Below are 52,166 nucleotides of genomic sequence, written 5' to 3'. Positions count from 1 at the left end.
CCGGTCGGCAGCCTGCTGCCGGCCCAGCGCCAGCTCTCCGAGGAGCTGGAGATCAGCCGTGCGTCGCTGCGCGAGGCGCTGTCGACGCTCGAGGCGCTCGGGATGCTGCGCATCCGCGCGGGCAAGGGCGTGTATGTCGAAAGCGCGCAGGCCACGGCCGCCCATGCGTGGCGATTCGCCGAGCAGTCGTCGCCGCCCGATACCTACCAGATGCGCTACGCGCTCGAAGGATTCGCCGCGCGAATGGCCGCGCACGTCGTCACCGACGACGACATCGCGTGGTTCGAGGACAATCTCGCCGACCTGCACGTCGCGCTCACCGAAAGCGAGCTCGACGCGGCATCGCAGCTCGACTTCGACTTCCACATGCGGATCATCCATCTCGCGGGCAACGCGGCGATCGAATCGATCCTGCGCAGCAGCGCCGACATCATGAAAGAAAGCCAGCGCATGCCGTTCTACCGGCGCGAGCTGCTGCTGTCGACGTGGACCGAGCACCGCGCGATCGTCGACGCGCTGATCGCACGCGATGCCGCCGCCGCGGGCACCGCGATCGAAACGCACATCGCGAACGCCGCGCAGCGCGCGGGCATCTTCTTCCCGACACCGCGCACCTGACGGCCCGGGCGGCCGCGCGCCGCCCCGTCGTACCGGTCAGCCTCCCGACGGATCGCGATACGCGAGCGCACGCTCGATGAACGCGCGCGCCGCGACGCTGCGGTACGCGCCCTTGCGCGTCAGCAGCGCAGCCGTGCGCGCGGGCAGCGGCGGATCGATCTCCAGCGCGCACAGGTCGGCACTCTCGCGCGCGACCGCGTCGGGCAGCACCGTCGCGAGCCGGCCGCACCGCACGAGCTCCAGCACCGCGCTGACCGTATTCGTCTCGATCGCGATCTTCGGCCTCGCGCCGTGCTCGATGAAATAGCGGTCGATGCTCTCGCGCGTCGCGAACGCGCGGCTCAGCAGCACCAGCGGCTCGCCGCCGAGCTCGGCCGGCGTCAGCGCGCGGCGGCGCCGCGCAAGACGGTGCGTGCGGCCCGTCACGAGCGCGAGCGGCTCGTCCCACAGCGGCAGTGCGTCGACGTCCGGCGCGCGCGGCGGCATGAACGCGAAGCCCGCGTCGAGCCGGTCGTCGGCGAGCAGCGCCTCGATGCGTTCCTGCGGCATCGCGTCGATCGTCAGCGCGACGTTCGGATAGTCGGCATGGAACGCGTCGATCAGCGAGCCGCTCAGGTAGGCCGCGAAGGTCGGCATCATCGCGAGCCGCAACGACCCGCTGCCGAGGCCGGCGACGTCGTGCAGCGCGCGCTGCCCCGTATCGAGCTCATGCAGCGCGGCACGCGCGTGGCGCGCATAGACCTCGCCGAACTCGGTGAGCTGCACCATGCGGCCCGAGCGGTCGAACAGCTGCACGCCGAGCGTGTCCTCGAGCTGGCGGACCTGCTGCGACAGCGTCGGCTGCGACACGTGCAGCGCGTCGGCCGCGCGCGTGAAACTGCGCTGCTCGGCGACGGCCAGGAAATAGCGGATGTGGCGCAGTAGCATGGCGGCCGTTGTATTGGTTCTGCCAATGAAGACCATAACGATCCAGTCTTGGACGCTATGGTTCGATTCCCGCATCATACGCACATCCGTTCCGGCACATCGCACCTGCTTTCCGCACCGGAACGGCCCGCCCGGGCCCGCCTGCCTGCGCCCGCCGCACGACGATCCGCCGCCCGCCCGATCCGGGCCCGGCCGCGATCCGCCCGGCGCGCATCGGTTCACCGCCGATCCGTTGACGCCGGCCCCGATTTCCGTCACCCCGCGCAGCCGACGGCCCCGTGCCGCCGGCCGGCGCCGCTGTTTTTCGCGACCATGGAACCGCATCAAGACAACCATCCTCCCCTGACCCGCGGCATGACGCTGCTGTTCGCGTGCGCGTGCGGCATCGTCATCGGCAACATCTACTACGCGCAGCCGCTGCTCGCCGCGATCGCGCACAGCTTCGGCCGCGCGCCGACCGAACTCGGCTATCTCGTCACGCTGACGCAGCTCGGGTATGCGGCGAGCCTGCTGCTGATCGTCCCGCTCGGCGACGCGGTCAACCGCCACACGCTGATCGTGCGGCTGCTGATGCTCAACGTCGTCGCGCTGGCCGCGGTCACGTTCAGCACGAACTTCACGATGTTCGTCGTCGCGAACGTCGCGGTCGGCTTCGTCACCTGTTCGACGCAGCTGCTGGTGCCGTTCGCGGCGTCGCTCGCCGACGCGCGCTCGCGCGGCCGCGCGGTCGGCACCGTGATGAGCGGGCTGCTGCTCGGCATCCTGCTCGCGCGCGTCGCGGCCGGTGCGATCGCCGACGGGTTCGGCTGGCGGGCCGTGTACGGCATCGCCGCGGTGATGGTGCTCGCGCTGACGGCCGTGCTCGCCGTGAAGCTGCCGAAGGATCGCCGCGACGCGCGCGTCGACTATGCGGCGCTGATGAAGTCGCTCGTCGCGCTGGTGCGCGCGCAACCGCTGATCGCGCTGCGCTCCGCCTACGGCGCGCTCGTGTTCGCGTGCTTCAGCCTGCTGTGGACGGGCCTCACGTTCCTGCTGAGCCAGCCGCCGTACAGCTATACCGAAGGGCAGATCGGCCTGTTCGGCGTCGTCGGCGCGGTGGGCGCGCTCGCGGCGACGTCGGCCGGCCGGCTGGTCGATCGCGGACACGGCAATGCGGCGACGGGGTTGTTCGCGGCGGCCGTGCTCGCGTCGTTCGCGCTGATCGCGGCCGGCGCGCACTCGCTCGCGGCGCTGATCGCGGGCATCCTGCTGCTCGACGTCGGCGTGCAGGGCGTCCACATCTCGAACCAGAGCGTGATCTATGCGCTGGCCGGCAACGCGCGCAGCCGCGTGACGACGATCTACCTGACGAGCTACTTCATCGGCGGCGCGCTCGGGTCGTTCGCGGCGAGCGTCGCGTACGGCATCGACGGCTGGCGCGGCGTGTGCATCGCGGGCGCGGCGCTCGCGGGCGTGCTGGTCGTATTGTGGCTCGCGTCGCAGCGCGTCGGCGTGCGGCAGGTCACGCAGTAATTCAGCGGGGCGTTTTCTCGTCACCCTGAAAAAGGGCACGCCCCGCGAAGCGCGGGCGTGCCCTTTTCACGATCGCGTCGAGACAGTCGCGCGCCGGTGCGCGACCGTCACGCAGCCTCGCCGACGAAATCGATCAGCACCTTCATCGCACGCTGCCGGTCGCCGGCCAGTTCGAACGCGAGGTTCGCGTCGCGCATCGGGAACACGCGCGTGACGGCCGGCCGCAGGTCGACGCGTCCCGCATTGATGAGCTGCACCGCGAGCGCGAATTCCGCGTGAAAGCGGAACGAACCGCAGATCGACAGCTCCTTCGCGACCACGACGTTCTGCGGCAGGCTGACGTCGCCGCCGAGCCCGAGCTGCACGACGACCCCGCGCGGACGCATCACGTCCAGCCCGTCGCGCAGCGCGCGCGCATTGCCCGAACACTCGATCATCACGTCGAACGTGCCCTTGTCGGCGCTGTAGCGCTCGACCCATCCGGCGTCGGCCGCCGCGTTGATCGTGCGGTCGGCGCCGAGCGCGCTCGCCACTTCCAGCGGCGCCTCGACGACGTCGGTCGCGACGATCTCCGCCGCGCCGTGCACGCGCGCCGCCGCGACCGCGAGCACGCCGATCGGCCCGCAGCCCGACACGAGCACGCGCTTGCCGATCAGCGGGCCCGCGCGCGACACCGCGTGCAGCCCGACCGCGAACGGTTCGGCGAGCGCCGCGAGCGACATCGGCACGTGATCGGCAACCTTCACGCACTGCACCGCGTCGCACACGAGCGCGTTGCGGAATGCGCCCTGCACGTGCGGCATCCGCATCGCGCTGCCGTAGAAGCGCATGTCGAGGCACTGGTTCGGCAGCCCTTCGAGGCAGTAGCGGCACGCACCGCACGGCCGGCTCGGATTGACCGCGACGCGATCGCCGACCTTCACCGACGTCACGTCCGGCGCGACTTCCGCGACCGTGCCGGCAACCTCGTGGCCGAGCACCATCGGCTGCTGCAGCCGGATCGCACCGAAGCCGCCGTGCCGGAAGTAATGGAGATCGGAGCCGCAGATGCCGCCCATCGCGACCTCGACGCGCACCTGCCCCGGGCCGATCTCGCCCGCGTCCTGCTCTTCCACCCGCAGGTCGTTCGGCCCGTGGATCACGACACACATGCAACGCATACGCATGACAGCCTCCTCAGACGACCGGCGTGACCAGCGGCACGCCAGCGAAGTGCGCGGCAAGGTTGTCGCGCACCAGCCAGCCCATCGCCTGGCGCGTCTCGATCGTGCCGCTCGCATGGTGCGGCTGCAGCAGCACGTTCGGCAACGCGAGGAAACGCGGGTCGATGCGCGGCTCGTTCCAGAACACGTCGAGCGCCGCACCGGCGATCGCACCGCGCTCGAGCGCGTCGAGCAGCGCGGGTTCGTCGACGGTCGTGCCGCGCGACACGTTCACCAGATAGCCTTGCGGCCCGAGCGCATCGAGCACGGCGGCGCCGACGAGGTGACGCGTCGCCGGCCCGCCCGCGAGCGTGACGATCAGCAGGTCGCACCAGCCGGCCAGCTCGGCGAGGTCGCCGAAAAAGCGGTGCGGGCCGTCCGCGCGCGGCGCGACGTCGAAGTAGCCGAGCTCGACGTCGAAGCCCGACAGCCGGCGCGCAACCGTCGAGCCGATCCGGCCGAAGCCGACCACGCCGACGCGCTTGCCATACAGCCGCGTGACGAGCGGCATGTCGCCGTCGCGCCAGGCACCGGAACGCACGTACGCGTCGCCGGCGCCGATGCGGCGGATCATCGCGAGCGCGAGCCCGACACCGAGGTCGGCCACGTCGCCGGTCAGCACGTCGGGCGTGTTCGTCACGCGGATGCCGCGCTCACGTGCGGCGGCCAGGTCGATCGCATCGGTGCCGACGCCGTAGCACGCGATGATCTCGAGCTTCGGCAGCGCGGCGATCAGCGCGGCATTCGCGCCGAGATCGCCGCGTGTCGCGATCGCGCGCACGCCGGCGCCGTGTTCGGCGAGGAACGCCGCGCGGTCGGCGGCTTCCCACAGCCGGTGGACGTCATAACCTGCCGACAGCCATGCGTCGTCCCACGGCTGGTAAGGGCCCGTCATCAGCAGTTCGGGCCGCTGGGTCGATTCGTGCGCCATCTGCGCTTGCTCCTGTCGAGGTAAGTGGAATACGAAGGCAGGCCGGGCCGCGTCAGCCGCCCGGCCCGTTCATGCGTGCCGCGCGAGCGCATCGGCGCCCGGGGCCTGCGCCACCTGCGCCGCGTCGAGCGGATCGTCGAGATCGCGGTTCAGCGTTTCGGGCATCCGCGACGTCGTGAACAGCGTGATCAGCGTCAGCAGCACCAGGTACGCGGCAATCGGCACCCAGGCGCGCACGCCGGCCGCGTGATCGCCGCCGTGCAGCGCGATCACGGTCGCGATGATCGTCGCGCCGACGAGCGGTGCGATCCCGCCCGCGAGCACGGCCGACACTTCGCGCGAGAACGACACGCCCATGTAACGATGGCGCGCGCCGAACAGTTCGGGCAGCAGCGCGGCCTGCGCGCCGAGCATCCCCCAGTTCGCGAAGCCCTGCGCGACCGAGATCGCGATCACGCTCGCGACCACGTTCCCCTGGCTGAAGATCCACCACACCGGGAACGCGAGCGCGAGCTGCAGCCACGCGAACGTGCGATACACGCGCACGCGGCCGAAGCGGTCGCTGAGCCGGCCCGCCAGCGGCACCGTACATGCGCCGACGGTCGCCGCGCACACCAGCGCGAGCGCGCCGATCGGCCCCTTCATGCCGATCACGCCCGCGAGATAGCTGACGGCGAGCGCCTGGTAGATCGACGAGCCGCCGTTCTCAGCCATCCGCAGGCCGATGCCGATCAGCAGCGAGCGCTTCGAATGCTGCACGGCGCTTTTCAGCGGATTCGCCGATACCTGCGCACGCTTCTCGAGCCGCACGAAGGTCGGCGACTCGTGCAGCCGCACGCGCATGTAGATCCCGACCGCGACGATCACCGCGCTGAACAGGAACGGCACGCGCCAGCCCCAGCCGTCGGTGACGCGCTCGAGGTTGGCGAGCAGCAGGAAATAGACCGCGGCCGCCAGCACCGTGCCGAGCTGGATGCCCAGGAACGGCAGCGACGCATAGAAGCCGCGCTTGCCGGGCGGCGCGTATTCGGTCATCAGCACCGCGGCGCCGGCCTGCTCGGCACCGGCACCGAGGCCCTGCAGGATGCGCAGCAGCACGAGCAGCCCGGGGGCCCAGTAGCCCGCCGTTTCGAAGGTCGGCAGTACGCCGATCAGCGTGCTCGCGACGCCCATCAGCAGCACCGTCGCCGTCAGCACGAACTTGCGGCCGATCCGGTCGCCGAGCACGCCGAACACGACCCCGCCGAGCGGGCGCACCGCAAAGCCGACGAAGTAGGTGCCGAAGCTCGCGATCAGCCGCATCTCGGCGGTCTGCGCGGGAAAGAACAGCGGCCCGAAAACCAGCGCCGATGCGAGCGTGTACAACGCGAAATCGTAGTATTCGAGCGCGCTGCCGAGCGAGCAGGTCCACGCCGCGCGGTTGAGCTGCTTCGTGTCGACGCCGCGGCGCTCGACGGTCTCGCCCGGCGCACCGGACCCTGCATCGTGCCGCGCGGGCGGCGGGGAAATGCGATCCATCGTTGTCTCCTGTCTCCTGCCTTCCGTTCCGGAACCCGGCCGCGTATCGCGACCGGGACATCGGCCCGCTCGTGCGGCGGGCTCTACTGGGAATTCGGATGCCGGCCGCGGCCGGCGCAACGGCGCTGCGCGCATGGCGCGCTCGCGCCGCCGCTCAGACGGCGCTGGTCAGGCCGCCGTCGACGAACAGCGTCTGGCCGTTCACGAAATCGGACGCGGCCGATGCGAGGAAGATCGCCGCCCCGCACAGCTCGTCGACGCGCCCCCAGCGGCCGGCCGGCGAGCGCTTGCACAGCCAGTCGGAGAACGCGGCGTCGTCGACCAGCGCGCGGTTGAGTTCGGTTTCGAAATAGCCGGGCGCGAGGCCGTTCGCCTGGATGCCGTGGCGCGCCCAGTCGGCGCACATCCCTTTGGTCAGCATCCGCACCGCGCCCTTGGTCGCGGCATACGGCGCGATCGTCGGCCGCGCGAGCTCGCTCTGCACCGAGCAGATGTTGATGATCTTCCCGCGGCCGCGCGCGATCATGTGCCGCGCCACCGCCTGCGCGACGTTGAACACGCCGTCGAGGTTCACTCGCATCAGTGCCTGCCAGTCGTCGGGTTCGAATGCGTCGAGCGGCGCGCGGCGCTGGATGCCCGCGTTGTTCACGAGGATGTCGATCGCGCCGACGCGCGCCTCGAAATCGTCGATCGCCGCACGCACCTGCGCGTGCTCGGCGACGTCGAATACCGCGTAGTCGGCCGTGAAGCCTTCCTCGCGCAGATGCCGCACGAGCGTCGCGGCCTTCTCCTCATTGCGATCGTTGATGACGATCGCCGCGCCGGCTTCGGCCAGCCCGCGGGCGAGCGTCAGCCCGATCCCGCGTCCGGAACCGGTAATCAGTGCGCGGCGGCCGTCGAGGCGGAATCGTTCGAGCGCGTGGGTCATGCGTGTCTCCTCGTACCAGTCGAGCCGGCGGCCCATCGCAGCCGGTCTCGCGTTGACGGTATCTTCGGCCGTCGGCCGGGCACCGCGCCAATGGTCTTTTTTGATCCGGTTATCATGAAATCTGATTACCGCTCACGCCTGCCCGCCGCCCATGGAACTCAAGCAATTGCGCGCCTTCGTCACGCTCGCGGAAGAACTGCATTTCGGGCGCGCCGCGCAGCGCCTGTTCATCGTGCAACCCGCGCTGAGCATGCAGATCAAGGCGCTCGAGGAAGAACTCGGCGCACGCCTGTTCGAGCGCGACCGGCACAAGGTCGAACTGAGCGAGACGGGGCGCGTGTTCCTGCCCGAGGCACGCGCCACGCTGCAGCAGGCCGCGCGCGCGGAACAGATGGCGCGGCTGTCGAGCCGCGGCGAGATCGGCACGCTGCGGATCGCGTTCGTGTCGTCGGTGCTGCCCGCGCTGCTGCCGGCCGTGCTGCGCACGATGCGCGAGCGCTATCCGCTGATCACGCTCGAACTGAAGGACATGCCGACGCCCGACCAGGTCGCCGCGCTGCGCGACCGGCGGATCGATTTCGGGATGATCCGGCTGCCGGCCGCGTATGCGGGCATCGACACGCGCGTGGTGCTCGAGGAAGGCTTCGTCGTCGCGCTGCCGCTCGACCATCCGCTCGCCGCGCACGACGCCATCCCGCCGGCCGCGCTGCGCGGCCAGCCCGCGTTCGTGCTCGCGCGCCGCTACGCGCCGGGCTTTCACGACGACATGCTGCTCGCGCTGAGCCGCGCGGGCACGACGCTCGAGATCGCGCAGGAGTTCGGGGAGTTCACGACGATGCTCGCGCTCGTCGCGGCGGGGATGGGAATCGGGCTGATGCCGGCGGAGGCTGCCAGCGCGCTGCCGCCGAACGTGCTCGCGCGGCCGCTCGACCTGGCCGGGCACCGTACCGGTATCGGCCTCGCGTGGACCGATCTCGACAGCCCGCTGAAGCGCGCGTTCGTCGACGCGCTCGAACACGTGACGGCGAACGCCGGGCAATAAAAAACCCGGCCGGAAAACCGGGCCGGGCTCGTTCGCCACGCCGGCCGCCTTGCGGCGGCCGCGCAACGTGCGGGATTACTTCGCGTTCGCGAATGCGACAGCCGTATCCAGCATGCGGTTCGAGAAACCCCACTCGTTGTCGTACCAGCTCGACACCTTCACGAGGCGGCCCGACACCTTGGTCAGCGTTGCGTCGAACGTCGACGAAGCCGGGTTGTGGTTGAAGTCGATCGACACCAGCGGTGCGTCGTTGTAGCCGAGGATGCCCTTCAGCGCGCCTTCCGATGCTTCCTTCATGATCGCGTTGACTTCCTCGACCGTCGTGTCGCGCTTCGCGATGAACGACAGGTCGACGATCGACACGTTGATCGTCGGGACGCGGATCGCGTAACCGTCGAGCTTGCCGTTCAGTTCCGGCAGCACGAGGCCGACGGCCGAAGCCGCGCCCGTCTTCGTCGGGATCTGGCTGTGGGTAGCCGAACGCGCGCGGCGCAGGTCTTCGTGATAGACGTCCGTCAGCACCTGGTCGTTGGTGTAAGCGTGGATCGTCGTCATCAGGCCGGTTTCGAGGCCGATCTTGTCGTTCAGCGGCTTGACGAGCGGCGCGAGGCAGTTCGTCGTGCACGATGCGTTCGAGATGACGGTGTGCTCGGCCTTCAGCACGTCGTGGTTCACGCCGTAGACGATCGTCGCGTCGACGTCCTTGCCGCCCGGTGCCGAGATGATGACCTTCTTCGCGCCGCCCTTCAGGTGCGCGCTCGCCTTTTCCTTCGTCGTGAAGAAGCCCGTGCATTCCATCACGACATCGACGCCCAGCTCGCCCCACGGCAGTTCTGCCGGGTTGCGGTTCGCCAGCACGCGGATCTTGTCGCCGTTCACGACGAGGTAATCGCCGTCGACCGACACTTCGCCCGGGAACTTGCCGTGCGCGGTGTCGTACTGGGTCAGGTGCGCGTTGGTCTTCGCATCGCCCAGGTCGTTGATCGCGACGATCTCGAGATCGTGCTTCTTGCCGTTTTCATAGAACGCGCGCAGCGTGTTGCGGCCGATACGGCCGTAGCCGTTGATTGCGACGCGAATCGTCATGGTCTATCTCCTGATGGCTGAAAAAATTCGTTTCGTGCAGCTTCACGTGCGACGCGCGCGAGGGGTGGCGCGCGTCGCGTATGTCTTTAGGCCAGCACGGCCTTGGCGGTCTCGACGACGTGCTCGACGGTGAAGCCGAAGTACTTGAACAGTACGCCGGCCGGTGCCGATTCGCCGAACGTGTCGATCCCGACGACGCCGCCTTCGAGGCCGACGTACTTGTGCCAGAACGACGTCACGCCCGCTTCGATCGCGACACGGCGCACGCCGTGCGGCAGCACGCGTTCACGGTATTCGGCGTCCTGGCGGTCGAACACGTTGGTCGACGGCATCGACACGACGCGTGCCGCGATGCCTTGCTGCGCGAGCGGCTCGACGGCCTTCATCGCGAGTTCGACTTCCGAGCCCGTCGCGATCAGGATGATCTTGCGCGCGACGATCTCTTCGTCCCAGTCCTTCAGCACGTAGCCGCCCTTGTCGATGTTCGCGATCTGCGCATCGGTACGCGGGTTGAATGCCAGGTTCTGGCGGCTGAAGATCAGGCTCGACGGACGGTCGGCGGCGACCGCGTGGGTCCACGCGACGGCCGTCTCGACCGTGTCGGCCGGACGCCACACGTCGTGGTTCGGGATCAGGCGCAGGCTCGACACGTGCTCGATCGACTGGTGCGTCGGGCCGTCTTCGCCGAGGCCGATCGAATCGTGCGTGAACACGAAGATCGACGGCACCTTCATCAGCGCGGCCACGCGCAGCGCGTTGCGGCTGTAGTCGGAGAACGTCAGGAACGTGCCGCCGAACGGCTTGTGGCCGCCGTGCAGCGCGAGGCCGTTGATCGCGGCGCTCATGCCGAATTCGCGCACGCCGTAGTTGATGTGGTTGCCCAGCACGACGCCCGGGCCTTCCGGATTCGCGCGGACGGCCTTCGACGCCTTCCAGTTGGTCAGGTTCGAGCCGGTCAGGTCGGCCGAGCCGCCGAGCAGCTCCGGCAGCGCGGCAGCCAGCCCTTCGATCGCCTGCTGCGACGCCTTGCGGGTCGCGACCGTCTCGGCGCGCTCGTTCGCGCCGGCGATGATCGCCGCGGCCTTTTCAGCCCAGTCGGCCGGCAGCTTGTTGGCCATCCGGCGCTCGAATTCGGCGGCTTCTGCCGGGAACTTCGCGCGATAGGCGGCGAACGTCGCGTCCCATTCGGTTTCGGCGCGCTTGCCGGCTTCCTTCGCATCCCATGCCGCGTAGACTTCCTGCGGGATCACGAACGGCTCCCACTTCCAGCCGAGCGCTTCGCGCGTCTTCGCGATTTCTTCCGCGCCGAGCGCCGCGCCGTGCACGTCGTGGCCGCCGGCCTTGGTCGCCGCGCCCTGGCCGATCACCGTCTTGCAGCAGATCAGCGTCGGCTTGTCCGACAGCTTCGCCTTCGCGATGGCCGCGTCGACCGCGTCGACGTCATGGCCGTTCACGTTCGGGATCACGTTCCAGCCGTACGCTTCGAAGCGCTTCGGGGTGTCGTCGTGAAACCAGTTCACGACGTCGCCGTCGATCGAGATGCCGTTGTCGTCGTACAGCGCGATCAGCTTGTTCAGCTTCAGCGTGCCGGCGAGCGAGCAGGCTTCGTGCGAGATGCCTTCCATCAGGCAGCCGTCGCCGAGGAACACGTACGTGTGGTGATCGACGATCTTCGCGCCGTCACGGTTGAACTCGTCGGCCATCAGCGCTTCGCCGAGCGCCATGCCGACCGCGTTCGCGAGACCCTGGCCGAGCGGGCCGGTGGTCGTCTCGACGCCCGGCGTGATGCCGTATTCCGGGTGGCCCGGCGTCTTCGAGTGCAGCTGGCGGAAGTTCTTCAGCTCTTCGATCGGCAGGTCGTAGCCGGTCAGGTGCAGCAGCGAGTACAGCAGCATCGAGCCATGGCCGTTCGACAGCACGAAGCGGTCGCGGTCGGCCCAGTGCGGGTTCGTCGGGTTGTGCTTCAGGTGGCGCGACCAGAGCGCGACGCCGATTTCGGCCATGCCCATCGGCATGCCGGGGTGGCCGGAGTTCGCTTGCTGGACGGCGTCCATCGCGAGCGCGCGGATCGCGTTGGCCATCAGGGTGGTGGAGGCGGGAGACGAAGTCGTCATGTCGAGTCCGGAGAACGAGTCGAGGAAACGGGGGCACGGCGGCATCCGGAAGCTCGGGCGTCGATCGTTCCCGGCGCGCGGTGCGGCGCCTGACGGACGCGAAGCGGACGGAGCCTACGGACGAGGCTGCAAAGCTCGTCATTTTAACAGATGGCCTGACATTTCCCTTGTCGGCGCGTAGTGTTCCGGCACGGTTTTCCGTCAAACCGCCCGCCTCCTATAATTCAGACGTCGGAACTCCCTGCCCTGGCGGCCCGCCCGTGAGCACGACCCTTCTTTTTCATCCCACGCCCGACGCTACATACGGCTTCCCGAACGCCCGTCGGCTCGCGCACGTCGCGTCGCCGCACCAGCAGATCGAAGTCTGGGAAACGCCGCAGCTCGGCCGCCTGTTTACGCTCGACGGCCGGCCAATGACGTCGGTCGGCGACGAATACGTGTACCACGAGTGCATGACGCACCCGGCCGCGCTCGCGCATCCGTGCCCGAGGAAGGCGCTCGTGCTCGGCGGCGGCGACGGCGGCGCCGCGCGCCAGTTGCTCAAGCACGCATGCATCGAGCGGATCGTCGTCGCGGAGCTCGACGACGAAGTGGTCGGCATGGCGCGCCGTTATCTCGACGACGTGCACCAGGGCGCGCTCGACGACCCGCGCGTCGAGGTCGTGATCGGCGACGCCGCGCATTTCGTCACGTCGACCGTCGAGCACTTCGATCTCGTCGTGTTCGACCTCACGCCGCCCGATTCGCCGGCGGCCGGCCTCTACACGCGCGAGTTCTACGCGCGGCTCAAGCGGATCCTGACGCCGCGCGGCGCGATCTCGATGCACCTCGGCTCGCCGGTGTTCCACGCGGCGCGCATCGCCGCGCTGCTCGACGACCTGCGCGCGAGCTTCTCGGTCGTCGATCCGTTGTCCGCGCACGTGCCGCTATACGGCTCGCAGTGGCTGATGGCGATCGCAAGCGACACGCTCGATGCGGCGGCGCTGTTCGCGCATGACGTCGACGAACGGCTCGCGGCCCGCCGCGTCCAGGGTTTGCGCTACTACGACGCCCGGCTGCATGCGTCCCTCTTTGCCCTGCCGCGCGCGCTGCGCGATACACTGGGCGTTCGCCGCTGAGCGTCGGCGCGGCCGCCTCGCTTCGCTTTCCCGTCGGGTCTTCGCAAAATGCGTGACGTGCAGCACCGGGGCGAGTCGCCCCGGACGCCGCGCCGCCCCCTGAACGAACGCCGAAGCATGGAATCAGCGCACGCGCCGAAGCGCCCACACAGGAGATTTTCATGACCGATCCACGTCCGGCCAACGTGCCTTGGTTGACACCCTACCTGGCCGTACGCAACGCGCGCGCAGCCATCGATTTCTTCAAGGCCGCATTCGGCTTCGAGCTGCGCGACGTGCACGACGAGGACGGCGCGATCATGCACGTCGAGATGGCCTACCGCGGCCAGCTGATCGTGATGTTCGCGCCCGAGGGTGCGTTCGGCTCGACCGCACTCACGCCGAAGAGCGCGAACGCCACCGCGCCGCAGTCGTTCTACCTGTATGTCGACGACGTCGACGCCACCTGGCAGCGCGCGCTCGACGCGGGCGCGAAATCGCTGAGCCCGCCGCAGGATCAGTTCTGGGGCGACCGGTTCGCGCAGATCGAGGATCTCGACGGCTACCGATGGGCGCTCGGGCGCCGTCTCGACGCATGACCCCAACCGCTACACGCATGAACGAAGCCACCACCACCGCGGCCGTGCCGCGCTTTTTCGTCGACGCGGCACTGCGCGCCGACGCCACGCTCGCGTTGCCGGCCGATGTCGCGCGCCACGCGCAGGTGCTGCGCCTGCAGCCTGGCGACGTGCTCGCGCTGTTCGACGGCACGGGCGGCCAGTACCGCGCGCGGCTCGTCGAGATCGACAAGCGCAGCGCGCTCGCACAGATCGACACGTTCGAGCCGGCCGAAGCCGAGCCGCCTTATCGCGTGACACTCGCGCAAGGCATCGCCGGCGGCGACAAGATGGACTGGGTGATCGAGAAAGCCGTCGAGCTCGGCGTTGCCGCGGTCGTGCCGCTGTCGACCGCGCGCGGCGTCGTGAAGCTCGCCGGCGAGCGCGCGGACAAGCGTGTCGCGCACTGGCGCGGCGTCGTGCGCGCGTCGTGCGAACAATGCGGGCGCAACCGCGTGCCCGACGTCGCGCAGGTCACCGGCTTCAACGCGTGGCTCGATACGCTGCCGGCCGCACCGGCCGACGGCGAACTGCGGCTGCTGCTGTCGCCGCGCGCGAGCATCCCGTTTGCGTCGCTGCCCGACGCGCCGCCTGCGGCAACCGTCACGCTGCTGATCGGGCCGGAAGGCGGGCTGTCGCCCGACGAGGAAAACGCGGCCCGCGCACGCGGGTTCACCGCGCTGTCGCTCGGGCCCCGCGTGCTGCGCACCGAGACGGCTGGTGCGGCGGTGCTCGCGGCGCTCGCGGCGCGCTGGGGCGGGTGGTGATGGCGATGCGCGGCCGGGCACGCGCCGCGGCATGACGACGGCGCACGGCGACGCGGGTCAGCGTGCCACGCTCAACGGCTCGATATCGATGACGGGCGAAGTCTTGAGCGCCGACGCCAGCGCGTCGAGGTTGTCCGCGTCGAGCGCGAGCGCCGGCCCGGTGATCCGCAGCGTCCGGGCCGGCGGTGTCGCCCGGATCGCCTTGAGCAGCGGGCCGCGATAGCGCAGGTTCATCATCATCTGTACCGCCGGCACGATGCCGATCGGCCGACCGTCATGCTGGAACGTGGCCGCGTCCACCGTGTCGTTCCAGCCCTGGATGAAGCCGCCGGCGTCGATCCGCGTGTTCAGGTCGATCCATTGCTGCTTCTTCGCGTCCGCACTGTCGTCCGACGCCCGCAGCGCGTCGGCCGCGCGGCTCACGTCGGCATCGTGCTTCGCGCGCCATGCCATGTAGCCGAGCGCGAACACCATGTTGTCCGGCAGGATGTCGTCGGCCTCCACGACGTCGAACAGGCGCCGCGGCGCCTGGTTCGCGACGAACGCCGGCGTCAGGATCCACACGCCCCCGTTGCGCAACGCGCCGGTCGTCCTGCCGAGCGCGGGCTCGCCGCTGTCGACCGCGATGCGCGTCAGCAGGCCGGCCTCGACCAGCTCGTCCAGTTGCGCCGCCAGCGCCGGCGACGCGTGAATCGCGCGGGCCACCGCAGCATACTGGCCTGGCGTCGAGCGCGTGCGCAGATCGGCGAGCAGCCGCTCGACGGCCGCGTGCGCCGCCGGCGAACCCTGCAACGAGGCCGGTTCGGCGGCGCTCGCCCCCGCCACGGCCGCGCCGCACACCGCAACAACCACCGCGGCAACCCGCATCCCTCGTGTGAGGATCCCCATCGTTCACTCCCCGTTCGAATGCGCGGCACGCCGGCCATGTGCAGCGGCCGCGATCAAGCCGCTTACTTGCCGGCTTCGCCGCCCGCCGAGCCGATCGGATCCAGCAGTGCGTCGACCAGCGGCGACAGCACGTCACCCGGAGAGCCCGTGAGCCAGCCCTTCTCGTTCGTGCCGTAGAGATCGACCTGCCCCGTCACGGTGCGGCCCATCGGCGCCTCGTCGTAGACGTGCGCCATGCCGGAGAAAAACTCGGCGAGGAAGGCCGTCCGGGCCTTGTCGGTCTTCAGGCGCGGGTTGCCCAGCTTCTCCTTCAGCGCCTTCACGCCGGGCCCCACGTCCACGACACGGCACGAAAAATCGACCGTCGCGATGGATTCGCCCTCCACATACTCGTTCGGCTTCTGCGTCGAACCGGTCGCCTTGCATTCGGAACGGGCCAGCACATGCTGATACGACGTGATCGACGCGCTGACCGGTGCGCGCAACGCCGCACGAGACCTGGCCGGCATCTTCGACAGCAGCGCGGCGATCATGTTGTCGCGCATCGTGTCGCCGAGCTTCGGGATGGCCGCGACGTCGAGCGCGTCCTTGCCTTTGAAGCGCGTGCGCATTGCATCGTTGAACTGCATCGCCTTGGCGACGTCGCCGTTGACGAAGGTACCGAGATACAGATCGGTGGTCTGCTCGGGCGTCAGCACCGCCGCGTGCGCGGCACCGGCCACGACGAGCGCGGACAGCACGGCCGCCCGCGCGGCCTGGAACAACGGAAAACGCGCGCCGCGGCGCGCATGAAGGGCAACGTTCATCGGTCCGGTCATGTCGGTGTCGAATCGATCGGGCCGGCGCGGCGGCCTCATTGCTGGCTGGCGGCGATCGCCGCGACGACCGGGCCTGACAGCGCGTCGACGACGGGCTTCAGCAGGCTTTCGGGGCTGTCGGTCGTCCAGCCCTTGCTGTCCGAACCGACCATCTCCACCTGCCCCGTGATGCGCCGGCTGACCGGTGCGTCGTTAAATGCCCGCGCCAGGCCCGTGTATATCGTTTTGGCCGCCGCGAAGCGCTGCGGGTCGGTTTTCGCGCTCGCGCGCGCTTTCATGGCCTCGTCTCCCGGCGGCGTGACGTCGGCCACCTTGCACTCGAAACTGACCGTGACACGGTCCTGCCCATTCCCGCCTGCGCCCGGCGTGCGCTTTACACCGGTGGCGTTGCATTGCGAGCGCCGCAACGCGCCCGTGTACGCGACCACCATCGAGTCGAGCGACGGCGCCAGCGCCTCGCGCCCGGATTCCGACAGCATCGCCATTACCTGCCCGAGCATCTGTTCACGCATGTCGCCGTACATGTCGGCCGGCAACAACATGTTCCGGGCATCCTTCGGATCGGCGCTCGCACGCACCGAGTCGTTGAATTGCTCGACCTTGGCCGCGTCGTTGTTAACGATGGCGCCCAGATAAATGTCGACAGTCTGTTCGGGTGTGAGTGGCGCGGCCTGCGCGGCCAGCGGGATGCCGAGCGACAGGGCGCACGCGGCCAGCGCGTGCACGAGCGGACGGCGCGCACGGGCGGGCGCCGCGAATCGGGTAGCGGTCATGGGAAACGGCCCTCTCTCGAATGATTGGTGTTGTGCGCCCGGCCGCAGCGGCCGCCGCGGCCGGGCCGATCGATTGTCGCGGAAAAAAGTGCGCGATGAAAGGTCTTTGTCGGGCCGGACGCCGCCCACGCATCACGCGCGGACGCAAAAAAGCCCGCTCGAAGCGGGCTTTTGACGGAAGTTCGCCGGATCGGCCGTTGGCCGCCCCGTGCTTACGCGAACGAGTAGAACACGCGGAACGCGACCTTGCGCTCGGCCCAGAACTCGGCCGCCTCGCGGAACACGTCGAGCAGCGTCTCGCGCCCTTCCTTGTCGAATTTCTGCGCGATCGGCAGCCCTTCGAGGACGATCACGAAACCGGGCTGCGCGCCGGCCTTCGCGACGAGGTCGGTCAGGCAGTCGTACAGCGCGTCGTAGTTCTTCCCGAAATGCTTCGGGAACAGGAACGACGTCGCGATCGTTTCCATCACTTCCTGCTTCGACTGCGCGGCGCCGCAATACGCATACAGGAAATGCTGGCCGAGCCGGCCGGCTTCGTCGGCAAGATCCTGCACGCGGAACGCGCGGATCGACTGCACGAGATTGGGTCGCACGGTCGTGAAAAGGCTCATAGGCTCCTCGTTCGATGAAAGCCCGGGCTCGGCTTCCTGTTGCTCCGGCGTGCCGCCGGCCTGCGCCGCCGCGTGCAGTTGAATCACGCGCTGAAACAGATTGCCGTCGCCGGCCGCGAACAGTTCCGCCGCCGCCGTTTCGTGCGCGTAGATGGAGTCGCTCATGCCATTCGTCCCGAAGTCATTCAACAATACGTTTAAAACTGTTGTAGTGGTCGCCCGTGTAATAACAGTTGTCGATCCGGCGCAACGGCCCGCCACAGACGATCCGGCGCGCGCCGCGATTGCGGGCACGCGGCGTCGGTACCGTGTACTCATGGTAGTAGCCGCGCTTCGCTTTTGGCAGGATCCGCTCGCGGTTGCCAAACACGACGCCGTCTTTCTCGTACGGATAGGGGCCGCCAGCGCCGATCAGGCCCAGCGTGGTCACGGCCTCGCGCGGAAGACTGGCGGTCGGGATCGTATCGAGCCCGCTCGCCGCGACGTCGGCCGCAACGGCCTCCCGTGCGTAAGCGGCGGAAACCAGACTGCCCGTCGGCGTGCCGACGATACCCATCGCGAACATCGCGAAGACGGACGCGAGCGCGCCGTTGCGGAGCCACTTGCGTGCCATGAACCAGGGTTCCCGCTGTTAAATCAAGTAGTTGACGACCAACAAAGGCGTTAGCGTAGCGTTATTGTCCGCGCGAATCAATGTCCGTTTGGGAATCGAAAGCATCGCGATGCCCGGAACGGCGCATTTTTTACCGAAATTACACTACATTTATCTTACACAGGATAAAATAAAGGCGGCATCGCTCGTATGGCAAGACCTGCCTCCTTGCCGCGCTCGCTACCAGGAGTGGAGGGATGCTGCTGTTGCCTTGAGGGAAGCGCGTTTGCGCCCTGCCCGCGGCGTGCCCTTTGCGGGCACGCCTCTTTTTGCTTTTGTTTACAATTTCGCCCGACGCGCCACGCCGGTTCGACCGGCCTGGCGCGTTCGTTTTGGCTCAGCGCGTGGCGTTCACGTCGGCGACCAGCAGCGCCGCCATGTTGACGATGCGACGAACGGTCGCCGATTCGGTCAGCACGTGCACCGGCTGCGCGGCACCCAGCAGGATCGGCCCGATCGCGATGTTGTTGCCCGCAGCCGTCTTCAGCAGGTTGTACGCGATGTTCGCGGCGTCGATGTTCGGCAGGATCAGCAGGTTCGCTTCGCCTTCCAGCGTCGATTCCGGCAGGATTTCCTTGCGCAGCGCCGCGTCGAGCGCGACGTCGCCGTGCATCTCGCCGTCGACCTTCAGCTCCGGTGCATGTTCCTGCAGGATCGCGAGCGTATCGCGCATCTTCTTCGCCGAAGGTGCGTTGCTCGTACCGAAATTCGAGTGCGACACCAGCGCGACCTTCGGCTCGATGCCGAAGCGGCGCACTTCTTCCGCAGCCATGATCGTGATCTCGGCCAGTTCCTCCGGGGTCGGATCGACGTTCACGTGCGTGTCGACGAGGAAGATCTGGCGGCCCGGCAGCACGAGGCCGTTCATCGCCGCGTACACGCTGCAGCCCGGGCGCTTGCCGATCACCTGGTCGATGAAGTGCAGGTGGCGGTGCGTGGTGCTGATCGTGCCGCAGATCATCCCGTCCGCTTCGCCCTTCTTCACCAGCATCGAGCCGATCAGCGTCGTGCGGCGGCGCATCTCGACGCGCGCGAGCTGCTCGCTGATGCCCTTGCGCGCCATCATCTTGTAGTACGTCTGCCAGAAGTCGCGGTAGCGCTCGTCGTGCTCGGTGTTGACGACCGTGAAATCGGTGCCCGGCGTCAGGCGCAGGCCATAGCGCTGGATACGGTGCTCGATCACCGACGGGCGGCCGATCAGGATCGGCTTCGCGAGTTTTTCGTCGACGATGATCTGAACGGCACGCAACACGCGCTCTTCTTCGCCTTCCGCGAATACAACGCGCTTCTTCTCTTCCGGCGCGGCGCGCGCGATCTGGAAGATCGGCTTCATCGTCGTGCCGCTGTGGTACACGAACTGCTGCAGGTGCTGCTTGTACGCGTCCATGTCCTCGATCGGGCGCGTCGCGACGCCGCCGTCCATCGCGGCCTGCGCGACGGCCGGCGCGATCTTCACGATCAGGCGCGGATCGAACGGCTTCGGAATCAGGTATTCGGGCCCGAACGACAGATCCTGGATGCCGTATGCGGTCGCGACGATGTCGCTCTGCTCGTGCTGCGCGAGTTCGGCGATCGCGTTGACGGCCGCGATCTCCATTTCACGCGTGATCGTCGTCGCGCCGACGTCGAGTGCGCCACGGAAGATGAACGGGAAGCACAGGACGTTGTTGACCTGGTTCGGGTAGTCGGTGCGGCCGGTCGCGAGGATCGCGTCGGGGCGCACTTCGAGCGCCGCTTCCGGCAGGATTTCCGGCGTCGGGTTCGCGAGCGCGAGGATCAGCGGGCGCTCGGCCATGCCCTTCACCATCTCCGGCTTCAGCACGCCGGCAGCCGACAGGCCGAGGAAGATGTCCGCGCCGTCGATCACTTCGGCCAGCGTCCGGGCTTCCGTTTCGCGGGCGAAACGCTCCTTGTCCGGGTCCATCAGCTCGGTGCGGCCCTTGTAGACGACACCGGCCAGGTCGGTCACCGTGATGTTCTCGAGCGGCAGGCCGATGTCGACCAGCAGGTCGAGACACGCGAGCGCGGCCGCGCCCGCGCCGGACGCGACGAGCTTGACCTTCTTGATGTCCTTGCCGACGACCTTCAGCCCGTTCGTGACGGCCGCGGCCACGACGATCGCGGTGCCGTGCTGGTCGTCGTGGAACACCGGGATCTTCATCCGCTTGCGCGCCTCGCGCTCGACGATGAAGCAGTCAGGCGCCTTGATGTCTTCCAGGTTGATCCCGCCGAAGGTCGGCTCCAGCGCGGCGATCACGTCGACGAGCTTGTGCGGATCCGACTCGTTCAGCTCGATGTCGAACACGTCGATGCCCGCGAACTTCTTGAACAGCACCGCCTTGCCTTCCATCACCGGCTTCGACGCGAGCGGCCCGATGTTGCCGAGACCGAGCACCGCCGTGCCGTTCGTGACGACGCCGACCAGGTTGCTGCGCGCGGTGAAGCGTGCCGCGTTGAGCGGATTCTCGACGATCTCCTCGCACGCGTACGCCACACCCGGCGAATACGCGAGCGCGAGGTCGCGCTGGTTGATCATCTGCTTGGTCGGGGCGATCGCGATCTTCCCGGGGGTCGGGAATTCGTGATAGTCGAGGGCGGCTTCGCGGAGCTTGGCTTTGGAGGAGGATTGGGTGGACATGTGTCTCGTGACGGGCGGATTAGAATAACTGTTCGACGGCATTGTAGCGCCAATCATCGGCCGCCAGACCGGCGATTCGGGTGCAACAGCCGCGACAAAAATGGTCCGGATGGTGCAGAAGCGCCGCCGTTCGCCTCGTACAATGCCGTTCCTTCAACCGTTCCGGATCGCCCGCCGTGCCAGCCGCCCTCTCCGAGTTTTCACTGATCGAACGCTTCTTCACGCGCCGCGCCGCGCAGGGCGCGCGCGCGTCGACGCTCGGCATCGGCGACGATTGCGCGCTGATCACACCGCGATCCGGGAAATTGCTGGCCATTTCGACGGACATGCTGGTGGAAGGCCGCCACTTCTTTCCGGATGTCGCGCCCGACGCCCTCGGCCACAAGACGCTCGCGGTCAACCTGTCCGACCTCGCGGCGATGGGCGCCGAACCGCGTGCCTTCACGCTCGCGTGCGCGCTGCCGCGTGCCGACGCGGCGTGGCTGGAAGCATTCAGCAATGGGCTGTTCGCGCTCGCCGAGCGCTACGGCTGCGAGCTGATCGGCGGCGACACCACGAGCGGCCCGCTGAACCTGTGCGTCACCGTATTCGGCGAAGTCGCGCCCGACGCCGCACTGCGGCGCGATGCCGCGCGCGACGGCGACGACGTCTGGGTGTCCGGCACGCTCGGCGATGCGCGCGCCGGCCTCGGCGTCGCGCGCGGCGAATGGGCAGCCGGCGCGGCCGAAGCCGCTGCGTTCCGGCGTGCGCTCGAGCGCCCCGAGCCGCGCATCGCGCTCGGCCTGGCGCTCGCGGGCGTCGCGCACGCGGCGCTCGACATCTCGGACGGCCTCGCCGGCGACCTGCAGCACATCCTTTCCCGCTCGCACGTGTGCGCCGAGATCGATGCCGACGCGGTGCCACACTCGGCGGCGCTCGCGACGCTGCCGCCCGACGTGCAGCGACGCTGCACGCTGGCCGGCGGCGACGACTACGAACTGTGCTTCACCGCGCCGGCGGCGGCCCGCGCGGCGGTCGAAACGGCCGGCCTGACGGCCGGTGTGCCGGTCACGCGAATCGGTACAATACGCGCGTTGTCCGCGCCGTCGGAACAGCCCGCGATCGCGTGGCGCGACGCCGCCGGCGCGCCCCTCGCCCTCACGTTGCACGGCTTCGACCACTTCCATGCAGACTGACCCGACGCCCGCGCACGCCGCGGCCGAGCCCGGCGCCGCACCGGGCGGACACGCGCCGCAGCGCGCGACCGCGCGCTTCATGCTGTCGCACCCCGCGCACCTCGTGTCGCTCGGCTTCGGCAGCGGGCTCGCGCCGCTCATGCCCGGCACGTTCGGCTCGCTGTTCGGCTGGCTCACGTTCGTCGTGCTCAACCGCTACCTGACGGTGCCCGAATGGTGGGCGCTGATCGCGGTCGGCTTCGTGGCGGGCACGTGGCTCACCGGTTTCACCGCGAGAAAGATGGGCAGGTCCGATCCGGGCGCCGTCGTCTGGGACGAAATCGTCGCGATCTGGCTCGTGATGCTGTTCGTCACGCCCGCGACCTTCATCGGCCAGTTATGGGCGTTCGTCGCGTTCCGCATCTTCGACATGCTCAAGCCGCCGCCGGTCCGCTATTTCGAGCGCCGCCTGAAAGGCGGCCTCGGCATCATGGTCGACGACCTGGTCGCAGCGTTCATGACGCTGCTCGTGATCGCCCTATGGCGCTCCGTCGTCGGCTGACCGATTTCCCGACTCCCGTTTCCCGACGCGCATGCCAACCGATTCCGTCGTCCACCAGCTTGCGATCCGCGCAGGCAACAAGCTGCGTGACGAGCACCTGACGCTCGCCACCGCCGAATCCTGCACCGGCGGCATGATCGCAACCGCGATCACCGACATCTCCGGCAGCAGCCAGTGGTTCGAGCGCGGCTTCGTCACGTACTCGAACCAGGCCAAGATCGACATGATCGGCGTGCCGCCCGACCTGATCGACAAGCACGGCGCCGTCAGCGAGCCCGTCGCACGCGCGATGGCCGAAGGCGCGCTGCGCAACAGCCGCGCGCAGGTCGCGCTGTCCGTCACCGGCATCGCGGGCCCGGCCGGCGGCAGCGAGAAGAAACCGGTCGGCACCGTGTCGTTCGGCTGGAGCAACCGGCTGCATACCGACGTCGAGACGCTCGTGTTCAAGGGCGACCGCGATCAGATCCGCACGCAGGCGGCCGCGCATGCCCTGCGCGGGCTGCTGAAGCTGCTCGACGAGCGCGAGGGCTGACCGGCCGGGGTGCCCGCCGCGCCCCGGCCGGCCCGCTCACTGGATCGCGTCGGGCTTCACGACGATCCAGTTCTTGTCCGCCGTGACCGGCAGGCCGAGCGACTTCTGCCGCGCGGCCGATTCATCCGACCATGCGCGGATCTGCGCCATCTGCTTGTCCTTCTTGTTGACCCACACGCGCACGCCGCCGCGCGCGACGTCGGTCGCGTTCAGCAGCATGTAGCCGTCGGACGTCGGCGTGTCGCCCGCGACGAGCACCGGCTTCTTCCACTGGTCGATCCAGCCGACGATCGAGCCGAGCTTGCCTTCGTACCACGTCATCGGGTTCATCAGGAACGGCGTGATCACGAGGCTGCGGTTCGCGGCCTCGTCGTACTTGCCGGCCTTGATCTGCAACCGGGACGTCGTGAGCGCGCCGGTCGCCGGGTTGCGCAGCAACGTCGTCACGCCGATCACGTTCTGCGGCTTCACGTTGTAGCCGTACTTCGGGTCGGACAGCACGAGCCGCGCGAGCTCCTCGTGCGCGGCCGTCATCACGTAGACCTCGATCCCGTTCTCGCGCAGCGCGTTGTACAGCTCCTGCATCCCGCGGAAGAAACGCGGCGGGTTCACCGTGCCGTCGGCCACCTTGTCGCCCTGCCAGTAGCGGATCGGGATCGGCTTGCCGTCGGCGAGCATCGCGTCGACGTGGCGCTTCAGGTCGGCCAGCGACTGCCCGGCGAACGCCTGCGCGATCCACGGGTAGCAGACCAGGTCGTCGATCTCGCAGAGCCGGTAGTAATAGCTCGTCAGCGACTCCTTGTAGTCGGTGGAATCCTTGAACGGGATCAGCTTCAGCGACGGGTCGAGCGTGTCGCGCGTCAGCACGCCGCGGTTCTCGAGGTACGGCAGCAGCGACTCCTCGAGGTCGTAGCGGTAGGTCGTGTTGTCGGCGTCGAACACCGCGTAGTCGCCGCGATGCGCGTGCGCGGCGATCATCGCGTTCAACGCCTTCGCGCTGTCGGCCGGCCAGTGCGACAGGTCCGCCGCGTGGGCGAAGCTCATGCACAACGACGCGGCAAGCGCGCTCAGAAGACGTCGGGACAGCTTGGGCATGGCATCACTCCCTTTCTTGACAGTTTCGTTACAGATCGATGACAAGCGGAGCATCGCGCGATTGGCGCGCGGGCATGCGGTGCGGAAACGACGGGAAGTTGCCCGTGCGCGTCAGTGCGGCGGCCGGGAAGACGGGAAACGGAGGCGGGAAACGGAGGCGTTAAAGCGGAAAACGCGGTGGAAGCGGCACGGGCCCGCGAACGCGGGCCTGCCGGAACCGGCTGCCCGCGCGGGCAGCCGGCGCGAGCCTCGATCAGCGATGCGCGTTGATCGTGTCGCGGGTCTTCTGCGCGGCGAGCGCCGCGGCTTCGGCGAAATCCTCGCCCTTGCTCGCGTACAGGATCGCGCGCGACGAGTTGATCATCATGCCGGTGCCGTCGGCCGTGCGGCCTGCGTTGACGGTCGCCTGCACGTCGCCGCCCTGCGCGCCGATGCCGGGGATCAGCAGCGGCATGTCGCCGACGATCCCGCGCACGATCTCGATTTCCTTCGGGAACGTCGCGCCGACCACGAGGCCGAGCTGGCCGTTCTTCGCGTTCCACTTGTTCGCCGCGAGATCGGCCACGACCTGGTACAGCGGCCGGCCGTTCGTGTCGAGGAACTGCAGGTCGGAGCCGCCCGGGTTCGACGTGCGGCACAGCACGATCACACCCTTGCCTTCGTGCTCGAAGTACGGCTCGACCGAGTCGTAACCCATGTACGGGTTCACCGTGACGGCGTCCGCGCGATAGCGCTCGAACGCTTCGCGCGCGTACTGCTCGGCCGTGCTGCCGATGTCGCCGCGCTTCGCGTCGAGGATCACGGGCAGGCCCGGGTGCTGGAGGTGGATGTGCGCGATCAGGCGCTCGAGCTGGTCTTCCGCGCGATGCGCGGCGAAGTAGGCGATCTGCGGCTTGAACGCGCTCGCGTATTGCGCGGTCGCGTCGACGATCTGCCGGCAGAATTCGAAGATCGCGTCGGGCTGGCCGTCGAACTGCACGGGAAAGCGCGACGGCTCGGGATCGAGGCCGACGCACAGCAGCGAATTCGTGCGCTGCCACGCGGCGCGCAGCGATTCGATGAAACTAAGCGGGGAAGACATGGCGGGTACTCGCGGCAAACCGTTGGTAGACCGCGTATTTTACCCGCGTCGCCGGCGCGCCTCGCGTGTCGCGCCGTTGCCGCGCGCATCGGCGCGTTCCACGGTGAACGCGAACCGCCGCGTGAGCCGCTCGCCGGGCGCGAGCAGCGTCATCCCGTGCGCGGCCGCGCCGCCCGGCAGGTTCACCGCGTTGATCGGATGATCGACCGGCTCGAAGCAGAAGAAATCCTCGCCGGGCGGGGTATAGAGCACGTACGCATCGGCGTCGGCCGCCACCGTCAGCGACAGTCCGCGGCGCGGCCAGCTCACCGTCGCGTGGCCGCCCCAGCCGGTGAATGCGTGATTGACGAGCGTGGCCGGCAGCGGATACGCGACGCCGAACTGCCAGGCCGGCGGCACGCTCACGTGCCGCACCGGCAGGAAATCGGCGCCCGACAGCCACAGCCCGCCGGCGGCCGCGGCCAGCTCGGTCACGTCGTCGCGTACCAGGAACGGATGCACGCCGAGCCCGAACGGCAATCGCGCGCGCCCCGCATTCTCGATCGTCAGCGCGATCGACAGCGTCGTATCGTCGAGCTCGAACGACTGGATCGCGCGGAACGCATACGGCGCACCGGCGGTGCGATCGAGCGACAGCTGCAGCGACGTGGCGGTCGCATCGTCCACCTGCCATGGCGCGAGCCAGCCGTCGCCGTGGATCGGCAACGGCTCGTCGCGGCGGTTGCGCGGCACCGCGACGCTGCGCCCGTCGCATTCGAAACGCGCGCCGCCGATGCGGTTCGAGTAAGGCAGCAGCGGGTAGCACGCGAGCTGGTTCGGGTCCGTCGCCGTCTCCGGGTGCTCGCAGCGGCGGAACACCGGCACCAACGCGCCGTTGTCGCCGCGCCAGTCGAAGCGCGCGATGCCGCCGCCGAGATGCGGCAGCACGTCGAGCCGCAGCGCCGCGTTCGACAGCGTGACGGCCGCCGCATGCGCGGCGCCGACGCCCTGCGCGAAGGCGGCCGTCTGCGGGCCGGGGCTGACCGGCTGCGCGGCGGCGGCCAGGCGCGCGCGGCGCGACTGGCTGGTGGACGACGATGCGCGCGAGGACGTGGCGGTCATGATGAACTCCTTTCCTTCGTCGAAGAAACGATGCGGGTCGTGCGAACGGTCAGGCCCAGCCGCCGTCGACGATCACGTCCTGCGCGGTGATCATCCGGCTGTCGTCGGCCGCGAGGAACAGTGCCATCCGCGCGAGATCGGCGGGCAGCAGTTCGGCGTCGATGCACTGGCCGGCCTTGATCGCCGCGCGGCCCGCGTCGTCGAGCCACAGCCGGCGCTGCTTGTCGGTCATCACCCAGCCCGGCACCAGCGAATTCACGCGGATGCCGAACGGGCCGAGGTCGCGCGCGAGACCGCGCGTCAGCCCCTGCACGGCCGCCTTCGCCATCACGTAGACGGGATAACCGCCGTTCTTCAGCATCCAGCTGATCGAGCCGAGATTGATGATCGCGCCGCCGCCCTGCTGCTTCATGTCGTCGATCACCGCCTGCGCGGCGAAGAACTGGTGACGCAGGTTCACCGCGATGCCCGCGTCGAACGATTCGGGCGTCACGTCGCCGATCGCGTGGCGCGCGTCGTTCGCCGCGTTGTTCACGAGCACCGCGATCGCGCCGATGCGCGCGCGGATCGCGTCGATCGCATGGCGCAGCGCGCCGACGTCGGTCAGGTCGCACTGGATGAACAGCGGCGCATGGCGTACGTGCGCGAGGCTGTCCGCCAGCGCGGCGCCGGCCGCCGCGTCGAGGTCGACGAACGCGACGCGTGCGCCCTGCAACGCGAAGTGTTCGACGAACGCCGCGCCGATGCCGGTCGCGCCGCCCGTGATCAGCACCGCGCGATCCTCCAGGCTCGGGTACCGTGCATAGCGCGCGTGGCTCGTGGTGTGCGCGTCGTGCGCGGAAGTGTCGATGGTCATGCGGTTCGTCTCCGTCAGGGCAGGCCGGGTCAGTCGCGAACGCCGCGGTTCTTCAGCTGGTCGAGCAGCACGGCCGCGAGCAGGATCGCGCCGCGCACGAGGTACTGGTAGAACGCGTCGATGTTCAGCAGGTTCATCACGTTCTCGACCGTGCCCATGATCAGCACGCCGATCACGACGCCGGAGATCGTCGCGCGGCCGCCCATCAGCGACACGCCGCCGAGCACGCACGCGGAGATCACGTTCAGCTCGAAACCCTGCGCGGCGTTCGGCTGGCCCGACGTGATGCGCGACGCGAGGATCACGCCCGCGAGCGCCGTTACCGCGCCCTGGATCAGGAAGATGTACACGCGCGTGCGTTCGACGTTGATCCCCGCGAGACGCGACGCCTCGGGGTTGCCGCCGATCGCGAGCGTGTTGCGGCCGTACACGGTCTGGTTCAGCAGCACGCCGAACGCGATGAAGCACAGCAGCGTGACCCAGATCGGCAGCGACACGCCGAACAGCGTGAGCCCGCCGAGCGCGATGAACGTATCCGACGACACGCCAACCGCCTGCCCCTTCGACACGATGAAGCCGAGCCCGCGCACGATCTCCATCGTCGCGAGCGTCGTGATCAGCGCGTTGATGCGCAGGTACGCGATCACCGCGCCGTTCACGAAGCCGATCGCGGCGCCGGCCGCGACCGCGGCGACGATCGCGACGAACGTGTTGTCGGTCGCGTTCAGCACCATCGCGCACAGCACGCCGGAGAACGCGACGGTCGAACCGATCGACAGGTCGAAGTCGCGCGACGCGAGACAGAACATCATCGTGCACGCGACCATGCCGATCTGCGAGATCGACAGCGCGAGGCCGAGCATGTTGTCGATCGAGAAGAAGTGATCGACCGTCAGCGACATCGTGATGAACATCACCGCGAAGATCGCGATCAGGCTGTATTCGGTCAGGTGCTGCCACCACTTCTGGCGGTCGCTCTGCTGCGGCACCAGCGCGTCGGCCGTGGGCTTCACGGCGGCGCTGCCGAGGTTTTCGTTGACTTGCATGATTGTGTCTCCTGCTCCTGCATCGCGCGGCCCGTGCCGCGCGTGTTCGATTCGAATGTCGGGGCCTACGTCAGGCCGCCTCGACCGCGCTCGTCTGCGGCAGCGCGAGACTCAGCACCGCGTGTTCGTTCGCCCGTTCGCGCGGCAGCTCGCCCGCGATCCGGCCTTCGCGCATCACGACGATGCGATCGGACACGCCGAGCACTTCCGGCAGCTCCGACGACACCATCACGATCGCGCAGCCGCGCTCCGCGAGCCGGTAGATCACGTCGTAGATCTCGTGCTTCGCGCCGACGTCGATGCCGCGCGTCGGTTCGTCGAGAATCACGACCTTCAGGTCGGGCTCCGCGAGCCAGCGCGACAGGATCGCCTTCTGCTGGTTGCCGCCCGACAGGAAGCGGATCTTCTGGCGCCGGTTCGGCGTCTTGATCTTGAGCCGCTGGATGAAGCGGTCGGCGGTTTCGCTTTCGGCCTTGCGGTTGATGAACAGCCCCGCGCGCAGCGAATGGCGGCGGCAGCTGATGTTGATGTTCTCCGCCACCGACGCGATCGCGATGATCCCTTCTTCCTTGCGGTCCTCGGGGCACAGCACGATGCCGTGGCGGATCGCGTCGCCGGTGCGCTTCACGTCGATGCGCGCGCCGTCGAGCGTCAGCACGCCCGCGCGCCGGTGATCCGCGCCGTACACGAGCCGCATCAGCTCGCTGCGGCCCGCGCCGACCAGCCCGAAGAAGCCGACGATCTCGCCCGCGCGCACCGAGAAGCTCGCGGGTTCGCGCAGCGCATGGCCGTCGACGCCTTCGGCGGAGAACCGCACGTCGCCGAGCGCGCGCGGCGCGTAATGGTAGATGTCCGAAATCTCGCGCCCGACCATCTCGGCAACGAGCCGTTCGCGCGGCACGTCGGCGAGCGATTCGTGCGACGCGATCTTGCGCCCGTCGCGGAAGATCGTGCACGCGTTGCAGAGCCGGTAGATCTCGTCCATCCGGTGCGAGATGTAGATCAGCGCGCGGCCCTGCGCGCGCAGGTCGTCGACGAGCTTGAACAGCACCTCGGTCTCGCGATGCGACAGCGAACTGGTCGGTTCGTCGAGCGCGATCACGCGCGCATTGCGCATCAGCGCCTTGCAGATCTCGACCATCTGCCGCTGCGCGATCGACAGCCGCCCGAGCTTCGCATCGGGATCGAGATCGACACCCATCGCCGCGAGCCGCTCGCGCACGTAGCGCTTCGCCTCGCGCTTCCTCACCCAGCCGAACGCATTCGGCAGGCGGCCGAGCAGCAGGTTTTCCGAGACCGTCAGGTCGGGCACGTACTGCAGCTCCTGGTGAATCACCGCGATGCCGGCCGCGATCGACGCGGCCGCATTCGCGAACTGCACAGGCTGGCCGTCGACCAGCACGCTGCCCGCATCGGGCTGGTATTCGCCGCCGAGAATCTTCAGCAGCGTCGACTTGCCCGCGCCGTTCTCGCCCATCAGGCCATGCACCTCGCCCGCATGCACGTCGAACGAGATGCCGTCGAGTGCGCGCACGCCGGGAAATACCTTGCCGATATTGTCAAAACGCAGTGCCGCTGACACGTCGCCTCTCCACTTCCGGAATCGATCGACCGCCGGCCGCCGCATCGCCGCGGCGGCCGGCGGGCCGCTTACTTCGACGCGAGCCCCATCTCGTCGCGCACCTTCGACACGTTGTCGCGCGTCGCGAGCATGCCCGTCGTCAGCGTCAGCGCCGGCGGTGCCTTGCCCTGCGTGATCCACGCGTACATCAGGTCCGAGGTTTCCTCGCCGTGGCGCTTCGGGCTGATGATCACGGTGCCGTAGAAGCCCGTCGGCTGCGGCTTCTTGAACTCGTTCAGCGCCGAATCGGAGCCGCCGATGCCGATGCCGATCATGTTGTCGGCCTTGAAGCCGCGCCCTTCGGCCGCGCGCACCGCGCCGAGCACGGCCTCGTCGTTCAGGCCGTACGCCACCCAGTGCTTGAACTGCGGGTTCTTCGTGAGCGCGATGTTCGCCGCGTTGAACGCGTTCTCCGTGTCGGTCTTCGCCTGCGGCGCGGCGATCACGTTCGCCTTCGGGAAGCCGGCGGCCACCAGCGCGTCGGTCGCGCCGCTCGTGCGGTCGTGCGCGGTCGGCAGCTGCTCGTAGGTGATGTCGATCGCACCGACATCCTTCATGTCCCAGCCGCGCTTCTTGATCTCGGCCGCGATGCCGTCGCCGACCTGCTTGCCGATGTTGTACGCGGAGATCCCCATGTGCGGCACTGACTCGATCGGCTTGCCCGCGCCATCGACGAGGCGGTCGTCGACCGTCATCATCTTCAGGTTGTGCGACTTCGCCTTCGCGACGATGCCCGGCCCGAGCTTCACGTCGGGCGTGCAGATGATGAAGCCCTGCGCCTTCTGCGCCGACAGGTTGTCGATCGCGCTCATCACCTTTTCGCCGGACGGCGCACCGATCTTCACGAGCGTGAAGCCTTTCGCCTTCGCCGCCATCTCGGCGAACTTCCACTCGTCCTGGAACCACGGCTCTTCCGGCTGCTTCACCAGGAAGCCGATCTTGACCGGATCGGCCGCGTGCGCAACCGGGCTCCCGATCACCACCGCAGCTGCAGCGGCCAGCGTTACGAACGTTCTGCGTTTCATCTCCAGTGTCTCCTTTCTTCATCGAACGGGATGCAGCCGCTTGTTGGTTTCGACGCAGCGTGCGCGCGGCCGTCGCACGTGCGGTCTTTCGAATCGCTACGTCAATCGTGTCAGTCGTGGTACAGCGCCGCGCGCCCGCCGTCGACGGTGATGCATGCGGCATTGATGAACGGCGCCTCGTCGGACGCCAGGAACACGGCCGTCATCGCGACCTCCTCGGGCCGGCCGATCCGCTTCATCGGCTGCAGCGCGAGCGTGTCGGCGCGCGCGGCGGCCGGATCCGGCTGCGCGTCCCACCAGTCGCGCGTGAGCTGCGTCTCGATGTAGCCCGGCGCGATCGCGTTCACGCGCACGTTGCGCGCCGCGTATTCGATGCCGAGCGCACGCGTGAGACCGAGCACGCCATGCTTCGCGACCGGGTACGGAAAGCAGCCCGGGATGATCCTGAATGCATGCGTCGACGCGATGTTCACGATGCTGCCGCGACCGCGTTCGACCATCCCTTCCAGCGCCGCCCGGCAGCCGTGCCACACGCCGTCGAGGTCGACCGCGAAGCAGCGGCGCCAGTCGTCGTCGGTCATCGTCAGCGGATCGGCGAACACGTTGATGCCCGCGTTGTTCACCAGCACGTCGAGCGGGCCGAACGCCGCCTCGGTGCGCGCCACGGCATCGCGCACCGCATCTTGGCGCGCGACATCCGCCTGCAGCGCCAGGACGCGCGCGCCGGCGATGTCGTGTGCAATTCCGGCGGCCGTGCGCTGCGCCTGCGGGAGGTCGAGATCGACGAGCGCGACGGCCGCGCCCTCGCGAACGAACGCGCGGGCGATCGCGGCGCCGATGCCTCGGCCCGCGCCCGTCACCATCGCGACCTTGTCCGCGAGGCGGCCCATCATGCGGCTCCGCCGCGCGCCGCGCGCAGGCCGGCCTGGAACGCACGCGCGTTCGCGGCTGTCTCGTCGGCCGGCTGGCCGGGCCGGTACAGCGCCGAACCGAGCCCGAAGCCGTTCGCGCCGGCCGCGAGGAACGGCTGCATGTTGTCGGGTGCGATCCCGCCGACCGGGATCAGCGGCACCGCGCGGTCGATCACCGCGCGCCACGCCTTCACGACGATCACGCCCAACTGCTCGGCCGGGAACATCTTCAGCACGTCCGCACCGTTCGAAAGCGCCGCGAACGCTTCGGTCGGCGTCGCGACACCCGGCGCGCTCGCGAGGCCGCGCTCGCGTGCGCGGCGGATCACGGCCGCATCGCTGTGCGGCATCACGATCAGTGAACCGCCCGCATCCTGCACGCGATCGACGTACTCCGCGCGCAGCACCGTGCCCGCGCCGACGATCACGTCGTCGGGCAGCGCGCGCCGCAGCGCCGCGATGCTGCCGAACGGGTCCGGCGAATTGAGCGGCACCTCGACGATCCGGAAGCCGGCTTCGTACAGTGCACGGCCGTGGTCGGCCGCTTCGGCAGGCGTGATCCCGCGCAGGATCGCAATCAGCGGACACGCGTCGAACGCGCGCATCAGTGCGGCGTGAGGCGTGTACGGCGCGGGTAACGTAAGGTCGGACGGCATCAGGGGTTCCTCTGCAATCGGTTCATTGGTCGGCGCAGACGGGCTCGCCGTCCGCGCGCACGAGCCCGGCGCGTGACGCGATCCGCCACAGGCCGCGCTCGGTCGCATGCGCGACGACTCGCGCGTGCGGGTGGCCGAATTCCTGGAGCGCATCGGCGTAGCGCGCGCACAGGCCGTCGTCGCCGATCAGCAGCAGCGGCTGGTCCGCGAGCGCGATGCCGCGCTCCGCGAGCATCGCGTCGAGCGCGTTGAGCTCATGGCCGATCAGCAGGCCGGACAGGTAGTCGCCCTGCGCATCGGGCGCGAGCCGGTCGGTCAGGCCGAGCGTGCGCGTGCTGAAAATCGTCGCGAGCAGCCCCGTGTGCCGCGCGCGGCGCGCGACCGATACGCCGCGCACGAACGCCGCGCGATCGGGCGACGCACCGGCGCGCATCGTGCGGCCGAGGATCGTGTGGTCGCGCAGCACCGCGAACAGCTCGCCGGTCATGAAGGTCTGGAACCGCTCGATCAGCCCGTCCGTCACCCACGCCCATTTCGCATGCGTGCCCGGCAAGCCGATCAGTACCCCTGAACGATCTGCGCCAAGCGTGGGATCGCTCGCGAGTGCGCCGACTATCTGCGTTTCTTCGCCGCGCATCACGTCGGGCAGTTCGCCCGTGGCGATCACGCCCGGCACGATCGAGACCGTCGCACCGCGCGAGGTCGTCACCGTGATGAGACCCGCGACGAGCGCGTCGGCGCCGGCCGGCACCGCGACATACGGCGCCTCGTGCCAGCCCTGCGCGCTGCCGACCATCCCGGCGGCGAGCACCGGCAGGCCGGGCGAGCGGTCGAGCCAGTCGCCGCAGGCTTCCTCGAACACCGCGTCGAACGCGCGCGCGCCGCCGCCCGGCACATGCATGACGCCCGCCGGGCGGCTGCGCGTGTCGATGAGCGCGCCGTGCGCGTCGTACAGATACGCGCGCAGCGAGGTCGTGCCCCAGTCGAGCGCGATCAGCGACGGGGTGGCGGAGGTAGCATCCGGAACGGGCCGGGTCGAAGTCGTCATCGTTTGATCCTGCGGGTACCCTGCGGCGGGCTCCAGCCCAGTTCCGCGGAAATGGCTCGCGCTTCGCGCTGCACGAGCGGAATCAGTTCGTCCATCCGGTCGTGCGGCATGTACGGAATCGTGCTCGCCACCGACACCGCCGCGACGACCGCGCCCGATGCGTCACGGATCGGCGCCGCCACGCAGCGGATCGACGCCTCGTTCTCCTCGAGGTCGAACGTATAGCCGCCGGCCGCGTAATGGGCCATGCGCTGCAGGAACGCGCTCGTCTCGGGCCGGTTGTCGGGTTTGAAGTTGACGCCGGCCAGCGCGCGCCGTGCGGCCTCGAACAGCGAGCGCCACAGGTCGGGATCGAGGTCGAGCATCATCGCCTTGCCGATGCCGGTCGACGCAAGCGGCATCCGGTGGCCCACGCGCGAGCGCATCTCGAGGCCGCGCGTACCGGGAATCTTGTCGATGTACAGCACGTCGTCGCCGTCGCGCACGCCGAGATGGATCGTGTCGAGCGTCGCTTCCGCGAGCGCTTCGAGATGCGGGCGCGCGACCGCGGTGAGCGGCATCTGCTCGAGCGCGATCGTGCCGAGCTCGATCAGCTTCGGGCCGAGCAGGTAGCCGCCCTGCACCTGGCGCAGGTAGCGCGCCTGCACGAGGCTGCTGACGAGGCGATGCGTCGTGCTGCGCGTCGTACCGAGTGCGGCGCCGATCGCGCGCATGTCGCGCGCGCCGTTCGCGATCGCCTCGAGGATCGCCAGACCGCGCAGCAGCGTCTGCGTACCGGCCTGCTGGGCAGCGAGATCGAGCGGCGTGCTGGTCGCGCCGATGCTGTCGGTCAGCGACGCATCGTCCGGCGTCGCGCGCCGGGCGTCGAGGGCAAGGGAGTCGGGCATCTTGGTCATGGGGCGGGCTTCTTCAACGGAACCGGTGAAGCCGTTCGCGCGACGCCGGAACTGCGTCCGGCATCGCGGCGAGGCGGCGGTCGATGCACCGAATAAAGCGCCCTGCGAACTTCATGGAAGGTGTCTCCGTGTGCGTCGGGCGCCGCGCGATGCGTGGGTCCGAAGCTGTCGATGTGCTTCGGATTGTAGGAGCGCACGCACTCGTCTCCAATATTTGAATGCGTTGCCCAGATAATGAGAACTCGACGGGAATCCGCGGCAGGCACGCCGTAACGGCCGCGCCATGTGCACGGGGGCGGAACCCGCCGTGTCGCAGGTTCCGCCCCCGTTGGTTCACCGCGCGCCGCGCTTACTGCTGGCTCGTGCTGCGTGCCTGCATGTAGCGCTGTACGTCCGCGAACGACACGCGGCCGTTGCCGCTCGAGTCGATCTGCCGGAAGTGGTTCGCGACATAACCGAGGCCGGCCGCGCGCGCCTGCGATTCGGTGATCGAACCCGTGTTCTGCGAGTCGGCCGCGCTGAACTGCCGCGCGAGCTTGCGCACCACCTGCGCATGCAGCGCGGCGCCCGTCGTCTGCGTGCCGGCGGTCGGCTTGCGCGCGGCCGGCGGCACGTACGGATCGCCGAGCTGCGCCTGGCGCGCGCGCGTCGGCGCGGCGGCGTCGCTCGCCTGCGCGAACGCGGATACGGATGCTGCGGCGCTGACACATGCGAGCGCCGCGGCAACGACGATGAAACGATTCTTCATATCAGGCTCCAGTCTGGAATGAGGTCGTCGACGGCCGGCGCGGCGCCACCGCGGGCGCCGGTCGCCGGCCGACGCAGCATCAGTGCGCGGCCGCGTTGTAGAAGGTCACGAGGTCGGCTTTCTCCTGCGGACGCGACGTATCGTCGAGATAGACCATGTGTCCGCCCTGATAGTCCCTGATCGTCAGGTTCGGTTGCGTCCCGAGCCGCGCGAGGTCGAGCTCGGTCTGGTAGAACGGCGTCGCGATGTCGTGATACCCGTTCAGCGACAGCACCTTCAGTTGCGGGTTCAGCGCCAGCGCCGCCGCGAGATCGGGGATCGTGTCGGGCATCGCGAGCCCGTCGTGCGTCCAGTCCCACGTGTTGATCGCGTTGCTGCTCAACGAATACGCCGACTGCGCGGTGTACTTCAGCTCGTTCGGCAGGTACTGGCCGATCGTGTCGGTGAACGGCTTCGTGATGAACGAGCTCGACGGATCGCCGTCCGCGGCAAGCGGGCTCGACACCGGCACGTTCACGCGCGCGTCGTAGCGGCCGATCAGCGTGCCCGGGATCAGCGACAGCTGGAAGCTGTTGTCGAAGAAGGTCGGGATCACGTTGAAGTCCGCATTCCACAGCGACTGCTTCACGCCGGTCGAATTCACCATCGTCGTGACGAGGGCCGGCGGCGGCGGCGTATGGCTCGCGAGGTACGCGTTCACGGCGGGCGCGTAGCTGCCGGCCGTCAGCAGGCGCATCTGGTCCGCATACTGCGGCAGGTTCGACGGGTTCGGGTTGTCGAGCTGGTAGTACGCACCGACGGTGCCATACGACGGCACGAAACCCGCGCAACTCACCGGGCTCGACCCGTTGTTCGAGTTGCCGATGTAGTCGCTCGCCATGTCGCAGTTCGTGTTGTAGTTCAGGATCGACGACTGCAGCACGATGCCGTCGAGCTTCACGCCGGCCGTCTCGAGCAGGTTCGCGAGCACGTCGGTGCGCGGCGTGCCGTACGATTCGCCGAACAGGTATTTCGGCGATGCGCTGCGCTGGTTCACGGCGAGGTAGCGCGTGACGAAATCGCGGAACGCGCCGCCGTCCTGGTCGACGCCCCAGAACGTCTGGTTCGTGTTCGGCGCGATCGCTTCGGAGAAGCCGGTGCCGATCGCATCGACGAACACGAGGTCGGTCGTGTCGAGCAGGCTTTCCTGGTTGTCGACGAACGGGAACGTCGACGTGTTCGCGTTCGGGTCGCCCGTCTGGATCCGGCGCGGGCCGAACGAGCCGAGGTGCAGCCACACCGATGCCGAGCCGGGGCCGCCGTTGTACAGGAAGGTGACGGGCCGCTTCGCCGCGGGCTGGTTGTCGGCCGTATAGGCGACATAGAAGAACGACGCTTCGGGCGCGCCCGTCTGCGGATTGCGCGCGACGAGGTGGCCGGCCGTGGCCGTGTAGCGGATCGTCTTGCCGTTCAGCGTGATCTGGTGATGCGTGACGGCGGCCTTTTCAACCGCGGCGGAGGCGTCGAGCGACGCGTTCGCGCTCGACGAATAACTGTTCGGATCGTTGTACGCCTTGTCCACCTGACCGGCGGGATCGGCTGAGTTGTCGGCGCCGGCAGCGGCGGACGATGTCACGTCGTCGTTGCAGGCCGTCAGAATCAGCGAAGAAAACACCACTCCCAACAACAGCTTCGCTTTGCTCGCTGGCATCGTTGCTTTCCTTCTCTCGGATGTTTTTTGTATCGAGCAGCCGGATAAGCCGCCCCCCGCCTCGATCGCGGCCGATAAGCCGAGGCGCTGGCCAATATACGCGAGCCCGTCAGCTTTGAAAAATTTTGAAATATTTGGCCGGCGGCCGGTGCGGCGCACACCTTTCAGGAATGCTTCGGTTTGCGAAACGTTGCATTTCACGCACCTTTCACGGACTTTCGCGTTTACCCGGGAATACTAAAAATTCCAGGATTTCGTGCCATATCAGCCAACAAACACGCGTGATCGCGAGCATTGCTCAGCAAAGCGAAATAGACGGATTCGTCTAATGGATGTGACCCGAAATGCGCGCGACACGCATGCGCTGCAGCGCACAAACGGCACGCGAGCGACCTGCGTGCGGCGCACGGGCATCGAAACGGTCGATGTGACGGCGCGCTCGCGCCGTTCACTCCGATTGCGGCAGTTCGGCCGCGCCCATCCGGCGGGCGATGACTGCCGCGCGCTGCGCCTGGTAGGCCGAACCGCGGTGCGCGTCGAACCAGCGCGGCTTCGGCAGCATCACCGCGAGGCGCGCCGACTGCCACGCGCCGAGCCGGCTCGCGGGAATCCGGTAGTAATAGCGTGCGGCCGCCTCGGCACCGTACACGCCGCGTCCCCACTCGACGGAATTCAGGTAGATCTCGAAGATCCGCTCCTTGTCGAGCACCGTTTCGAGCATCCACGTGATGATGAGCTCCTGCCCCTTGCGGATGTAGCTCTTCTCGCGCGACAGGAACAGGTTGCGCGCGAGCTGCTGCGTGATCGTCGAGCCGCCCGCGACGATCCGGCCGCGCGCCTTGTTCTTCTCCCACGCCTGCAGGATCGCGTCGACGTCGTAGCCGTTGTTGGTCGCGAAGGTCGAGTCTTCCGACGCGATCAGCGCGCGCTTCAGGTTGCGCGAGATCTGGTCGTAAGGCACCCACTGGTGCTGGATCTGCGCGGGCGGCTTGTCGCGCGACAGCCACCACGCGTCGGTGCGCATGAACGCGGTCGAGCCCGGGTTCACGAACGACCACAGCGCGATCTGTACGAGATAGAACAGCTGCGTCGCGAGCCACGCACCCGCGAACACCGATCCCGCATAGACGATCCAGCGCGTCGGGCTCACCGTCCGCGTGTGCTGTGTGCCGCTCACCGCCACCACGTGCCGCGCCCCGTTCAGCTCGCCGCGAGCGCCTGGCGCAGCGCGGCCAGCACCGGCGCGCCGTCCGGCCGCACGCCGCGCCAGATGAAGAACGATTCGGCCGCCTGCTCGACGAGCATCCCGAGCCCGTCGGCGGTGCGCGCGCCGAGCGACGCCGCATGCTGCATGAACACCGTCGGCTGCGCGCCGTACATCATGTCGTACGCGAGCGTGCCCGCGCCGAACGCGGCCGCGTCGCACTCCGGCAGCGCGGCATCGAGGCTGCCGGCCGTCGCGTTGATCACCACGTCATATGGCTCCGCGCGCACGACGTCCGGGCCGCCGCCCGCGAGCGTGCAGCCCGCATCGTGGGCGGCCTGCATGAACTGGCCGACGAGCGCCTCGGCCTTGCTCGCGGTGCGGTTCACGATCGTGATCGACAGCGGCGCGCGGTCGAGCAGCGGCAGCACGACACCGCGCGCCGCACCGCCCGCGCCGAGCAGCAGGATGCGCGCGCCCGCCAGCGACACGCCGAGATTCGCCTCGATGTCGCGCACGAGGCCGACGCCGTCGGTGTTGTCGCCATGGATACGGCCGTCGGCGTCGATGCGCAGCGTATTCACCGCGCCCGCCGCCGCCGCACGCGGCGACAGCGTGTCGGCGAGCGCATGCGCCTCGAGCTTGAACGGCACCGTCACGTTCGCGCCGCGACCGCCTTCGGCGACGAAGGCGCGCACGGCGGCTTCAAAGCCGTCGACCGGCGCGAGCCGGTGCGCGTAGTCGACCGGCTCACCCGTCTGCGCGGCGAACTGCGCGTGGATGAACGGCGACTTGCTGTGCGCCACCGGGTTGCCGAACACGACATAGCGGTCGGCGCCGCTCGTCGACGCAGCTGCGGTCATGATGCGCGCCCCTCTTCTTCGGCGTTGCCGCCCGTGGCTTCGCCGCCTTCACCACCTTCGCCGGCTGCTGCGCCGTCCGCCTCCGCCAGCGCTTCCGCCTCGGTTTCGGCCGTCGCGTCTTCGGCGTCGATCAGCGTGTCGTCGCCGCTTTCGGCGTCATCCTCTTCGTCGGCCGCGTCGCCGCTCGTCACGGTCGGCGCATCGAGCACGTTCAGCAACCGCACCGATGCCTCGATCGTCAGCTCGTCGAGCGACATCACGTCGAGCAGCACGCGCGTGCCGCGCGCATGCACGCCGAGCCCCGGCACGTGCAGCAGCAGCGGAATTTCCTCGAGGCGCACGAGATCGCCCTTCACCACGCTCGCGACGACCTGCTTCTTCTGCTCCTGCGCGAGCCAGCGCAGGCACCAGAAGTACTCCATCCGGCGCTGGTAGTCGGCGTAGGCCGTATACGTGTCGTCGAAGCCCTGCACGACCGCGTACAGGTCGGCGTCCTTCGGCTTGAACGGTGCGGCGAGCTTCGCGGTGACGCCGTGCTGCACGCACGCGAGCAGCTGCCACTGGTTCACGAGGTCGACGTAGCGGCGCAGCGGCGACGTGCTCCATGCGTACTGCGCGACGCCGAGACCTTCGTGCGGCGCAGCCGTCGTCTGCATCCGCGTGCGCTTCGGGCCCGGTGCGCCGAAGCCGCGCTGCGAGCGGTAGATGCCCGGCACCGTGTGATCGTGCAGGAACGCGCCCCACGTCGAGTTCGCGAGGATCGCGAGCTCCGATACGATCAGGTCGAGCGGCGAGCCGCGGCGGCGCGGCGTGATCGTCACGTGCTCGCCTTCGACGTAGAAGTTGTAGTCGGTGTTGCGCTGCACCTCGCGCTTCAGGCCGTAACCCGCGCGCGCGACCTGGCGCTTCTCGAACAGCGCCTGCGCGAGCGGCCACAGCACGGCGATGTCGTCCTTGTGCGGATAGTCGCCGGTGCCGGCCGCGAGCGTCTCTTCGTTGACGAGCTCGTCGAGGTTGTTGTGTCGCAGGTTGTTCTTCACGAACACGAGCTCGGCGCGCGTCTCGTTCGCGACGATCTCCTGCGTTTCGCGGTTGACGATGATGTACAGCGACAGCGCCGGGCGGTAGTCGCCCTCTTTCAGTGTGAACACGTCGACCACGTCGTCCGGCAGCATCGTGATCTTGTCGCCCGGCATGTAGACGGTCGACAGGCGCGTGCGCGCGATCGCGTCGATCGCGTCGCCGCGCACGATGCCGAGCGCCGGCGCCGCGATGTGCACACCGATGCGCACGCGGCCGTCGGCGAGATGCTCGACCGAGAATGCGTCGTCGATTTCGGTCGTCGTGATGTCGTCGATCGAGAACGCCTCGACGTCCGCGCGCGGCAGGTCGTCCGGCAGCGGGCCGACCGTGACGGCCGGAAAGCCCGTGCCGTGCGGGAAGAACTCCGCGAGGAAGCGCGCCTCGTGCAGCGCGCGCGGCGACGCGATGCCGCCGCAGTCGAGCATCAGCCGCGCCGGCGACACGCCGCGCGCACCGGCCGCCGCTTCCATCGCCTTGTATTCGATCGCGTTCTTGTCCGGCCGCGTCAGCAGCCCGAGCACCTTGCCCGCGAACGCTTCCGGCAGCTTGCCGGCCTTCAGCTCCTCTTCGTACTGCGCCTGGACGAGCGCCTGCTGGCGCTTGCGCTCGAGCGACGCGAGCGCCATCTTGAGCTGCTCTTCCGGCGCGCGCTGGTACTGGCCGCGCCCCTTGCGGCGGAAGTAGACGGGCGAGCCGTGCAGTCGCAACACCAGCGCCGCACGCTCCACCGGGCCGTACGTCGCGCCGAAGTATTCCGCGGCCAGCGCCGTATACGCGAACTCGTCGGCCGGCGCGCATTCCCACAGGAAATCCAGGTCGATCTGCTGCGCGGCCGAGTCGGCTTCCTGCATCAGTTCGCCCGCGGCCGGCTTGTCGAATTCGATCAGCACGTCTTTCGCGCGCACCTTGGCCCGCCGCCCGCCGGGCAACTCGACCTGAAATGCGTCGCCCTGGCGCGACAGCACGCTGCCCGCCTTGAAACTGCCCGATTCCTCGAAGAAAACGTTCACTCAGTACTCTCGTTCAGACTGCCGGGCGCCGCGTCCGCGGCGCCGCTTGATGATGGGAATTCGATCGGCACATGGCCGGATCAAGACGTCTTTCCGTCGCAAAACGCGAGAACGTCGTCGACATAGTCGGCAAATTCGCTGATCCCGTGATCGCTGCCTTCGATCACGCGCGTCTTCGCGCCCGGGTAATGCGCGAGCATCTCGCGGTAATCGAGCACTTCGTCACCGGTCGCCGCGAACAGATAGTAGCGTTCGGCACGCGTGATTGCCGGCACGCGCAGCGCGTCGAGTTCATGCAGGTGATGGCGCTCGACGACGATCGTGCCGCCGCCGTGCCACAGCGGCTGTTCGCCGAGGTGCTGCTCGAGATCGCGCTGCGGCACGATGGCCGGATTCAGCAGCACGGCCTTCCAGCCGTGTTTTTCGGCCAGCCACGTGGCGTAATAGCCGCCGAGCGAGCTGCCGATGACGGTCACGTCGCGCGCGCCGGCCACCTCGGCTTCCGCGACCGCGATCGCTTCGAGCGGCGACACCGACAGCGACGGGCACCGCCACTCGCCGCTGCGGCCGAGCTCGGCCATGCGCGCGGCGAGCTGGCGCGACTTCTGCGATTCCGGCGATGACCGGAAGCCGTGCAGATACAGGATCACGAGCGGCTCCCGAGCGCATCGAGCAGCTTCTGATGAACGCCGCCGAAGCCGCCGTTGCTCATCACGAGCACGTGATCGCCCGGGCGGGCGGCTGCGACGACGGACTTCACCAGCAGGTGCAGGTCGTCGAACGCGTGTGCGCGATCGCCGAGCGGCGCCAGCGCCTCGGCCAGATTCCAGCCGAGCGCGTCGCGCCCGGCCGGTGCGCCGTAACCGAACACGAGATCGGCGTCGGCCAGACTCGCCGGCAATTGCGACTTCATCACGCCGAGCTTCATCGTGTTCGAGCGCGGCTCGAGCACGGCGAGAATGCGGGAATTCTGGCGGCCGATGCGTGCACGAAGGCCGGCGATCGTGGTTTCGATCGCGGTCGGATGGTGCGCGAAGTCGTCGTAGACGGTCACGCCGTCCACGCTGCCGCGCACTTCCATGCGACGCTTCACGTTGCGGAACGCCGCGAGGGACGCGGCGGCCTGCGCGGGCGGCACGCCGACGTGGCGCGCGGCCGCGATCGCCGCGAGCGCGTTCATCCGGTTGTGATCGCCCTGCACCTGCCATGCGACTTCGCCGACGCGTTCCGCGTGCGAATACACCGCGAAACGCTCGTCGACCAGCACGCCGTCCTCGGCCGGCAGCGCCTGCCAGCCGCCGTCGACGCCGAACCGCTCGACCTCGCTCCAGCAGCCGCGCGCCAGCACGCGCTCGAGCGCGTCGGAACGGCCGTTCGTGACGATCCTGCCGACACCGGGCACGGTGCGCACGAGATGGTGGAATTGCGTCTCGATCGCGGCGAGATCGGGGAAGATGTCGGCGTGATCGAATTCAAGATTGTTCAGCACCGCGGTGCGCGGCCGGTAGTGGACGAACTTCGAGCGCTTGTCGAAGAACGCCGTATCGTATTCGTCGGCCTCGATCACGAAGAAGCTCGAATCGGTGAGCCGCGCCGACACGCCGAAGTTCAGCGGCACACCGCCGATCAGGAAGCCCGGGTTCAGACCGGAGTCTTCCAGCAGCCACGCGAGCATCGACGACGTGGTCGTCTTGCCGTGCGTGCCCGCGACCGCGAGCACCCACTTGCCGGCCAGCACGTGCTCGCCGAGCCATTGCGGGCCGGATACATAAGGCAGGCCGCGATCGAGGATCGCCTCCATCAGCGGATTGCCGCGCGTGACGACGTTGCCGATCACGAACAGATCCGGTTTCAGGTCGATCTGCTCGGCGCCGTAGCCCTCGATCAGCGTGATGCCCTGCGCCTCGAGCTGCGTGCTCATCGGCGGATAGACGCCCGCGTCGCAACCCGTCACCGTGTGGCCCGCCTCGCGCGCGAGTACGGCGAGACCGCCCATGAAGGTGCCGCAGATGCCAAGAATGTGGATGTGCATAGATGAATGCTTTCGCGCCGCCGGGCGCCGTCGATTCGGAAAGGATGTGTGTGCGGCGCGCCGGACGGGCCGCGCGGCCGGCGCCCGGCCAACGGCTTTTGCCGCGACACAAAGAGCACTATTGTAACTGACGGCCTGCCGTGCCCGGCGGCCCGAACGATGCGCGCGGGCGGCGCCGGCACGCCTGGCGGCAGGCCGCCGCACCCGTGCTCGGGCGCCGCGGCGATCGAGTATGATTGCCGGATCATGTCTCGCAAACCTCTTGTCGACCCGCGGCGCCTCCGCGAGGAAATTGCCCAGTCCGCCGCCCGCCTGATCGCGGAGGACGGCCTCGACTATGCCGGCGCAAAACGCAAGGCCGCGCGCCAGTTGCTGGGCGACTCGCGCGTTGCCGGCGAATGGCTGCCGGATAACGACCAGATCGAGGAAGAACTGCGCGAATACATCGCCCTGTTCCAGAGCGACACGCAGCCGGACGAACTGCGCCGCCTGCGCGAAGTCGCGCTCGACTGGATGCGCCGGCTCGCCGAGTTCCATCCTTATGTGACGGGTGCCGTGCTGAACGGCACCGCGAACGCGCATTCGGATATCCATTTGCAGGCATTCACCGACAACCCGAAGGACGTCGCGATCTACCTGCTGAACCAGAACGTCCAGTACGACGTGTCCGAGACGCGGCATTTCGCGGGCCGCGCCGACGTCGAGACGCTCAGTTTCCTGTGGCGCCCGCGGCGCGACGTGGATGCGATCGGCATCCATCTCGCGCTCTATGCGAGCGACGACCTGCGCGGCGCGGTCAAGGCCGACGCGCGCGGCCGGGTCGCCCGTGCGGACGCCGCCGCGCTGCGCGCGATCGTCGAAGCAGGCAAGGCCCCTTCCGAACCGGAATGATTCAACGATGATGATGAAACGCATGTTGGCGCTCGCGGTCGTCGCGGCCGCCGCCGTTGCCGGCGGGCTCGCCGCCGGCCATTGGTTCCGCGGCACCGCCGATGACGGGGTTGCCGTCGCCGCGCCCGCCGCGCAGGGCAGCCCGGTCGAACAGTTGTGGGCGGCCTCCCTGACGGGTGTCGACGGCAAGCCGGCCACGCTGTCCGCCTTCAAGGGCCAGAAGGTCGTCGTCAATTTCTGGGCGTCATGGTGCGGCCCGTGCGTCGAGGAGATGCCGGAGCTCGTCGCGCTGTCGCACCAGTACAAACAGAAGGGCATCCGTTTCATCGGGATCGGCGTCGATTCCGAACAGAACGTGAAGAACTTTCTGCAGAAGGTGAAGGTCGACTATCCCGTCTTCGTCAGCGGTTACGCGGGCGCCGATCTGGCCCGTAATTTCGGGAATACCGCCGGCGCGTTGCCGTTTACGGTCGTCATCGACCAGACCGGCAAGATTCGCGAGACAAAATTGGGACAAATCCAGCCGGCCGAGCTGAAAAAGACGCTCGACGCGCTGTAACCTGCCCGAACGGCGGCCCGGACGTTGTGGGCGATTTGCCCGTCGATCGCCGCAATTTCGCGTGAATTCGCCGCTACTTTGCATGCGCGCCGGTAATTCTTGCAGGTCCCGCGCGCTCGGCCGTTCGGCAAAACTAGACAAATTTCTCTAAATAGCGCTAAAGTTCGCGCAATTCCGCAGAAATAGAAGCGACCATGACACGATTGCTGGTGCTGCACGGCCCCAACCTGAACCTTCTCGGCACCCGGGAACCGGAGGTGTACGGCCGCGTCACGCTCGCACAGATCGATCAGGCGCTTGCCGCGCGTGCCCGGGAAGCCGGCGCCGAACTGTCGTCGTTCCAGAGCAACCATGAAGGCGCGCTGGTCGACCGCATCCAGGCCGCACGGGAGGAACAGACCGATTTCATCCTGATCAATCCGGCCGCGTATACGCACACGAGCGTCGCGATCCGGGACGCGATCGCCGGCGTTGGCATCCCGTTCGTCGAGGTTCACTTGTCGAACGTGCATCGCCGCGAAGCGTTCAGGCACCACTCCTACTTTTCCGACCAGGCCGAAGGCGTGATCTGCGGGCTCGGCTGGAAAGGTTATCTGTACGCGCTCGAGTACGCGCTGGACAAGCTGCAAGGCACGTCGCGCGGCTGAATTCGCGATCTAGATTCAGCGCCGGCCCCTAACCGGCGCTTTCACGTATTGAAAGGGGAATTCCCGATGGATCTTCGTAAGCTGAAAACTCTGATCGACCTCGTTTCCGAATCCGGCATCTCCGAGCTGGAAGTGACGGAAGGCGAAGGCAAGGTGCGCATCGTCAAGAACGCGCCGCCGGTCTACGTGCAGCCGACGGCTGGGTATGCCCCGCAAGTCAGCGCGCCCGCTCCGTCGGTCGCACTGCCGACCGAAGGCGCTGCCGCGCCGGCCGCTGGCGGCGCTGCCGCACCGGCTGCCCCGCAGGGCCACGTCGTGACGTCGCCGATGGTCGGCACGTTCTATCGCGCGCCGTCGCCGGGCGCGGACCCGTTCGTCCAGGTGGGCGACACGGTCAAGGAAGGCCAGACGATCTGCATCATCGAAGCGATGAAGCTGCTCAACGAGATCGAGTCGGACAAGGCCGGCGTGATCAAGGAAATCCTCGTCGAGAACGGCCAGGCCGTCGAATACGGCCAGCCGCTTTTCGTGATCGGCTAAATCCGCCGCGCGGCCCGCGGGCCGCGCACCGCCGATGCTCGCCAGGCGCCGTTCGCGCGCCCCTCGAAGAGACGAATACTCGCTATGTTTGAAAAAATCCTCATTGCCAACCGCGGTGAAATCGCGCTGCGCATCCAGCGTGCGTGCCGCGAGCTCGGCGTCAAGACGGTGGTCGTCTACTCGGAAGCCGACAAGGAAGCCAAGTACGTGCGCCTCGCGGACGAAGCCGTCTGTATCGGCCCGGCCCCGTCGAACCTGAGCTACCTGAACATGCCGGCGCTGATCAGCGCCGCGGAAGTCACCGACGCCGAAGCGATCCACCCCGGCTACGGCTTCCTGTCGGAGAACGCCGATTTCGCGGAACGCGTCGAGCAGTCGGGCTTCACGTTCATCGGCCCGCGCCCGGAAACGATCCGCATGATGGGTGACAAGGTCACCGCGAAGCAGACGATGATCAAGACCGGCGTGCCGTGCGTGCCGGGCTCGGAAGGCGCGTTGCCGGACGATCCGAAGGAGATCGTCAAGATTGCGCGCGCGATCGGCTATCCGGTCATCATCAAGGCGGCGGGCGGCGGTGGCGGGCGCGGGATGCGCGTCGTGCACACCGAGGCCGCGCTCGTCAACGCGGTCAACATGACCCGCGAGGAAGCCGGCCGTGCGTTCGGCAACCCGCAGGTGTACATGGAGAAGTTCCTCGAGAACCCGCGCCACATCGAAATCCAGGTGCTGTCCGACGCGTACAAGAACGCGATCTGGCTCGGCGAACGCGATTGCTCGATGCAGCGCCGCCACCAGAAGGTGATCGAGGAAGCGCCGGCGCCCGGCATTCCGCGCCGCCTGATCGACCGCATCGGCGACCGCTGCGCGGACGCCTGCAAGAAGATGGGCTATCTCGGCGCGGGCACGTTCGAATTCCTGTACGAAAACGGCGAGTTCTACTTCATCGAGATGAACACGCGCGTGCAGGTCGAGCATCCGGTATCGGAGCTGATCACGGGCGTCGACATCGTGCAGGAACAGATCCGCATCGCGGCCGGCGAGAAGCTCACGCTGCGCCAGCGCGACATCCAGTTCCGCGGACATGCGATCGAATGCCGGATCAACGCCGAAGATCCGTTCAAGTTCACGCCGTCGCCGGGCCGGATCACGTCGTGGCATACGCCGGGCGGCCCCGGCGTGCGCGTCGATTCGCACGCCTACAATGGCTATTTCGTGCCGCCGAACTATGATTCGATGATCGGCAAGCTGATCACCTACGGCGCGACGCGCGAGCAGGCGATCAGCCGGATGCGCATCGCGCTGTCCGAAATGGTCGTCGAAGGCATCCAGACCAACATCCCGCTGCACCGCGAGCTGATGATCGATTCGAAGTTCGTCGAAGGCGGCACCAGCATCCACTATCTCGAAAACCGGCTCGCCCAGAAGCAGCAGGTCGCACCGGAAGAAGCGTAAGCATGAGCTATCGCGAACTCGTCGTCGAACTGGCCCGTGAGCATGCGGAGGCACTGTCCGACGCGCTGCTCGAACTCGGCGCGCTGTCGGTGTCCGTGGAAGACGCCGACGCCGACACGCCCGACGAACAGCCGCTCTTCGGCGAGCCGGGCCTCGTGCCCGACCGCACCGCGTGGCAGCACTCGCGCGTGGTCGCGCTGCTCGCGGCCGAGCATGAGCCGGCCGTGCTGCTCGCCGCGGCTGCCAACGAGATCGGCATCGCTGAAACGCCGACGTTCGTCGTCCGCGAAGTCGAGGAACAGGACTGGGTGCGACTCACGCAATCGCAGTTCGAGCCGATCCCGATCGGCGAGCGGATCTGGGTCGTGCCGTCGTGGCACGATGCGCCCGATCCCGATGCGCTCGTCCTCGAACTCGATCCGGGCCTCGCGTTCGGCACCGGCAGCCATCCGACCACGCGTCTGTGCATGGAATGGCTCGAGCAGTCGGTGAAACCCGGCCAATCAGTGCTCGACTACGGTTGCGGCTCGGGCATTCTCGCGATCCTTGCGAAGAAATGCGGGGCGAACCCCGTCATCGGCATCGACATCGATCCGCAAGCCGTCGAATCGGCACGGCAGAACAGCGAACGCAACCGTGCGGAAGTCACGTACGGGCTGCCTGATGCGTGCCCGGACGGCGAATTCGACATCGTCGTCGCGAACATCCTGTCGAATCCGCTGAAGCTGATGGCGTCGATGCTCGCATCGAAGGTCAAGCCGGGCGGGCGCATCGCGCTGTCGGGCGTGCTCGCGCGCCAGGCGGACGAAGTCGCGGCCGTCTACGCGCGCTACGTCGACATCTCGGTCTGGCGTGAACACGAAGGTTGGGTATGCCTCGCCGGAACCCGGCGCGAAAGCCATTAGAATAGCGCTGTCCTTCACTCTGGCCAGCAGGCCGCCCGGCTCGACATGCTTCTTGCGACGCGCTGCCCTCATTGCGAAACCGTCTTCCGGCTGCAGCAGGAACAGCTCTCGCTGCATCAAGGGCTCGTGCGCTGCGGGCATTGCCATGAAGTCTTCAACGCATCCGAGTCGCTCGTTCCCGAGCATGCGCAGCAACCCGAGCCGGCCCTGACCGAACCGGCTGCCGCGCCGGACGAAGGCAACGCGCACCATCCGGCCCCGCCGGCCCGGCTGTTCACTGCCGATGCGCCGGCCGGGGCATCTTCCGACACCGATTACAAGCCGGAAGGCTGGGACATGTGGGCGCCGTGGCTCGACGCCGGCGTCGACCCGTCGCTGCAACACAACGTGCAGACCGTGCGCACCGAGCCGCTGATACCGCTCGCCCTTCCGTCCACCGACGCCGGCGTCGTTCACTTGTCGGGTACGCCCGCGCCGTACGCCCCCTCCCCGGCCGAGCTGGACACTTCCGCAGCCGTCGCGCAACCAGCCGAATCGCTGCAGACGCAAACACCGCGGGATACCGAATCATCGGCCGCGCCCGTCGAGCGCGACCCGCGTGAGCCGCGCTTCGTCGCGCACCGTCCGTCGGACGCAGATACCGCTCACGATGCCGCCGAACCCGTCGGCACCGCGCACTTCGCCGTGCCGGACGACGAACGCGCGCCGCGCGAACCGCGTTTTGCATTCGCGCCGGCACCGGCCATCGCCGCGGCCGGATCCGAACCCGACACCGGTACCGACGCAAAGGCACCGCACGACGAGAAACCAGCCGCGGCCGCCAGCGCGCCGGCCGCACCGTTCCCCGCTGCGCTGACCGACGACGATCGCCCCCACTTCACCGTCACGCGCGAGACGCGCGCCCCGCAGCGGCGCGGAATGCTCGGCGGCTTTTTCGGCGGCCTCGTCGCCGCCGTGCTGGCCGTGCTGCTCGTCGCGCAACTCGCGTGGTGGCAACGCGAAACGCTGATGATCCACTGGCCGGTCACGCAAGGCTGGTTCCGGCAGGCCTGCGCGCCGCTCGGCTGCACGGTCGCGCCGCCGCGCGCAATCGACGGCCTGCGGCTCGACGCGACCGACCTGCGCCAGCTCGACGGCCCGCGCGAGCTCGAGCTGAAGGTACCGCTGACGAACCGCTACCGCGTCGCGCTCGCCTACCCGTCGCTCGAACTGACGCTGCTGGACGACACCAACCACGTGACCGTGCGCCGCGTGCTCGCGCCGCGCGACTACGTGCGCCCGGGCACGCCGATCGACGCCGGGTTGCCGCCCGGCACGACGCAGACGATGGTCGTCCGCCTCGAAACGAATGGCACGCCCGCCTCGAATTTCCGCGTCCAGATCTTCTATCCGTGACGCACCGCGGCGCGCGCATGCGCGCCCGTCTCAACCCGCGCGCCCGAGCGGCGCGCTATTTCGGAGCACGAACATGAGCAAAGTTACGCTGGGTGGCAACCCGATCGATCTCGCCGGCACGTTCCCGGCCGTCGGCGCCCAAGCCGCCGATTTCAAGCTGGTCGGCAAGGACCTCGCCGACCTGTCGCTCGCCAGCTTCGCCGGCAAGCGCAAGGTGCTGAACATCGTGCCGAGCCTCGACACGCCGACCTGCGCGACGTCGACCCGCAAGTTCAACGAAGCCGCATCGTCGCTCGACAACACGGTTGTCATCGTCGTGTCGGCCGACCTGCCGTTCGCGGCGACGCGCTTCTGCACGACCGAAGGCCTCGAGAACGTCGTGACGGCTTCGACGTTCCGCACCGGCCGCGCATTCGCGAACGCATACGGCGTCGACGTGACGAGCGGCCCGCTGAACGGCCTGACCGCCCGTGCGGTCGTCGTGCTCGACGCGCAGGACAAGGTGATCCACGCGGAACTCGTCGGCGAAATCAAGGACGAGCCGAACTACGATGCAGCGCTCGCCGCACTGAAGTAAGCTTTCTTTCGCTTTCCCCTGCCGCGCCGCGCCTTTCGCGCGGCGTTGTCGCGCAGGGTCCCTCATTTCTACAGGAACGCACACCTTGGCTACGTTGATTTGCGGCTCGATCGCCTACGACTCCATCATGACCTTCGAAGGGCGGTTCCGCGAGCACATCCTGCCCGACCAGGTGCACCTCATCAACCTGAGCTTCCTGGTGCCGACGATGCGCCGCGAATTCGGCGGCTGCGCGGGCAACATCGCGTACGCACTGCACCTGCTCGGCGGCGATGCACGCATGATGGGAACGGTGGGCGCGCTCGACGCGCAGCCGTATCTCGACCGCCTCGACCAGCTCGGCCTGCGCTGCGACCACGTTCGCGTGCTGCCCGACACCTATACGGCGCAGGCGATGATCACGACCGATCTCGACAACAACCAGATCGCGGCGTTCCACCCGGGCGCGATGATGCAGTCGCACCTGAACCACGCGGGCGACGCGCCGGACATCAAGCTCGCGATCGTCGGCCCTGACGGCTTCGACGGGATGGTCCAGCACGTGGAAGAACTCGCCAAGGCCGGTGTGCCGTTCGTGTTTGATCCGGGCCAGGGCCTGCCGCTGTTCGACGGTGCGACGCTGCGCCGCAGCATTGAACTTGCGACCTATGTAGCGGTCAACGACTACGAGGCCAAGCTGGTGAGCGACAAGACGGGATGGTCCGAAGACGAAATCGCCAGCCGGGTCGACGCCCTCGTCATCACGCGTGGCGAGCATGGCGCGACCATCCGCCACAAGCAGGGCGCGGAGCAGATTCCGGTCGTACCGGCCGAGCACATCGCCGATCCGACCGGCTGCGGCGATGCCTTCCGGGGCGGCCTGCTGTACGGCATCGAGCATGGCCTCGACTGGGCAACCACGGGCCGCCTCGCGAGCCTGATGGGCTCGATCAAGATCGCCCACCAGGGGCCCCAGACTTACGTACTGACGCGCGCCGAGATCGACGCGCGCTTCGAGACTGCATTCGGTTACAGTCTCAAATGAATATTGTGGGAGAGCAAAGATGTTGACGAAAAAGACCCTCACGCTCGCGGCCATGCTGACGGCCTCGCTGACGCTCACCGGTTGCTTCACCGCGCCGGGCTCGGCGGATGTCTATAGCGTCGGCCAGGCGCAGCGCGAACAGACGGTTCGCATGGGCACGGTCGAAAGCGTCCGTGCAGTGCGCATCCAGTCCGACGGCGGCGGCAGTGCGATCGGCACGCTCGGCGGCGGCGCACTCGGTGCGGTGGCAGGCAGCGCGATCGGCGGCGGCAAGGGATCGATCCTGACCGCGATCGCGGGCGGTCTCGTCGGTGCGGTCGCAGGCAACGCAGTCGGCGAAAACCTCAGCACGGCGAACGGTGTCGAAATCACCGTGCGCCTCGACAACGGCGATCTGCGCTCGATCACGCAGGCAGCAAGCGGCGAAGCGTTCCGCGCCGGCGAGCGGGTGCGACTGCTGTCGAGCGGCGGCGTCACGCGCGTCACGCACTAACAGGTACCTCAGCTCGCGGCGCAAGCCGCGGTCGAACGCATGTGCGAAGCTGCACATGCGTTTTTTTTCGTCCGTACTCGCCGCTGCCCGCATACGGGCAGCCGGCATACGGGCACATCGGCAAACACGGACGAAAAAAATCCCGCCACCTGAGCCAGATGGCGGGACTGATTGAGTAGCGCTACTCAACCCACGGACACCATGTGAGTGTCCGGGTGGTACGGGTCAGCCTCGATTACGGACGGCTGCCGGTCGGGAACGGCCATGCCGCTGCCGGGTTGAGCGCGGTCTTCACGCCCGATGCCGGCGCAACCGATGCGGTCGACGCGGTCGTTGCCGGCGCAGCCTTCTTCACGACGGCCTTCTTCGGAGCTGCAGCCTTCTTGGCCGGTGCAGCTGCCTTCTTCGCCGGAGCAGCGGCCTTCTTCGCAGGAGCAGCGGCAGCCTTCTTCGCAGCAGGCGCAGCCTTCTTCGCGGCAGCCTTCTTAGCAGGCGCGGCCTTCTTCGCAGCAGCCTTCTTAGCAGGCGCGGCCTTCTTCGCAGCAGCCTTCTTCGCCGGTGCGGCCTTCTTCGCAGCAGCCTTCTTCGCCGGTGCGGCCTTCTTCGCAGCAACCTTCTTCACTGCGACTTTCTTGGCTGCAACCTTCTTCGCTGCGGCCTTCTTCGCCGGTGCTGCCTTCTTCGCGGCAACCTTCTTCACCGCGACCTTCTTGGCTGCAACCTTCTTCGC

The 52,166-nt window shown here is 68.3% G+C and carries 51 protein-coding genes (1 of these 51 running past the window's edge); 19 read left to right on the top strand and 32 right to left on the bottom strand.

The window, feature by feature from the left end; all coding sequences use genetic code 11:
- Nucleotides 1-618, top strand: a 618-nt coding sequence (locus FOZ70_RS21320; protein WP_219706646.1) for an FCD domain-containing protein, incomplete at its 5' end; no start/stop codon positions are given.
- A gap of 36 nt (nucleotides 619-654) precedes the next feature.
- On the opposite strand, the gene cynR is transcribed toward FOZ70_RS21320, so the two are convergent.
- Nucleotides 655-1,545 (bottom strand): transcriptional regulator CynR, encoded by an 891-nt coding sequence (cynR, locus tag FOZ70_RS21315; RefSeq protein ID WP_060054850.1) that lies wholly within the window; start codon nucleotides 1,543-1,545, stop codon nucleotides 655-657.
- A gap of 312 nt (nucleotides 1,546-1,857) precedes the next feature.
- Here cynR and FOZ70_RS21310 point away from each other — a divergent pair, with 312 nt between their 5' ends.
- Nucleotides 1,858-3,057: an MFS transporter gene (locus FOZ70_RS21310; RefSeq protein ID WP_219706645.1), complete on the top strand. Its 1,200-nt coding sequence runs from the start codon at nucleotides 1,858-1,860 to the stop codon at nucleotides 3,055-3,057.
- Between the two features lie 107 nt (nucleotides 3,058-3,164).
- Here FOZ70_RS21310 and FOZ70_RS21305 read toward each other — a convergent pair whose 3' ends face one another.
- From FOZ70_RS21305 to FOZ70_RS21290, 4 genes are all read right to left on the bottom strand, one after another.
- A complete protein-coding gene (locus tag FOZ70_RS21305; RefSeq protein WP_059706675.1) occupies nucleotides 3,165-4,223 on the bottom strand; it encodes an L-idonate 5-dehydrogenase in 1,059 nt (352 codons plus the stop codon).
- Between the two features lie 10 nt (nucleotides 4,224-4,233).
- Nucleotides 4,234-5,190 carry a 2-hydroxyacid dehydrogenase gene (locus FOZ70_RS21300; RefSeq protein ID WP_219706644.1) on the bottom strand — a complete coding sequence of 319 codons (957 nt, stop codon included), beginning with the start codon at nucleotides 5,188-5,190 and terminating at the stop codon, nucleotides 4,234-4,236.
- A gap of 69 nt (nucleotides 5,191-5,259) precedes the next feature.
- A complete protein-coding gene (locus FOZ70_RS21295) occupies nucleotides 5,260-6,708 on the bottom strand; it encodes an MFS transporter (RefSeq protein WP_059493423.1) in 1,449 nt (482 codons plus the stop codon).
- 154 nt (nucleotides 6,709-6,862) lie between these two features.
- Nucleotides 6,863-7,636, bottom strand: a complete 774-nt coding sequence (locus FOZ70_RS21290) for an SDR family NAD(P)-dependent oxidoreductase (RefSeq protein WP_219706643.1) — start codon at nucleotides 7,634-7,636, stop codon at nucleotides 6,863-6,865.
- Between the two features lie 151 nt (nucleotides 7,637-7,787).
- Between FOZ70_RS21290 and FOZ70_RS21285 the strand changes: the two genes are divergently transcribed.
- On the top strand, nucleotides 7,788-8,678 hold the full coding sequence (locus FOZ70_RS21285; RefSeq protein WP_021159274.1) for a LysR substrate-binding domain-containing protein: 891 nt from the start codon (nucleotides 7,788-7,790) through the stop codon (nucleotides 8,676-8,678).
- Between the two features lie 75 nt (nucleotides 8,679-8,753).
- Here FOZ70_RS21285 and gap read toward each other — a convergent pair whose 3' ends face one another.
- Together gap and tkt are read right to left on the bottom strand one after the other, a co-directional pair.
- Nucleotides 8,754-9,764: a type I glyceraldehyde-3-phosphate dehydrogenase gene (gap, locus tag FOZ70_RS21280; RefSeq protein ID WP_006485712.1), complete on the bottom strand. Its 1,011-nt coding sequence runs from the start codon at nucleotides 9,762-9,764 to the stop codon at nucleotides 8,754-8,756.
- An 86-nt stretch (nucleotides 9,765-9,850) separates the two neighbouring features.
- Nucleotides 9,851-11,923 carry a transketolase gene (gene tkt, locus FOZ70_RS21275; RefSeq protein ID WP_219706642.1) on the bottom strand — a complete coding sequence of 691 codons (2,073 nt, stop codon included), beginning with the start codon at nucleotides 11,921-11,923 and terminating at the stop codon, nucleotides 9,851-9,853.
- 215 nt (nucleotides 11,924-12,138) lie between these two features.
- Between tkt and speE the strand changes: the two genes are divergently transcribed.
- The 3 genes from speE (at nucleotide 12,139) to FOZ70_RS21260 (ending at nucleotide 14,359) form a co-directional block, all read left to right on the top strand.
- The gene (speE, locus tag FOZ70_RS21270) at nucleotides 12,139-12,996 is read left to right on the top strand and encodes a polyamine aminopropyltransferase (RefSeq protein WP_174416283.1); all 858 of its coding nucleotides are present in this window, start codon (nucleotides 12,139-12,141) and stop codon (nucleotides 12,994-12,996) included.
- Nucleotides 12,997-13,157: 161 nt separating this feature from the next.
- Nucleotides 13,158-13,574, top strand: coding sequence for a VOC family protein (locus FOZ70_RS21265; protein WP_021159271.1), 417 nt, complete (start codon nucleotides 13,158-13,160; stop codon nucleotides 13,572-13,574).
- Nucleotides 13,575-13,591: 17 nt separating this feature from the next.
- Nucleotides 13,592-14,359 (top strand): 16S rRNA (uracil(1498)-N(3))-methyltransferase, encoded by a 768-nt coding sequence (locus FOZ70_RS21260; RefSeq protein WP_059484620.1) that lies wholly within the window; start codon nucleotides 13,592-13,594, stop codon nucleotides 14,357-14,359.
- 57 nt (nucleotides 14,360-14,416) lie between these two features.
- Here FOZ70_RS21260 and FOZ70_RS21255 read toward each other — a convergent pair whose 3' ends face one another.
- The 6 genes from FOZ70_RS21255 to FOZ70_RS21230 all read right to left on the bottom strand — a co-directional run bounded on the left by FOZ70_RS21255 (nucleotide 14,417) and on the right by FOZ70_RS21230 (nucleotide 20,781).
- Nucleotides 14,417-15,247, bottom strand: coding sequence for a hypothetical protein (locus FOZ70_RS21255; RefSeq protein ID WP_219706641.1), 831 nt, complete (start codon nucleotides 15,245-15,247; stop codon nucleotides 14,417-14,419).
- 62 nt (nucleotides 15,248-15,309) lie between these two features.
- On the bottom strand, nucleotides 15,310-16,053 hold the full coding sequence (locus FOZ70_RS21250) for a hypothetical protein (protein WP_059857742.1): 744 nt from the start codon (nucleotides 16,051-16,053) through the stop codon (nucleotides 15,310-15,312).
- A 47-nt stretch (nucleotides 16,054-16,100) separates the two neighbouring features.
- Entirely contained in the window at nucleotides 16,101-16,790 is a 690-nt protein-coding gene (locus tag FOZ70_RS21245) for a hypothetical protein (RefSeq protein WP_124590439.1), read from the bottom strand.
- Between the two features lie 260 nt (nucleotides 16,791-17,050).
- Nucleotides 17,051-17,614: a barstar family protein gene (locus tag FOZ70_RS21240; protein WP_021159266.1), complete on the bottom strand. Its 564-nt coding sequence runs from the start codon at nucleotides 17,612-17,614 to the stop codon at nucleotides 17,051-17,053.
- 16 nt (nucleotides 17,615-17,630) lie between these two features.
- A complete protein-coding gene (locus FOZ70_RS21235; protein ID WP_021159265.1) occupies nucleotides 17,631-18,062 on the bottom strand; it encodes a ribonuclease in 432 nt (143 codons plus the stop codon).
- 376 nt (nucleotides 18,063-18,438) lie between these two features.
- Nucleotides 18,439-20,781, bottom strand: coding sequence for an NADP-dependent malic enzyme (locus FOZ70_RS21230; RefSeq protein WP_269150515.1), 2,343 nt, complete (start codon nucleotides 20,779-20,781; stop codon nucleotides 18,439-18,441).
- A gap of 134 nt (nucleotides 20,782-20,915) precedes the next feature.
- On the opposite strand from FOZ70_RS21230, the gene thiL reads away from it, so the two are divergent.
- The 3 genes from thiL to FOZ70_RS21215 are packed head-to-tail and all read left to right on the top strand — an operon-like array spanning nucleotide 20,916 to nucleotide 22,987.
- A complete protein-coding gene (gene thiL, locus FOZ70_RS21225) occupies nucleotides 20,916-21,914 on the top strand; it encodes a thiamine-phosphate kinase (protein ID WP_219706640.1) in 999 nt (332 codons plus the stop codon).
- Nucleotides 21,904-22,455 carry a phosphatidylglycerophosphatase A gene (locus FOZ70_RS21220; protein ID WP_059552721.1) on the top strand — a complete coding sequence of 184 codons (552 nt, stop codon included), beginning with the start codon at nucleotides 21,904-21,906 and terminating at the stop codon, nucleotides 22,453-22,455. Before thiL ends, FOZ70_RS21220 begins: the two co-directional genes overlap by 11 nt.
- Nucleotides 22,456-22,486: 31 nt before the next feature.
- Nucleotides 22,487-22,987: a CinA family protein gene (locus tag FOZ70_RS21215; RefSeq protein ID WP_021161868.1), complete on the top strand. Its 501-nt coding sequence runs from the start codon at nucleotides 22,487-22,489 to the stop codon at nucleotides 22,985-22,987.
- Nucleotides 22,988-23,023: 36 nt separating this feature from the next.
- On the opposite strand, the gene FOZ70_RS21210 is transcribed toward FOZ70_RS21215, so the two are convergent.
- The 18 genes from FOZ70_RS21210 to mpl all read right to left on the bottom strand — a co-directional run bounded on the left by FOZ70_RS21210 (nucleotide 23,024) and on the right by mpl (nucleotide 43,157).
- Nucleotides 23,024-24,082, bottom strand: a complete 1,059-nt coding sequence (locus FOZ70_RS21210) for a hypothetical protein (protein ID WP_059623948.1) — start codon at nucleotides 24,080-24,082, stop codon at nucleotides 23,024-23,026.
- A gap of 253 nt (nucleotides 24,083-24,335) precedes the next feature.
- Nucleotides 24,336-25,163, bottom strand: coding sequence for an orotidine-5'-phosphate decarboxylase (gene pyrF, locus FOZ70_RS21205; protein WP_021161870.1), 828 nt, complete (start codon nucleotides 25,161-25,163; stop codon nucleotides 24,336-24,338).
- A gap of 39 nt (nucleotides 25,164-25,202) precedes the next feature.
- Nucleotides 25,203-26,264, bottom strand: coding sequence for an aldose 1-epimerase (locus FOZ70_RS21200; protein WP_048026117.1), 1,062 nt, complete (start codon nucleotides 26,262-26,264; stop codon nucleotides 25,203-25,205).
- A 49-nt stretch (nucleotides 26,265-26,313) separates the two neighbouring features.
- Nucleotides 26,314-27,120 (bottom strand): SDR family oxidoreductase, encoded by an 807-nt coding sequence (locus FOZ70_RS21195; protein ID WP_021161872.1) that lies wholly within the window; start codon nucleotides 27,118-27,120, stop codon nucleotides 26,314-26,316.
- A 29-nt stretch (nucleotides 27,121-27,149) separates the two neighbouring features.
- Nucleotides 27,150-28,166, bottom strand: a complete 1,017-nt coding sequence (araH, locus tag FOZ70_RS21190) for an L-arabinose ABC transporter permease AraH (protein ID WP_048026113.1) — start codon at nucleotides 28,164-28,166, stop codon at nucleotides 27,150-27,152.
- Between the two features lie 70 nt (nucleotides 28,167-28,236).
- Nucleotides 28,237-29,748 (bottom strand): L-arabinose ABC transporter ATP-binding protein AraG, encoded by a 1,512-nt coding sequence (gene araG, locus FOZ70_RS21185; protein ID WP_219706639.1) that lies wholly within the window; start codon nucleotides 29,746-29,748, stop codon nucleotides 28,237-28,239.
- A gap of 68 nt (nucleotides 29,749-29,816) precedes the next feature.
- Nucleotides 29,817-30,812 carry an arabinose ABC transporter substrate-binding protein gene (locus FOZ70_RS21180; protein ID WP_027788415.1) on the bottom strand — a complete coding sequence of 332 codons (996 nt, stop codon included), beginning with the start codon at nucleotides 30,810-30,812 and terminating at the stop codon, nucleotides 29,817-29,819.
- Between the two features lie 110 nt (nucleotides 30,813-30,922).
- Nucleotides 30,923-31,702, bottom strand: coding sequence for an SDR family oxidoreductase (locus FOZ70_RS21175; RefSeq protein WP_042976654.1), 780 nt, complete (start codon nucleotides 31,700-31,702; stop codon nucleotides 30,923-30,925).
- Nucleotides 31,702-32,379, bottom strand: coding sequence for a 2-dehydro-3-deoxy-6-phosphogalactonate aldolase (locus FOZ70_RS21170; RefSeq protein ID WP_124590448.1), 678 nt, complete (start codon nucleotides 32,377-32,379; stop codon nucleotides 31,702-31,704). The genes FOZ70_RS21175 and FOZ70_RS21170 overlap by 1 nt, the downstream gene beginning before the upstream one ends.
- A gap of 22 nt (nucleotides 32,380-32,401) precedes the next feature.
- Nucleotides 32,402-33,427: a 2-dehydro-3-deoxygalactonokinase gene (locus FOZ70_RS21165; RefSeq protein WP_219706638.1), complete on the bottom strand. Its 1,026-nt coding sequence runs from the start codon at nucleotides 33,425-33,427 to the stop codon at nucleotides 32,402-32,404.
- The gene (locus FOZ70_RS21160; RefSeq protein WP_021161879.1) at nucleotides 33,424-34,323 is read right to left on the bottom strand and encodes an IclR family transcriptional regulator; all 900 of its coding nucleotides are present in this window, start codon (nucleotides 34,321-34,323) and stop codon (nucleotides 33,424-33,426) included. Before FOZ70_RS21160 ends, FOZ70_RS21165 begins: the two co-directional genes overlap by 4 nt.
- A 349-nt stretch (nucleotides 34,324-34,672) precedes the next feature.
- Entirely contained in the window at nucleotides 34,673-35,071 is a 399-nt protein-coding gene (locus tag FOZ70_RS21155) for an EF-hand domain-containing protein (RefSeq protein WP_219706637.1), read from the bottom strand.
- A gap of 79 nt (nucleotides 35,072-35,150) precedes the next feature.
- Nucleotides 35,151-36,761, bottom strand: a complete 1,611-nt coding sequence (locus FOZ70_RS21150) for a peptidase S10 (RefSeq protein ID WP_042976644.1) — start codon at nucleotides 36,759-36,761, stop codon at nucleotides 35,151-35,153.
- Between the two features lie 448 nt (nucleotides 36,762-37,209).
- Complete coding sequence (mtgA, locus tag FOZ70_RS21145) at nucleotides 37,210-37,947, bottom strand: monofunctional biosynthetic peptidoglycan transglycosylase (RefSeq protein WP_042976647.1); 738 nt, start codon at nucleotides 37,945-37,947, stop codon at nucleotides 37,210-37,212.
- Between the two features lie 14 nt (nucleotides 37,948-37,961).
- Nucleotides 37,962-38,828, bottom strand: coding sequence for a shikimate dehydrogenase (gene aroE, locus FOZ70_RS21140; protein WP_048026102.1), 867 nt, complete (start codon nucleotides 38,826-38,828; stop codon nucleotides 37,962-37,964).
- The gene (locus tag FOZ70_RS21135) at nucleotides 38,825-40,921 is read right to left on the bottom strand and encodes an RNB domain-containing ribonuclease (protein WP_021161884.1); all 2,097 of its coding nucleotides are present in this window, start codon (nucleotides 40,919-40,921) and stop codon (nucleotides 38,825-38,827) included. The genes aroE and FOZ70_RS21135 overlap by 4 nt, the downstream gene beginning before the upstream one ends.
- Before the next feature lie 80 nt (nucleotides 40,922-41,001).
- Nucleotides 41,002-41,571 carry a YqiA/YcfP family alpha/beta fold hydrolase gene (locus FOZ70_RS21130; RefSeq protein ID WP_021161885.1) on the bottom strand — a complete coding sequence of 190 codons (570 nt, stop codon included), beginning with the start codon at nucleotides 41,569-41,571 and terminating at the stop codon, nucleotides 41,002-41,004.
- Nucleotides 41,568-43,157 carry a UDP-N-acetylmuramate:L-alanyl-gamma-D-glutamyl-meso-diaminopimelate ligase gene (mpl, locus tag FOZ70_RS21125; RefSeq protein WP_346656407.1) on the bottom strand — a complete coding sequence of 530 codons (1,590 nt, stop codon included), beginning with the start codon at nucleotides 43,155-43,157 and terminating at the stop codon, nucleotides 41,568-41,570. The genes FOZ70_RS21130 and mpl overlap by 4 nt, the downstream gene beginning before the upstream one ends.
- 42 nt (nucleotides 43,158-43,199) lie before the next feature.
- Between mpl and FOZ70_RS21120 the strand changes: the two genes are divergently transcribed.
- The 10 genes from FOZ70_RS21120 to FOZ70_RS21075 all read left to right on the top strand — a co-directional run bounded on the left by FOZ70_RS21120 (nucleotide 43,200) and on the right by FOZ70_RS21075 (nucleotide 51,436).
- A complete protein-coding gene (locus FOZ70_RS21120) occupies nucleotides 43,200-43,844 on the top strand; it encodes a hypothetical protein (protein ID WP_059857741.1) in 645 nt (214 codons plus the stop codon).
- Nucleotides 43,845-43,851: 7 nt separating this feature from the next.
- On the top strand, nucleotides 43,852-44,403 hold the full coding sequence (locus FOZ70_RS21115; protein ID WP_021161888.1) for a TlpA disulfide reductase family protein: 552 nt from the start codon (nucleotides 43,852-43,854) through the stop codon (nucleotides 44,401-44,403).
- Nucleotides 44,404-44,597: 194 nt separating this feature from the next.
- Complete coding sequence (gene aroQ, locus FOZ70_RS21110) at nucleotides 44,598-45,050, top strand: type II 3-dehydroquinate dehydratase (RefSeq protein ID WP_011350880.1); 453 nt, start codon at nucleotides 44,598-44,600, stop codon at nucleotides 45,048-45,050.
- 66 nt (nucleotides 45,051-45,116) lie between these two features.
- Nucleotides 45,117-45,590 (top strand): acetyl-CoA carboxylase biotin carboxyl carrier protein, encoded by a 474-nt coding sequence (gene accB, locus FOZ70_RS21105; protein ID WP_021161889.1) that lies wholly within the window; start codon nucleotides 45,117-45,119, stop codon nucleotides 45,588-45,590.
- A gap of 84 nt (nucleotides 45,591-45,674) precedes the next feature.
- Nucleotides 45,675-47,042 carry an acetyl-CoA carboxylase biotin carboxylase subunit gene (accC, locus tag FOZ70_RS21100; RefSeq protein WP_021161890.1) on the top strand — a complete coding sequence of 456 codons (1,368 nt, stop codon included), beginning with the start codon at nucleotides 45,675-45,677 and terminating at the stop codon, nucleotides 47,040-47,042.
- 2 nt (nucleotides 47,043-47,044) lie between these two features.
- On the top strand, nucleotides 47,045-47,947 hold the full coding sequence (gene prmA / locus FOZ70_RS21095) for a 50S ribosomal protein L11 methyltransferase (protein ID WP_021161891.1): 903 nt from the start codon (nucleotides 47,045-47,047) through the stop codon (nucleotides 47,945-47,947).
- Between the two features lie 45 nt (nucleotides 47,948-47,992).
- Nucleotides 47,993-49,342 (top strand): zinc-ribbon and DUF3426 domain-containing protein, encoded by a 1,350-nt coding sequence (locus FOZ70_RS21090; protein ID WP_219706635.1) that lies wholly within the window; start codon nucleotides 47,993-47,995, stop codon nucleotides 49,340-49,342.
- A gap of 73 nt (nucleotides 49,343-49,415) precedes the next feature.
- Nucleotides 49,416-49,919 carry a thiol peroxidase gene (tpx, locus tag FOZ70_RS21085; protein ID WP_059649662.1) on the top strand — a complete coding sequence of 168 codons (504 nt, stop codon included), beginning with the start codon at nucleotides 49,416-49,418 and terminating at the stop codon, nucleotides 49,917-49,919.
- An 85-nt stretch (nucleotides 49,920-50,004) separates the two neighbouring features.
- Complete coding sequence (locus FOZ70_RS21080) at nucleotides 50,005-50,943, top strand: carbohydrate kinase family protein (RefSeq protein WP_219706634.1); 939 nt, start codon at nucleotides 50,005-50,007, stop codon at nucleotides 50,941-50,943.
- Nucleotides 50,944-50,962: 19 nt separating this feature from the next.
- Nucleotides 50,963-51,436: a glycine zipper 2TM domain-containing protein gene (locus tag FOZ70_RS21075; RefSeq protein WP_021161893.1), complete on the top strand. Its 474-nt coding sequence runs from the start codon at nucleotides 50,963-50,965 to the stop codon at nucleotides 51,434-51,436.
- Nucleotides 51,437-51,671: 235 nt separating this feature from the next.
- Here FOZ70_RS21075 and FOZ70_RS21070 read toward each other — a convergent pair whose 3' ends face one another.
- Nucleotides 51,672-52,166, bottom strand: the 3' portion of a protein-coding gene (locus tag FOZ70_RS21070) for a histone H1-like DNA-binding protein (protein WP_021161894.1). It continues 174 nt past the right edge of the window; only the last 495 of its 669 coding nucleotides appear in the window; its start codon lies off the right edge, out of view; its stop codon occupies nucleotides 51,672-51,674.

The organism is Burkholderia sp. COPS (genome assembly GCF_019425585.1).
Taxonomy (GTDB): Bacteria; Pseudomonadota; Gammaproteobacteria; order Burkholderiales; family Burkholderiaceae; genus Burkholderia; species Burkholderia cepacia.
The sequence above is the reverse complement of the archived record's forward strand: the minus strand, read 5'-3'. Positions and strand labels throughout refer to the sequence as shown.

Excerpts from the sequence above, each read along its gene's own strand:
- FOZ70_RS21150 (WP_042976644.1), bottom strand. The coding sequence starts at position 36,761 with ATGCCAGCGAGCAAAGCGAAGCTGTTGTTGGGAGTGGTGTTTTCTTCG.
- FOZ70_RS21265 (WP_021159271.1), top strand. The coding sequence starts at position 13,158 with ATGACCGATCCACGTCCGGCCAACGTGCCTTGGTTGACACCCTACCTG.
- araH (WP_048026113.1), bottom strand. The coding sequence starts at position 28,166 with ATGCAAGTCAACGAAAACCTCGGCAGCGCCGCCGTGAAGCCCACGGCC.
- FOZ70_RS21290 (WP_219706643.1), bottom strand. The coding sequence starts at position 7,636 with ATGACCCACGCGCTCGAACGATTCCGCCTCGACGGCCGCCGCGCACTG.
- aroE (WP_048026102.1), bottom strand. The coding sequence starts at position 38,828 with ATGACCGCAGCTGCGTCGACGAGCGGCGCCGACCGCTATGTCGTGTTC.
- FOZ70_RS21180 (WP_027788415.1), bottom strand. The coding sequence starts at position 30,812 with ATGAAACGCAGAACGTTCGTAACGCTGGCCGCTGCAGCTGCGGTGGTG.
- FOZ70_RS21170 (WP_124590448.1), bottom strand. The coding sequence starts at position 32,379 with ATGCCGTCCGACCTTACGTTACCCGCGCCGTACACGCCTCACGCCGCA.
- aroQ (WP_011350880.1), top strand. The coding sequence starts at position 44,598 with ATGACACGATTGCTGGTGCTGCACGGCCCCAACCTGAACCTTCTCGGC.
- FOZ70_RS21090 (WP_219706635.1), top strand. The coding sequence starts at position 47,993 with ATGCTTCTTGCGACGCGCTGCCCTCATTGCGAAACCGTCTTCCGGCTG.
- gap (WP_006485712.1), bottom strand. The coding sequence starts at position 9,764 with ATGACGATTCGCGTCGCAATCAACGGCTACGGCCGTATCGGCCGCAAC.
- FOZ70_RS21210 (WP_059623948.1), bottom strand. The coding sequence starts at position 24,082 with ATGCCCAAGCTGTCCCGACGTCTTCTGAGCGCGCTTGCCGCGTCGTTG.
- FOZ70_RS21155 (WP_219706637.1), bottom strand. The coding sequence starts at position 35,071 with ATGAAGAATCGTTTCATCGTCGTTGCCGCGGCGCTCGCATGTGTCAGC.
- cynR (WP_060054850.1), bottom strand. The coding sequence starts at position 1,545 with ATGCTACTGCGCCACATCCGCTATTTCCTGGCCGTCGCCGAGCAGCGC.
- FOZ70_RS21160 (WP_021161879.1), bottom strand. The coding sequence starts at position 34,323 with ATGACCAAGATGCCCGACTCCCTTGCCCTCGACGCCCGGCGCGCGACG.
- FOZ70_RS21240 (WP_021159266.1), bottom strand. The coding sequence starts at position 17,614 with ATGAGCGACTCCATCTACGCGCACGAAACGGCGGCGGCGGAACTGTTC.
- tpx (WP_059649662.1), top strand. The coding sequence starts at position 49,416 with ATGAGCAAAGTTACGCTGGGTGGCAACCCGATCGATCTCGCCGGCACG.
- FOZ70_RS21300 (WP_219706644.1), bottom strand. The coding sequence starts at position 5,190 with ATGGCGCACGAATCGACCCAGCGGCCCGAACTGCTGATGACGGGCCCT.
- FOZ70_RS21165 (WP_219706638.1), bottom strand. The coding sequence starts at position 33,427 with ATGACGACTTCGACCCGGCCCGTTCCGGATGCTACCTCCGCCACCCCG.
- prmA (WP_021161891.1), top strand. The coding sequence starts at position 47,045 with ATGAGCTATCGCGAACTCGTCGTCGAACTGGCCCGTGAGCATGCGGAG.
- FOZ70_RS21235 (WP_021159265.1), bottom strand. The coding sequence starts at position 18,062 with ATGGCACGCAAGTGGCTCCGCAACGGCGCGCTCGCGTCCGTCTTCGCG.
- FOZ70_RS21200 (WP_048026117.1), bottom strand. The coding sequence starts at position 26,264 with ATGACCGCCACGTCCTCGCGCGCATCGTCGTCCACCAGCCAGTCGCGC.
- FOZ70_RS21220 (WP_059552721.1), top strand. The coding sequence starts at position 21,904 with ATGCAGACTGACCCGACGCCCGCGCACGCCGCGGCCGAGCCCGGCGCC.
- FOZ70_RS21215 (WP_021161868.1), top strand. The coding sequence starts at position 22,487 with ATGCCAACCGATTCCGTCGTCCACCAGCTTGCGATCCGCGCAGGCAAC.
- FOZ70_RS21230 (WP_269150515.1), bottom strand. The coding sequence starts at position 20,781 with ATGCCGTCGAACAGTTATTCTAATCCGCCCGTCACGAGACACATGTCC.
- tkt (WP_219706642.1), bottom strand. The coding sequence starts at position 11,923 with ATGCCGCCGTGCCCCCGTTTCCTCGACTCGTTCTCCGGACTCGACATG.
- FOZ70_RS21285 (WP_021159274.1), top strand. The coding sequence starts at position 7,788 with ATGGAACTCAAGCAATTGCGCGCCTTCGTCACGCTCGCGGAAGAACTG.
- FOZ70_RS21260 (WP_059484620.1), top strand. The coding sequence starts at position 13,592 with ATGAACGAAGCCACCACCACCGCGGCCGTGCCGCGCTTTTTCGTCGAC.
- pyrF (WP_021161870.1), bottom strand. The coding sequence starts at position 25,163 with ATGTCTTCCCCGCTTAGTTTCATCGAATCGCTGCGCGCCGCGTGGCAG.
- FOZ70_RS21175 (WP_042976654.1), bottom strand. The coding sequence starts at position 31,702 with ATGGGCCGCCTCGCGGACAAGGTCGCGATGGTGACGGGCGCGGGCCGA.
- FOZ70_RS21250 (WP_059857742.1), bottom strand. The coding sequence starts at position 16,053 with ATGAACGTTGCCCTTCATGCGCGCCGCGGCGCGCGTTTTCCGTTGTTC.
- FOZ70_RS21115 (WP_021161888.1), top strand. The coding sequence starts at position 43,852 with ATGATGATGAAACGCATGTTGGCGCTCGCGGTCGTCGCGGCCGCCGCC.
- FOZ70_RS21195 (WP_021161872.1), bottom strand. The coding sequence starts at position 27,120 with ATGACCATCGACACTTCCGCGCACGACGCGCACACCACGAGCCACGCG.
- FOZ70_RS21075 (WP_021161893.1), top strand. The coding sequence starts at position 50,963 with ATGTTGACGAAAAAGACCCTCACGCTCGCGGCCATGCTGACGGCCTCG.
- FOZ70_RS21305 (WP_059706675.1), bottom strand. The coding sequence starts at position 4,223 with ATGCGTATGCGTTGCATGTGTGTCGTGATCCACGGGCCGAACGACCTG.
- accC (WP_021161890.1), top strand. The coding sequence starts at position 45,675 with ATGTTTGAAAAAATCCTCATTGCCAACCGCGGTGAAATCGCGCTGCGC.
- FOZ70_RS21120 (WP_059857741.1), top strand. The coding sequence starts at position 43,200 with ATGTCTCGCAAACCTCTTGTCGACCCGCGGCGCCTCCGCGAGGAAATT.
- FOZ70_RS21255 (WP_219706641.1), bottom strand. The coding sequence starts at position 15,247 with ATGGGGATCCTCACACGAGGGATGCGGGTTGCCGCGGTGGTTGTTGCG.
- FOZ70_RS21295 (WP_059493423.1), bottom strand. The coding sequence starts at position 6,708 with ATGGATCGCATTTCCCCGCCGCCCGCGCGGCACGATGCAGGGTCCGGT.
- accB (WP_021161889.1), top strand. The coding sequence starts at position 45,117 with ATGGATCTTCGTAAGCTGAAAACTCTGATCGACCTCGTTTCCGAATCC.
- FOZ70_RS21310 (WP_219706645.1), top strand. The coding sequence starts at position 1,858 with ATGGAACCGCATCAAGACAACCATCCTCCCCTGACCCGCGGCATGACG.